Raw genomic sequence first — 56,401 nt, 5'->3', positions numbered from 1 at the left:
ATAGTGACCAGCTTTGAAACGCTCGGCCTCTCTCAATATCTGTTGAACACGCTCTCAGCCAATAGCTTCGAGACGCCAACCCCCATCCAGGCGCAAGCCATCCCGCATCTCCTCGAAGGCCGCGACCTGATCGGTCTCGCCCAGACCGGCACCGGCAAGACACTCGGCTTCGGCCTGCCGATCATCGCCCGCCTGATCAAGGAAGGCGCGAGCCCCGATCCGAAATCCTGCCGCGCCCTTATCCTTGCCCCTACCCGCGAACTGGTAAACCAGATCGCTGAAAGCCTGAAGGTCTTCACGCGCAAATCGCCGCTCAAGATCACCACAGTGGTGGGTGGGGCGTCGATCAATGTCCAGTCGAAAATACTCGAAAAGGGCATCGACATCCTCGTCGCCACGCCGGGTCGCCTGCTCGACCTCTGCGACCGCAGGGCACTCAACCTCACCGCCACCCGTTATCTCGTGCTCGATGAGGCCGACCAGATGCTCGACCTCGGCTTCATTCACGACCTGAAGAAGATCGTGAAAATGGTGCCGAAGCGTCGCCAGACCATGCTCTTCTCCGCCACCATGCCGCAGGCGATCGCCGAACTGGCTCAGGATTACCTGACCGATCCGGTCGAAGTCGCCGTCACCCCCCCGGGCAAGACCGCCGACAAGGTCGAGCAGCGCGTCCACTTCGTGCTCGGCCGCGACCACAAGTCGCAACTCCTCAAGGACGAGCTCAAGAAGAATGCCGACGGCCTGTCGCTGGTGTTCTGCAAGACCAAGCATGGCGCCGAGAAACTGATGAAGCATCTCGACCACACCGGCCTCAACGTCGCCTCCATCCACGGCAACAAGAGCCAGGGTCAGCGCGACCGCGCGCTCAAAGGTTTCCGTGACGGTGATATCCAAATCCTCGTCGCGACCGACGTCGCCGCGCGCGGCATCGACGTTCCCGGTATCAGCTATGTCTATAACTACGACCTGCCGCACGTGCCGGACACCTATGTCCACCGCATCGGCCGCACCGCCCGCGCCGGCCGCGACGGTGTCGCCATCGCCTTCTGCGGTCCTGAGGATATCAAGCTGCTCTATGACATCGAGAAGCTTTTGGGCATGCCGATCCCCGTGGCCTCCGGCGAACGGCCGGGTTGGCAGGGCAAGCAGAAAGCCGTCGGCGGCGAAGGCCATCGCGGCCGTCGTCCCGACAGCCGCGGCCCGCGCGAAGAGCGCGAGCAACAGCAACAGCGCGTCGCCGACAAGCAGGAAAACGTGCGCCAGGAACAGGAAAATCGCCAACGCGGCGAAGACCGACGCCCACGCCTGCAATCGAGCTTTGCCGAGGTCGAGGAATTGTCCGGCGGCGAGTTCCGGCCGGTTCGCAGTGAGCGCCGTGATGACGAACGGCGAGACCACCGCGGCAATGGCGGCCAACGTCATCAGCACCAGGGCAATCGTCCCGCACGCGGCGAACAGCAGCCTCGTGGCGAACGGCCCGCACGTGGCCCGCGTCCCGAGCATACCGATCGTCCGGCGCATGCCCAGGCCGAACGCACCGCCCGTCCGGATCATTCCTTGCAAGCCGATCGCCCGGCGCGCGGCGAAGAGCGGCCACGTGGCGATCGTCCGCAACGCAATGACCGTCCGGCCCATGCCGACCATCGCGGCAACCGTAACCATGCCGACGCCAAGCGAAACGATGCAAACCGCCATTCGCCCGCGCGTCACGCAGGCTTTGCCGACGACCGCAATCTGGGCGGGGAAAGCTCGGCCGAAGCACGCCCGGCCCGTAAGCCGAATGCGAACGGCCAGCCGAATGCCAATGCGCGCCCCGCCAGCGGCAATAAGCCGTTCCACGGCGGCAATCGCAACGACAACCGTTCCGGCGGCAATGGCGGCCAGCGCCGCGCCGCCCGAAAGGGCTGATCGGCCCGACCGTGCCCGACTGAATGTTGCGACCCGGATCAATCCGGCCTGACGCCTCAAAAAAACCCGGAAGCTTGCTTCTGGGTTTTTCGTTGAATGAGGCGACGAAGCCGGAGCGACGAAGAGTGCAACAGATGCATATCATCGACACCGAACCGCAAATCACTCGAGCCAGACCGGCAGACGCGGGTACGGTTCGGGAATTGACGCGGCTGGCCTATGCGAAATGGGTGCCGGTTATCGGCCGGGAGCCGATCCCGATGCTCGCCGACTATGACAGTGCCGTCCGGGAACATCTGATCGACCTTCTCATGGTCGGCGACGAATACGTGGCTCTCGTCGAAATGATCGAGAATGTCGATCACCTGATGATCGAAAACCTGGCGGTGGCGCCTGGCTTCCAGGGCAGAGGCTATGGCCGCCTGCTCGCCGGTCACGCCGAAGAATGCGCGACCGCCCTCTGCTATCGGGAAATTCGGCTCTATACCAACAAGGCATTCGCCGAAAACATCCAGCTGTATTCCCACCTCGGCTATACGATCGATCGGCAGGAAGCCTATAAAGGCGGCGTCATCGTCCACATGCACAAGATGCTTTAGGCGCTCCATGGACGGGATGCTTACGCACCCATCATCACGTCATAGAGCAGCTTGATGTTCAGCCCTGCGATGAACACCGCGATCACATAGGAAACCGCGGTCAACCAGCGCGGCGACACCAGTTCACCCATCTTCGCCTTGCTTGCGGTGAACATTACCAACGGGAACACGGCGAAGGAGAGCTGCAGGCTCAGCACCACCTGCGACAGGATGAGCAGCTTGCCGGTGCCGCTCTCGCCATACCAGATGGTGACGACCGCCGCAGGCACGATGGCGATGGCGCGGGTAATCAGCCGTCTTATCCAGGGCGCCAGCTTGAACTGCAGGAAACCTTCCATGACGATCTGGCCGGCAAGCGTCGCGGTCACAGTCGAATTGACGCCGCAGGCGAGCAGCGCAATGCCGAACAGCACCGGCGCCACGGCAAAACCGAGCAGCGGCGACAGCAGCGAATGCGCCTGGCCGAGTTCGGCCACATCCGTCCGCCCCGTCGTGTGGAAGGCAGCAGCAGCGAGGATGAGGATTGCGGCATTGATCACCAGCGCGAACGTCAGCGCTATGGTGGAGTCGATTGTCGCATAGGTGAGCGCGCTCTTCTTCTCCTCGGCCGTTTCGCCGAAATCACGCGTCAGCACGATGCCGGAATGGAGATAGAGATTGTGCGGCATGACAGTGGCGCCGAGGATACCCAGCGCCAGATAGAGCATCTCGGGATTCTTCAGGATCTCAGTCGTCGGTGCGAACCCGCGGATGACCTCGCCCCAGGCAGGATCGGCCATGGCAATCTGCACGCTAAAACAGACCGCAATGACACCCAGAAGCGTCATGACGAAGGCTTCGATCCAACGAAAACCAAGCTTCTGCAGGTAAAGAATCAGGAAGACATCGAGAGCGGTGATGATCACGCCGATTTCGAGCGGAATACCGAAAATCAGGTTGAGGCCGATCGCTGTACCGATCACCTCGGCAATGTCGGTGGCGATGATCGCCAGTTCCGCCATCGCCCAGAGCACATAGGACACGGGCTTCGGGAAGGCGTCGCGGCAGGCCTGTGCCAGATCGCGGCCCGAAGCGATGGCAAGCCGCGCCGTCAGCGACTGCAGGATGACCGCGATGATATTGGAAATCATCGCAACGGAAAGCAGCGTATAGCCGAACTTGGAGCCGCCGGCCAGCGAGGTCGCCCAGTTGCCCGGATCCATATAGCCGACCGCGACCATGTAGCCTGGACCCATGAAGGCGAGCATGCGGCGGAGCCGGGATTTTCCCTTCGCGACCACGATTGTGCGGTGAACGTCGGCGAGCGGCGCGTCGCCGCGATCCGTCCTCCATCCTTGCGCACTCCAGTTCGTATTCGCGTCCATCCGGTTTCCATTCTGCTATTGAGAATTATTCTCAATATAGCTGCGGAATATCAATTGACAAGTCTCCAATGTAACTTTCGTTGCGGTTTTGCGTTTTCATCGGTCGGTGATCAGACGGGGTCGCCCGCATCGGAGAATTGCGAGGTTGCAACTGACGCTGCCATGTCTCACCATTCCCGGAGATTTCCGAGTCGCCCGGGGCGCGTATGTTTGACGTCATCAGGCAATATTGGCCTTATATTTTCTTGCCGCTCTCCGTGGCCGTCGGTGCTGTCGCGGCATCGCATGCGGTGATGACCAAGGAAGACGTGCGCGCCGCGACCGGTTGGGTGGGCGTCATCGTCTTCTCGCCGCTGATCGGCGCATTCGTTTACATGGTCGCCGGCATCAACCGCATCCGCCACACCGCGCTCGCCACGCGCCGCGCCGGATGGCGCACGCTGGAAAAACAGTCGAGCAGGCACGCGCTCGACCGCGAAACCGTCGCTGCTGAATTCGGTCGTCATTTTCGCGCACTCAACGTGCTGGGCGATACCGTCGCCCGCTTTTTAATGACCACCGGCAACGCGGTGACGCTGCTCGAAACCGGCGACGAAGCCTATGCTGAGATTTGCGCCGCCATCGACGCCGCCAAAGAGAGCATCATCCTCGAAAGCTATATCTTCGATTCCGACGAACTGGGGCAGCGCGTCGCCGACCGTCTGCTAAGCGCCCGCGATCGGGGCGTGGCCGTGCGGGTGCTGATCGACGCTGTCGGCGCCCGCTATACCGTCCCCAGCATCGTGCGCTATTTTCGCGACCACGGTCTGAACGCCCGAACCTTCAACGGCAATGTCATCGTCGGGTTGAGACTGCCCTATGCCAATCTTCGCACACACCGCAAGATCATCGTCATCGATGGCACGATCGCCTTCACCGGCGGCATGAATATCCGCAAAGGCTTCGCCCGCGAATTCACCGGAGACCACACCGCCGTCGACACGCATTTCAAGGTGATCGGCCCGGCGGTTGCCGATCTCCACGCGGTGGCGGCCGAGGACTGGCATTTTGCCTCCGGCGAGCAGATCGAGCCGGCTGTCTGCCAGTTGCCGAAGGCCGACAAGCCTGAGCCGACCTATATTCGGGTCGTTTCCTCCGGCCCCGATGCCAGCCTGGAGACAAACCACAAGATGCTGATGGGTGCTTTTTCGGTTGCCCATCATTCCATCCGCATCATGTCGCCCTATTTCCTGCCGGACCGCGAAGTGGTGAGCGCCATTGTGACAGCGGCGCAACGCGGCGTCCGCATCGACATCGTCGTGCCGCTCGAAAACAACCTTAGGCTCGTCGATTTCGCCATGACCGCCCAGTTCGACCAGGTGCTCAGGCACGGCTGCCATATCTGGCGGGTGGCCGGCACATTCAACCATTCCAAACTTTTGACCATCGATGGACAATGGTCCTATGTCGGCTCCAGCAATCTCGACCCGCGCTCGCTGCGACTGAATTTCGAAGTCGACCTCGAGATCCTCGACTGCAGCTTTGCCGCGGCGGTCGCAGAGCGCATAGATCATGCGATCGCCGCCAGCCGGGAGGTGACGTTGATCGATATCCACAAGCGGCCCTTTCCGCTCAGGCTGCTCGAAAAATTCATCTGGCTCGGCTCACCCTATTTGTGAACCGAAAGCCACGTCATAAGTTAGAGGAAAGAGGTGGCACCATGATCCTCACGGCGATCCGAAACATGCGTTCGCGGCCCTCGGCACCCAGCCAGATGCAGAAGGCGCACGGCGACCTGATCGTCGCCTCCTACAACATCCACAAATGCGTTGGCACCGACGGCAAGCGTGATCCGGACCGCATCGTCGAGGTGATCCGCGAGATCGGCCCTGACATTATCGCGCTGCAGGAGGTCGACACCCGCTTCGGTGAACGCAAGGGCCTGCTCAACCTTTCGCGGCTCGACCATGAGTGCGGCCTCGTGCCCGTACCGCTCTCCAAAACCTCGGCCGCCCATGGCTGGCATGGCAATATCGTCATGGTGCGCAAGGACATGGTCAGTGCCACGCATGAATTCCAACTGCCGGGGCTCGAGCCGCGCGGCGCGCTGCTCGCCGATATCGACCTCGACGGCGGCCCCGCGCTGCGTATCATCGCCGCCCATCTCGGCCTGTTGCGCAGATCCCGTCAGCAACAAGCCGAACGGCTGCTCGACATCATGAAGAAGCACACTGCACGGCCGACACTGCTGCTCGGCGATTTCAACGAATGGCGAATGGGAGAACAATCGCCGCTCAACTCCTTCCGCACCGCCTTCGGCGGCCTGCCGGCCGCCGTGGCCAGTTTCCCCTCCCGCCTGCCTTTCCTGGCACTGGACCGGATCATCGCTGACCGCGCCGGACTGATCGACAGCGTAGTCGTGCATGACTCGTCGCTGGCGCGGGTTGCGTCGGACCATTTGCCGATCAAGACGAAAGTATTGGGGACGGCAAGTGGCGGGTAATCGGAAGCGCGGATAGCGAATAGTTTTTTGGAGTTTGCAATAATCGCATGTCCACACGGTGGAGACCACCGACAACTAACTATTCGCTATCTAACTCAGACTGCCAGCGACCGAATTCGCTCAGAACCCAAACGCCCGCATCAATATCCGCGCAATCCAACCTTCCGGCACCAGATGACCCTCGATGGCGGTGACGCAGATGCATTCACCTTCGGGACCGACCATCGGCTGGTGGCTGGAGTCTCCATCCTCTTCCTGGATATCGCCAGGGCCATAGACGCCGCCTTCATCGCTGAAATGGCCTTTGAGAATCACGGTCAGTTCGCTGCCGTCATGTCCGTGCTGCGGCAGGCCTCTGTTCGGCCCGACACGCAGCAGAACGACCTTGTAGGCCTGATCCTCCGAGACATCGACAGTGGCAAACCGCACGCCAGGCGCCACCGTCCGCCATTTGCCGATCTTGCGTGTAGCCAAGGGCGCCGGCAGTTCGACGCCCATATCGAGGCCTGAATGGTCGCGCGGCACGAGGCGTTCTGACGCCGGCCCCGGCTCTTCCAGCCGCGCCAACATCCGCTCGAACAGGTCGGGAGTGACATCGGCCATACTCTCTGCATCGAGCAATGCGCCGCCGACGGCTTCTAGATCAGAGAGACGGTCAGCACTCTCTTCCGTCATCGCCAGGTGGGTAGCGACGACAAGCGCCGGCGCCGGGCTTAAGCGGCCGGTCGCGTAGTCCAGAAGCAGCGTGTCGCTTGCGAGATGGGTGATGGCCATGACTAACCGTCTTCCATCATCTGGCGCAGCCGCTGCAAAGCGAGCCTGACGCGCGATTTCACCGTGCCGAGCGGAATATTCAGCACCCGGGCGATTTCCACCTGCGGATTATCGGAAAAGTAGGAAAGCCGGATAACCGCTGCCTGCTCTTCGGGCAAGCGACCGAGCGCCGCACGCACCGCCGCCTCATTTTCGCGCACGATGATCTGTTGTTCGACAGACGGATCCGGATCGGGTTCATCGAGATCGCCTTCGACTGGAACAGCGACAACCTTGCCCGTGCGCCTGCGCCGATCGATACCGCAGTTGCGGGCAATGGTAAAAATCCAGGTCGACACACCGGCTCTCGCGGCATCGAAACTCTCCGCCTTGCGCCATAGATTGAGCATGGTCTCCTGAACGAGGTCCTCGCTCTCAGTATCGGAAAAGCCCTGTTTGAGCAGGAAAGATTTCAGTCGCGGGGCATAAAAGCGGAACAGCGATGCGAAAGCCTGCCGGTCGCGGAGTTCCGCAACTCGACGCAGGAGAAGCAGAAGCTCCTCTGGCAACAGTACGAGACTACGCTCCCCCGCGTTTACCATATAGGACGCCTGGGGGCTGCGAAATCCGGGACTGTGCGGCTGCCGCCTTTCTGGACCATTCATACCCCTTCTACGCCATGCCGTCCGGACTGGATCAGCATGACTGCCGCGCCACGATTATTTCACGATTTAGCATCCGATCAAATAGCATCGGCGCACATGCCTTGGAGTCAACGCTCTATTTCGCCCCATGGCAGTGAATCGACCTAAGCAAATTTCCTCTTATGCCATCGAGCATGCTTCTTGCATTGCAGCGAACATTGGTTTCAAATGTTTTCATAAAAATGGGGAACGGTGATTTGGCATTTGACGAAATGATCAACGTGGATGGCAGTCCGCGGGAGCCTTACAGGAAATATTACGAGTGGTTTAACGAACAGGAGCCCAGCTATCTCACGGGGAAGGCGCGGGACGCGGAGAATATTTTCCGCAAGACAGGCATCACCTTCGCCGTCTACGGCCACGAGGATGCAGCCGAAAAGATCATTCCCTTCGACCTCATCCCCCGCATCATTTCCGGTTCGGAATGGCGAAAACTCGCGCAGGGCATCGAACAGCGCGTGCTGGCGCTCAACGCCTTCCTCGAAGACATCTATCACAAGCAGGAAATCATCCGTGCCGGCCGCGTCCCCCGTGAACTGATCGAAAAGAATTCCGCGTTCCTGCCGCAGATGATCGGCATGAAGCCGCCCGGCGGCGTCTACACCCACATTATCGGCACCGATATCGTCCGCACCGGCGAAGACCAGTTCTACGTTCTGGAAGACAATGCCCGCACCCCGTCCGGCGTCTCCTACATGCTGGAAGACCGGGAGACGATGATGCAGATGTTTCCGGAACTCTTCCATCGCGTCCGTGTGCGGCCGGTCGAGGATTATCCGAAGCAGTTGCGCAAGAGCCTCGACCATCTCGCCCCGCCCGGCTGCAAGGGCAAGCCGCGCGTCGCCGTGCTGACCCCCGGCATCTTCAATTCGGCCTTCTATGAACACGCCTTCCTCGCTGATCAGATGGGCGCCGAGCTCGTCGAGGGCTCCGACCTGCGTGTGATGAACGGCAAGGTCTGCATGCGCACCACGCTCGGCTACGAGCCGATCGACGTGCTCTATCGCCGCGTCGATGACGATTTCCTTGATCCACTCACCTTCCGGCCGGATTCGGCACTTGGCATCGCCGGCATCATGGATGTCTACCGCGCCGGCAACATCACCATCGCCAACGCGCCCGGAACCGGTATTTCCGACGACAAGGCGATCTATTCCTATATGCCGGAAATCGTCGAATTCTATACCGGCCGCAAGGCGATCCTGGAAAACGTGCCGACCTGGCGATGCTCGGAATCTGGCAGCCTCCGCTACGTGCTCGACAATCTGCCCGATCTTGTGGTCAAAGAGGTGCATGGCTCTGGCGGTTACGGCATGCTGGTCGGCCCGACCTCGACGAAGAAGGAGATCGCCGATTTCGCCGAAAAACTGAAGGCCAAGCCGGCCAACTACATCGCCCAGCCGACGCTGTCGCTGTCGACCGTGCCGATCATGGTCAAGAAGGGCATCGCGCCCCGGCATGTCGACCTGCGTCCCTATGTGCTGGTCTCCGACAAGGTGCATATCATTCCCGGCGGGTTGACCCGCGTGGCGCTGAAGGAGGGCTCGCTGGTGGTCAATTCCAGCCAGGGCGGCGGCACCAAGGACACCTGGGTGCTGGAGGACTGATATGCTCGGAAGAACAGCCCAAGGCCTATTCTGGATGTCGCGCTACCTGGAGCGCACCGAAAACACCGCGCGCCTGATCGATGCCGGTTTCCGCATGTCGCTGATCCGCTCGGTGGCGACCGACGAAGACTGGGACGGCGTGCTGCAGAGCGCCGGCGTCCGCGAACTCTATGGCGAGAGAGCCGTCACCAGCACGGAAGCACTCGATTTCCTGCTGCGCGACAAGTCCAACCCGTCCTCGATCATCAACTGCATGGAATATGGGCGCAACAATGCCCGGATGGTGCGCACGGCTCTGACCCGTGAGAGCTGGGAGACGATCAACGAAAGCTGGCTGGAAATCAGGCAATTGCTGGCCAAGCGCGTCACGCATGCGACCGTGGTGGATGTGATCGAGGCGATCAAGCGCCGCACAGCGCTGATGCGCGGCACCTTTTCCGGCACGCAGCTGCGCGACGAGCTTTATAATTTCGCCATGCTCGGCTCGTTCATGGAGCGCGCCGACAACACCGCCCGCATTCTCGACGTCAAATACTATGTGCTGCTACCGTCGCTCTTGCATGTCGGCGCCTCCATGGACAACTTCCACTGGCAGTCGATCCTGCGCTCGGTGTCGGCGCATCGTTCTTATTCCTGGGTCTATGACGGCGAATACAAACCGGCCAACATTGCCCATTTTCTCATCCTGAACCGGCGCATGCCACGTTCGCTGGCCTTCTGCTACGAAACCCTCAACAGCAATCTCGCTCATCTCGCCCGCGACTATGGCGGCCAGATCGCCGCGCATGACACGGCGGCGCGCACGCGCAACATGCTGCTGACGACCTCGATCGACGCGATCATGGAACGCGGCCTGCATGAATTCCTCGAGGATTTCATGCTGTTGAACGACAAGCTCGCCACCGAAATCACCGATGGCTACCGGTTCTACACGTGAGTTGACACATGCGTTTGAAAATCAGCCATATGACAGAATACAGCTACGAGGAACCGGTGGAGTTCGCGCTTCAACGCCTCAGGCTGACCCCCAAGGATTGGCCAGGGCAGAAGGTGTTGCAATGGCAGACGCTGGTCAACGGCGCCAGCCAGGAGGCGGGCTATGACGACCATTTCGGCAATCGCGTCGAACTGGTCAGCATTTCCGGCGGCGAAACCAGCATCCGCATCATGGCTTCGGGCGAGGTCGAGACCGAGGAGCGCAACGGCGTCTTCGGCCCCCATCTCGGCCATGTGCCGCTGTGGCTCTATCATCGCGAAACGCCGCTGACAAAGGCGGGCAAGCTCATCAAGGAACTGGCGAAATCCGTCGAAGGCGACGGCGAACTCGCCCGGATGCATGCGCTGATGAGCGCCATTCACGAAACGGTCGAATACCGCAAGAACGTCACGACACCGGAAACCACCGCCGAACAGGCGCTGGAGCAAAAGGTGGGCGTCTGCCAGGATCATGCCCATATTTTCGTCTCGGCAGCACGACAGCTCGGCCTCGCCGCCCGCTATGTCTCCGGCTACATGCTCGACGGCAATGAGATGGGCGCCGCAAGCCATGCCTGGGCGGAGGCGCATGTGCCGGGTCTCGGCTGGGTCGGCTTCGATCCGACCAATGAAATCTGCCCAGATGGCCGATATGTCCGCATTGCCTCAGGCCTCGACTACACCGACGCCTCACCCGTCTCCGGCATGCGGCTCGGCACGGCGCCGGAAATGATCCTGGTCAGCGTCAGCGTCGAACAGGAGCAGTAGGTCGATTGCAGGAAATCTGGGAATGCCGTATATTACAGCATTCCTGGAGATTTCCTCATGCGCAAACCCGTTTTCACCACCAGCGACCTGTCCCGCAAATCCGGCGACATCATCGCCGAAGCCATGCGCCATCCTGTCACCATCACGCAGCGCAACAAACCGCGCTTCGTGCTGCTGAATGTCGAGGATTACGAACGGCTCAGGGAATATGCGGATCATCGGCAAGTGCTAACGCCGGAAACCATTGACGACGAATTGATGGCGAAGATCGAAGAGGCCGTCGAAGCCTATGCAAACAGTGAAGACTGACGCGGATGGCCTTCGAATCTCTGATCACTGGTGCCGTGTTCCGCTATCCCTATCTCTGGAAACAGCAGGCAGATAGAGGAGAAACAGAGGGGCGGAAGGATCGGCCGGTGGCCGTTGCGCTTCGTATCGGCCGCATAGATGGCCTCGAAACGATCGTCATCATTCCGATCACGTCAAAGATGCCGGAAGCAGCACGCCATGCAGCCGAAATCCCGGAAATCGAAAAGCGCCGCGCCGGCCTCGATCCGGCGATGAGGCTGTGGCTCATGCTTGATGAAGCCAACACGGATGTGCTCGGCAAGTCCTATTATCTGGCGGACCAGGAACCGCTCGGCCAATTCAGCAAACCTTATTTCCTGCCAATCGTCAGGGAATTCGCTCGGCATTTCCGGTCGATCATTAAAGTCGACCGCTCCCGCTGAGCCCTACCCTGCCTTCTCCGCTGCATATTTGCCGACACCTTCCGCCAGAAACTTGTTGTTCTCCTCACGGATCTTCGCCGCAGCATCGTCATAGAGGAACGGCAGGAACGCATAGCGGCTGCCGCGCGTCACCCGCGACACCGAATGCAGGAGCGAGCAGGAGAACACGACGGCGCCGCCGGGCGGAGCCTTGTAGCGTTTCGGGCCATATTCGGGAAAGCCGACCTCGCCACCGTCGAAATCGTCGTTGAGGTTGATCGACACCGCGAAGCGCCGATGCGCCGTGCCGCTTGTTGTGTTGTCGCGATGCGAATTGAAGTGTCCGCCATCCTCGGCCGAATAGCAGCCGACCAGATAGCGCTCCATGCGGGTCACCCGGAACTGGTGCACTTTGAGGATTTCGGGCACGACGCGGCGCAGAACGCGCTGCTGCGTCTGCTTGATCAATCCTTCGTCGGAGAGATGGTAATCCTTGCGGCGCTTGTGGGAATAATCCTTGATGCCAACAGTCTTGCCGTCCCTCTCACGCATGAAGCCGGATTCCTCGCCCCCATGCTCGTTATAGAGACCGATCAGATGCTCGCAGAATTCCGCCTCGAACACCTGCGGCAGGATCAGGATCGGCGCGCTGACCTCGAAACCGGCGAAGCGCACCGGCGGCGGCAGCCGGCTCATGAAATCGACGAGTTCGGCGATGTCGCCGCGATCCGGCCGGAACGGAATGGTGCGCATGACGCGGAGAGTAGGATCGAGCACGAACCAGGTACGGCGCACCTCGACCGCATTCTGCCCGCTGTCCGCTGAGGCACTGACAGCGCCATAGAGCTTGCCGATCTTGGCGTCGAAATCCCAGAAGAAGCGGTAGCCGGGATAGCTGTCGGCCACCCGTTTCTCCGCTTCGTCACCTTGATCGAGACTGATGCCAAAGAAACTGGCGAAGTCGTCGGTGAAGATATCCGGCCGCGCCCTGACCGCCTCGATGGCTGCCTGCGCATGCGGATCGGCGGCCGAAGCGAAATAGCAAAGCACGACATAGCGCCCGGCCGCGGTGTCGAAACTGTAATCCGGATTGGCGAATGACCGCTGCTTGAACCAGGGCGCCGGATCGCCGGCGCTCAGCAACTCAAATCCCGCCATGGTATGCCTCTCACCCGCATGTCCGGACGAGCCGACACCGGCTCGCCACCATCCGGTTGAATTAGAGCGGAAACATCCACTTTGTCCAGCCGCCGCTATGCCGCAGGCGTCGATGCCTCGACCACCGCCAGAGCAGCCATGTTGACGACGCCGCGCGATGTCACCGAGGGCGACAGGATATGTGCCGGCTGCGCCGCGCCGAGCAGGATCGGCCCGACATGCAAGGAATCCGTCATCGTCCGAACCAAGCCCATCGAAATGTTGGCGGCATCGATATTCGGGAAGACCAGCAGATTGGCTTCGCCGTTCAGCGTCGAATTCGGCATGACATGCATGCGCAACTGTTCGGAAATTGCCGATTCTCCGTGCATTTCACCGTCGGCCTGAAGATCCGGCGCCATCTCCCTCACCAGCGCGATCGCCTTGCGCATTTTCTGCGCACTTTCGGAATCGCGGCTGCCGAAATTGGAATGCGACAAGAGGGCGACACGCGGCGTTATGCCAAAGCGACGAATCGCCTGCGCCGCCTCGATCGTCATCTCGGCGATCTCCTCGGCGGTCGGCGTGATCTTCACATAAGTATCGACGAAGAAGGTCGCGCCGCGCTGCGAGATCACCAGGCTGAGGCCATAGAGGTCGAGCACGTCCTTGCGCTTGCCGATGATTTGCGAGACATCGCGCAAGTGCCGAGCATAGCGGCCTTCGACGCCGCAGATCAGCGCATCCGCATCACCGCGCCGCAGCGCCAAAGCCGCGATAACCGTGGTGTTGGTACGCACGATGGTGCGCGCTGCTTCGGGAATCACGCCCTTGCGGCCGACCAGTGCGAAATATTCGTCGACATAGCCTTTGTAGCGCGGGTCATCCTGCGGATTGATCAATTCGAAATCGACGCCTGGCCGGATGCGGAGGCCATAACGCTTCAGCCGCGTTTCGATAATCGACGGCCGGCCGATCAGGATCGGCTTGGCGATCTCTTCTTCGAGCAGCACCTGGGCGGCGCGCAGCACGCGCTCGTCCTCGCCTTCGCCGAAAATCACCCGCTTCTTGTGGGCGATCTTGGCAGCGGTGAAAATCGGCTTCATGATGAAGCCGGAGCGGAAGACGAAGCGGTTGAGCTGGTCGAGATAGGCATCGAAATCCTGGATCGGCCTTGTGGCGACCCCGGTCTCCGCCGCCGCGCGCGCCACCGCCGGCGCGATCCGGAGGATAAGGCGCTGGTCGAAGGGCGACGGGATGAGGTAATCAGGCCCGAAGATCGGCGTTTCACCACCGATCGCCTTGGCCGCCACTTCATTAACTTCCTCGCGCGCCAGCCCGGCAATCGCCCTCACCGCCGCCATCTTCATCGCTTCGTTGATCGTCCGGGCGCCGCAATCGAGCGCGCCGCGGAAGATATAGGGGAAGCACAGCACATTGTTGACCTGGTTGGGGAAGTCCGAGCGGCCGGTGCAGATCATCGCGTCCGGGCGGACGGCCCGCGCCGCTTCCGGCATGATCTCCGGATTGGGGTTGGCAAGCGCCATAATCAGCGGCTTGTCGGCCATGGCCTTCAACAGTTCCGGCTTCAGCACGCCGGCAGCGGAAAGGCCGAGGAAGACGTCGGCATCGCCGATCGAATCGGCCAGCACGCGCTTGTCGCTTTCCTGGGCATAGACGTCCTTCCAGGGGTCCATCAGCACGGGCCGCCCCTTGTAGACCAGGCCCTCCAGGTCGTGCACCCAGATGTTCTCGCGCTTCGCGCCGAGCACGACGAGTAGGTTGAGGCAGGCAAGTGCCGCCGCCCCTGCCCCGGAGGCGACGATCTTGACCTCGGATAGCTCTTTGCCGGCAAGGTCGAGACCATTCAGAATCGCCGCGGCGACGATGATTGCCGTACCATGCTGGTCGTCATGGAAGACCGGGATATTCATCTTCTCGCGCAGCTGGCGCTCGACCTCGAAACATTCCGGCGCCTTGATGTCTTCGAGATTGATGCCGCCAAAGGTCGGCTCCAGCGCCGACACGACCTTGACCATGTCGTCGATCCCGGGCGCATCGATCTCGATGTCGAACACGTCGACATTGGCGAATTTCTTGAACAGCACCGCCTTGCCTTCCATCACCGGCTTGGAGGCGAGCGGGCCGATATTGCCGAGACCGAGCACGGCCGTACCGTTGGAGACGACGGCGACGAGATTGGCGCGCGACGTATAGTCGGCGGCGCGCTCGGGCGCATCCTTGATTGCGAGACAGGGTGCGGCGACGCCGGGCGAATAGGCAAGCGCCAGATCCCGCTGGTTGCCCAGAGGCTTGGTTGCGGAGATTTCCAACTTGCCCGGCCGCGGATAGCGGTGGAAAAACAGCGCTTGTTCGTCGAGGTCGCCGCTATGCGGCGCATTCTTGCCCGTATCGTCACTCATGGCTTCACATTCCTTCCTGAAGCCTGGAAGCTTTACCGGATTCGCATGCCAAATCCAGTTTCGCGCCGGAACAAAGTCTTGAGTTGGCCGAGGAAAGTGACGCAGATCGGAATATCCCCGTCGTCAAATGACAAAGCGCACGGTTTAGCTCTCCGCTGAATTGATGGTAGCGCTATCATCGACGCTTGACTCCAGCCCGATAAGCTTACATGCCGGAGCAAAACAATCTTGGGAGACACCTGGGCATGAGTCCGCTTTTCGATCACAAGCGCAACCCGGCAAGCCCCTGGGGCAACGTGTCGAACTGACAGGCGCTGCGATCTTGCAGGCGAGCGCCGCCTCTTCCTTTGTGAATGGACACATGCCCATGTCGACGGCGGTATCAGCACATCCTTTTGAACCAACGGCCTTCGTGGTCATGGGTGTTTCCGGCAGCGGCAAGACCATGGTCGGCGAAGCGATAGCCCGTGATCTTGGCCTGCCCTTCCTGGAAGGCGATAGCCTGCATCCGAAAGCCAATATAGACAAGATGTCGAAGGGCATTCCGCTGACCGACGACGATCGTTTTCCGTGGCTGGACAAGATTGGCGCCGAAGTTGCGGCAAAGCTCGCGGCAGGCGGCGGAATTGTCGTGTCCTGCTCGGCGCTGAAGAGGATTTACCGCGACCGCCTGCGCGCCGCCGCTACGGGCAGGCTTATTTTCATCTTCCTAAGGGGTTCGGAAGCAGTGCTTGCGCCGCGCATGGCCGCGAGAAAGGGCCATTTCATGCCGGCCTCGTTGCTCAAAAGCCAGCTTGCGACCCTCGAAGATCCGTCCGGCGAACCGGGCGTGCTCACCATCGAGATTTCCGGCACCACCGACGAGGTTACGACTGAAACGATCCGAAAGGCGCGAGCCACGATGCGCGTGTCGTAGAGAACATCATATACGATGAGGCCGGCAGCATCGCCGCCGGCCTCCCCACTGGGTGCGCTGGCTCAGGCGACCTTCTTCTGTGCTGCCAGATTGACCGCCGACTCCGCGAGTTGCGTCAGGGCCTCGTCAGTCTGGCTTTCCTCCGCAAGCGTCGCTTCGAGGAGCTTGGCCGCATCCTTGTGGCCGAGCTCGTTTGCCCAGGTCCGCAACGTGCCGTAACGGGTGATCTCATAGTGCTCGACCGCTTGGGCCGAGGAGATCAGACCCGCATCAAGCGTGGCCGTGCCCTTGAAGTCCTCGATAATCTCCTCTCCTTCGGCCAAAATGCCCTGAATCGCCTCACAGGTCTTGCCCTGCGCGCGCTTGCCAATCGATTCGAATACCTGCTGCAGGCGTTCAATATGAACTTCCGTCTGTTCCTTGTGCTTTTCGAATGCCGCCTTGAGCTTCGCATTACTGGCAGCACGCGCCATCTTCGGCAGCGCCTTCACGATCTGGCGTTCGGCATAATAAATGTCCTTGAGCGTGTCATAGAACAGGTCTTCAAGCATTTTCTGAGCCATTGAACTCTCCCGTGGTTGAGATGAAGAAGCGCCGGTCCGGCCAAGGGACAGGCGGTCGCGATGCAGCCGGAAGAGAGCGAAAGTCACGACAAACTATCCCGCCCCCATATCGTCTGATCTGACCGTTCAACGGGAACGATCGGCGAAGGTTCCTGACCATCGGTGCTTTTCCTAAATCCAGGCGCGAAATCGTTTTGGGGAACCCGTGATCCGAGCCGGAACCTTTTGCGATGCGGACAGTTGCAAAGGTACGGCGGGCCGAAACACGCCCCGCCCTTTTTCAACGAGCGTCGCACACGACAGATCGAAAACGTATTGTTTTCAACAATGTAAGGAGAACCCCAATGAAAAGCTTCCTGGCAACCACGGCGATCGTATTGCTGATGGGCGGTTCGGCCTATGCCGCCTCCGCCAAGCTGGACGCCTATCAGGCGCAGGCCACCGACATCGACGCCTCCAAGTTCATCGGCCAGACCGTCTATGCGAGCAAGACCGACGTCCAGCCCGACCAGAAAGTGGCCGGCGCGAGCAGGGACTGGGACAATATCGGCGACATCAATGAGGTCGTGTTCGATCGCAATGGCTCAGTGAAGGCCGTCGTCATCGGCGTCGGCGGCTTCCTCGGCATGGGCGAAAAAAATGTTGCGGTGTCATTGAACGACATTAAATTCGTCCGCAATGGCGACAACGCCAATGACTTCTTCCTGGTGGTCAACTCGACCAAGGAAGCGCTGAACGCGGCGCCGGCCTTCAAGACCCCGGACGAGATTCGCGAAGCCAGCAATACGCCGCCCGCAACCGACACCAACACGACGGCTGCCAATCCGGGCCTGACCACACCGGCCGACACCACCGCGTCGAACACCACGACGACGAACGACATGTCGAAGCCGAAGATGAGCAATGACACTGCCGCCGACACGACGATGAAGCCGGCGGACAACAGTGCGACCAACACAGACACGACCACGACGGCCTCGACGACCAACAATGACACCAGCGTGCAGTCGACCATGAACGATAACCGTGCGCGCCTGACGCCGCCGACCGTCACCCGCGAAGGCTATCAGACCGCCAAGGCTGACGAACTGACGGCCGACAAGCTCGAAGGCGCCACCGTCTACGGCCCGAAGGATGAGGACATCGGCAAGATCAACCGGCTAGTGATGAACGACAATGGCAAGGGCGTTAAATTCTTCGTCCTCGATGTCGGCGGCTTCCTCGGCATCGGCGCACATACGATCGCCGTCACCCCGCAGGAACTCAATATCGTCCGCAATGCCAAGGGCGACGACGTTCGCATCTATATCGACTCCAACAAGCAGGCACTGAAGGCCCAGCCCGAATACAAGGTGCAGTGAGGCACTCCCTGCTCACTGTACAGAGAAAGGGCCGCCCGACCTGGCGGCCCCTTCTTTGCATCGTTCGGGCAGATGGGAAGTGAAAAGGCCACCGGCATTGCTGCAGTGGCCTTTCTTCATGCGAGGTTTGCAGCTCAGTCGAAGCTACTCGTCTGCATCTGTCGGAATGTGGCTATCGACCCCGATCAGTTCCAAGCGGTTGACAGCGCGCTTGACGCCGGCGGTGCGGAGCACCACCTGGTTGATCAGCCGCCGCTCATGCTCCGTCTCGACCTCGCCCTCGATGGTAACAACACCATCGGCAACGCTGAGCTCGATTTGGTTATCGTCCCAGCGGCCGCTGTCGGAAAGTTTGGTGGCGATTTCCTCCTCGATGGCGTCATCATCGATCGTGCCACCCTCTTCTTCTGGAAACGGCGAAGGGCCGCCCTGGCTCTGGATGGCCGTGTCGCGCGCGACTTCCACATTGTCCGGGTCGAGTTCATCGGACTGGTCGCCATAGGCGGCATTGCGCTTCTTGCGGATCGGGGCGCCATCGGCATAGGGCCAGCCTTCATCGATATCGCGCGCTTCATAATCGCGGAAATCCTCTTCGCGGCCCTGGTCAGTCGTCGGTTTGGTGGGTGCGGGCATTCCGATCTCCTCTCGGTTTATGCTGATCAGGCAGAAAGCCTGGCGCTGTTGTTGCCGTCTTTGGCGAGCGGTGGGAAAGGCTGCGCGTGATCATCGAAGCGGGTCCAGCCCTCTGCTCTCAATGCGTCGCGGCGCGCGGCGATATCGACGCGATGCCGGATCATGATCGACTCGGCGGCGGAGACGAACTTGTCCTCGACATGGGCAACCACCAGCGATCCGCCGCGTCTGAGACTTTCAGCATAGACCTGTGCATCCGGATCGTCGATGCCCTGTTGCTGCAGGGCGCCGATCAGGCTGCCGGCCGCGCCGCCGAGCACCGCACCGGTCGCCGAACCGGCAAGGGTCGCAAGCAGCCAGCCGGCCGAGACAACGGGACCTATCCCCGGCAGGGTGACGATGCCCAGACCGAGCATCAGACCACCCAGAGCGCCGACCACGGCGCCCAATCCTGCGCCCTTTTCGGCATCGGCTTCCGGCAGTGCTCCTTCCGCATACCATCCATCGGCATTATTGGCGACAAGACTGATATCATGCGGCGGAATGCGGCGCTCGCGCAGCTCCTGCACAACGGCGATGGCTTCAGCGTGGTCATCGAACAGGCCGACTATGATTTTCACGGATATCTCCCGTACACGGTGCCTCGTCTGCGACATCCAGACTTCCCGATAGCCATCCCTCGTCCTCGGCATAGCTATCTCTCGAGTATCGGATCGCGCAAAATCACGCTTGATCCGGATCAAGACTGAAACGCCCCCGGCACTGCAGAGTTCCTGCGAGCGCCGGAACATCCGGGGGACAACCATCGTTTTGAACCGAACCCAATTTGAAGCTTCGATGCGAAAGGCAGGCCGACCATGGCGCTCGAGACCTATAACGCCAAGCGCAATTTCGAGCGCACCGCCGAGCCGAAGGGCGAACTCTCCAAGACCGAAGGCCATAGTTTCGTCATCCAGAAACACGCCGCCACCCGCTTGCACTACGATTTCCGGCTGGAAATGGACGGCGTGCTGAAAAGCTGGGCGGTGACCCGCGGGCCGAGCTTCGTGCCCGGCGAGAAGCGGCTTGCCGTGCATGTCGAAGACCATCCGCTCGACTACGGTGGCTTCGAAGGCAATATTCCCAAGGGCGAATATGGCGGCGGCTCGGTGATCGTCTGGGACCGCGGCAGATGGCAGCCGGTCGGCGATCCGCACAAGGCCTACAAGAAGGGCCATATGGAATTCGAGCTCGACGGCGAGAAGCTGCACGGCCGCTGGCACCTGATCCGCATGGCACATCGCACCGGCGAGAAACATGACAACTGGCTGCTGATCAAGGGCGAGGACGACTATGCCCGGACCGAGGATGAGCCTGACATCTTGGAAGAGGAGCCGGATTCGGTCCTGACCGGTCGCGCCATAGAGGAACTCGAAGGCGAGGCCCCAGGCTGGTCGTCAAAGACTGGCCGCATCGACAGACAGGCAAAGCCGGCCGGCAAGAGAGCTGCCGCCCCCAAGAAAGCGACGCCAGCGGATAACCTGCTGCCAGTCAGCGACGCCTCTAAGATCAAGAAGGCCAAGAAAAGCACGCTGCCGGACTTCATCGAGCCGGAGCTCGCCACGCTCGTGCCGAAGCCGCCTACGGGAAAACGCTGGCTGCACGAAGTGAAATTCGACGGCTACCGGCTGCAGGTCCGCATCGAGGCCGGCCGGGTCAAACTTTTCACCCGCAGCGGGTTGGACTGGACGAAGAAATTCGGCAAGGACCTGATCTCCGGCTTTGCCGCACTTCCGCTCAGCACCGCGCTGATCGATGGTGAACTGGTGGTCGAAAACAGCGCCGGCAGCTCGGATTTCTCCGCGCTGCAGCAGGCACTGAGCGAAGACAAAACGGGCAAGTTCAAATTCTACGCCTTCGACCTCCTGCATCTCGACGGCGCCGACCTGACCGCAACACCATTGGTCGACCGAAAAGCCGTGCTGCAAACGCTGTTGGCCGGGCAGGATGTCATCCGCTACAGCGATCATTTCGGCGAGGAAGGCGATGTCGTGCTGCAACATGCCTGCCGGCTCAGCCTGGAAGGCATTGTCTCCAAGCTGCGCGACGCACCCTACCGCCCCGGTCGCGGCCGCGACTGGCTGAAATCGAAATGCTCCTCGCGGCAGGAATTCGTCATCGCCGGCTATGTGCCGTCGACCGCCAGTCGCAACGCCATCGGGTCATTGGTGCTGGGCGTCTACGACGACAGCAAGCTGCGTCATGTCGGCCGCGTCGGCACCGGCTATACCGCAAGGGTCGCCGAGGACCTCTACGCGCAGTTGGAGCGCATCCGCATTGACAAAAGCCCGTTCGGTGAGAAGCTCACCTCCGAAGAGGCGCGCGGCGTCCGCTACGTCCGGCCTCAGCTTGTCGCCGAGGTCGAGTTCCGCGCCTGGACGGCCGACGGCAACCTCCGGCATGCGGCCTTCCGCGGCCTGAGGGAAGACAAGCCGGCCAAGGAGATCGTGCGGGAGGACCAGCCTGCCGCCAAGACCGAAAAGGTGGAAAGGCAGGCCATGCCCAGTGTCAAGCTCACCCATCCCGATAGGCTCTACTGGCCGGACGAGGGCGTGACCAAGGAAGGTCTTGCCAATTACTATACGGAAATCTGGCCGCTGATCGGCCCCTTCATCGTCGGCCGTCCGCTGGCGCTGTTGCGCGCACCCGAGGGCGTGGGCGGGGAGATGTTCTTCCAAAAGCATTCCTGGCGCGGCATGAACAAGAAGATCGCGCTGGTCGAGGATCCGCAGGAGACCAACCCCGACGACAAGCTGATCATGATCAGCGATCTCGACGGCCTGATCGGGCTGGTGCAATCGGGCGTGCTGGAAATCCACCCATGGGGTTCGTCGATCAAGGATATCGAACATCCTGACATGATCATCATGGATCTCGACCCCGGCGAAGACGTATCCTGGCCCCGGATCATCGAGGCGGCCTATGAGGTGAAGAAACGCCTTGAGGCGGAAGGTCTCGCAACCTTCGTCAAAACCTCCGGCGGCAAAGGCCTGCACGTCGTCGCTCCAGTGAAGCCGAAAGCAGATTGGGACGCAGTCAAGAACTTTTGCCACCGGATCGCCGGCGCCATGGCGCAGGATGACCCGGATCACTATGTCGCGACGATCACCAAATCGAAGCGGCACGGCAAGATCCTGATCGACTATCTCCGCAATGGCCGCGGCAACACGGCGGTGGCGCCGTACTCCACGCGTGCTCGAAAAGGTGCGGCCGTGTCGATGCCGCTTGCCTGGGATGAGTTGAACGACGCGATCGGCCCGGCTTATTTCACGGTGATGAACACACCAGCACGGATCGCGTCGCAGAAAGAGAATCCCTGGAAGGATTTTCGTGCCGCGGCGAAACCAATCCAGCCTAGGAAGTAGCCGATGCCTGGCCTGTCAGGAACCCTTGGACCGAGAGTCTGCCGCACTGTAGAGAGAATAGAAGTTCATGGCGCCGAGCAGCATGAGAACCCCGGCGATCTCTCCGATGTAAACTATATCCAGAACCTTCCATATCGAAAGTGCCTGGGCAGAATTTTTCATGCAGCTTGGCAAGGCAAACCATAAGAGCGGCATCGCCAATAGCCAGGATGCTTTTCTAACTTGAACTGGTTGGCGGTGATCGCCATCAGCGCGAAGCGGCTGAAACCAATAGGAAAAAACCGGTCCATCAATCCATTTCGCTCTTTGACGAATAGGTCGTTATGACGATAGATCAGGGATAGCCGAATGCGACCAGCCTCTCACCCCGCCTGCTGCATCTCCACATCATACGACGTTGCCGCTTGCTTCAGCAGGCTGCGGAACAGGGCTGCATATTGTCCGGCGCTGCGTTCCCAGGAGAACCGCGCCTTCATCGCCTGCACCTGCAACTGATGCCACTGCTTGGGATTGGCATAGGCGTCCATCGCGCGTCGAAGCGCGTTGCACAGCCCTTCCGTGGTCACCGGATGGAACTGGAAGCCGGTGGCGACCTGGGCGTTCATCGCCGCGTCGTTGGCGTCGATGACGGTCTCCGCCAGCCCGCCGGTGCGCGACACGACCGGGATGCTGCCATAGCGCAACCCATAGAGCTGTGTCAGTCCGCAAGGCTCGAAGCGAGATGGCTGGATGATCGCGTCCGAACCGCCATGGATCAGATGTGCCAGCTCTTCGCTATAGCCGATGCTGACCGCGATCCGGCCGGGATGTTTTGCCGCTGCGTCGAGCAGCATGCGCTCGATGCCGGGATCGCCCTTGCCGCAGATGATCAGCTTGGCGCCGGCAAAGGCGATGAAATCGGTGGCCGATGCGAGCATGTCCATGCCCTTCTGCCAGGTCAGCCGGCTGATCACCGAGAAGATCGCCCCGCCATCATCGTCGAGACCCATGCGCTTGACCAGCTTGCGGCGATTGTGGCGCTTGAGATCGAGAGTGTCGACAGTGTAGGTCTGCGCCAGGTATTCATCGGTGTCCGGATTCCAGACCTCGTCGTCGATGCCGTTGAGAATGCCCTTGAGGCTGTCGCGACGCACCCGCAGCACGCCTTCCATGCCCATGCCGAAGCGCGGCGTCAGAATCTCGCGCGCATAGGTCGGGCTGACGGTGGTGATCACGTCCGATGTCATCAGCCCCCCCTTGAGGAATGAGATGTCACGGTAATATTCGAGGCAGCCCACGTCATAGGCACTCGGCGGCAGCCGCAGATAGGGCAGCAGATTGGCGGCGAACTGACCCTGAAAGGCAATATTGTGGATGGTCAGCACCACCGGGCTATCGCATCCCATGTCGCGCATATAGACCGAGGTCAACGCCGACTGCCAGTCATGCGTGTGCACCAGATCCGGCGTCCAGCCTGGCAGCTCTCCTGCTGCAATCAGTGCCGCAGCCAGCGACAGAGCGGCAAAGCGTTTCCAATTGTCAGGGTGGTCGTTGCCATTGTCATCGAGATAGGGCGTGCCGGGCCGGTTATAGAGGGCCGGGATGTCGAGGATGAACAGCGTCAGGTCATGGCCTTGCAGCAGCCGGATCGCTGCACGTTCACCGAGGATGTCATCGAATTCGTAGAGCGGCGCGCTGGCCGCAGCCATGGGGAAGAAGACAGGATAACCAGGCACCAGCGTTATGGAATCGACGCCGAAACGCTTCAACGCCTTCGGCAGAGAACCCGTAACGTCCGCAAGCCCCCCGGTTTTGATGAATGGATACACCTCGGAGGTAACGGACAGCACCTTCATTTTGGCACACCATAAACGGGAAAAAAGGTCACTGACATGTAGGAGGCCCCCGGCGAAATGTCAAAAGCGATACGTCATTCTGATAGTATCTGGCTGGCCTTCTCCGGCTGTAAGTAGCAGCTTTCGAATCGCGCAACCCGCTTACAACCTCGAATTAACGATATCATCAAAGTAAATTCATTTAAATAATTTTAACACGGAGGAACTTTAGCAAGTGCTGTATGTTTGAGTGAAGGAGGAGACCTACATGCACGAAAAAGTATATGATATCACGCTCGACAGCGCCGGCTGGTCATGCCATTCGGCGGGCAATTTGATTGGCACGTTTCCCTCATGGCTGCTTGCAATCGCGGCGACGCGTGCGGCCGTCGAGCGGGACCGGCGCACCGGGCTGACCCCGGTCGTTCGCTACCAGGATCTCAAGGGCAGCATGCATACGCTCGATCTCGACGGCAATGATGCCGAACCGCCGCAGATGCGTCCGGCAAACGGGCGCGGCGCTGATCGTCTTGCAGACGGGCAGCACCAACACTAATCTCCGGGTGACTGAAACCAGATTCTGCGAATATCTCGATGATTGGACCGGAATTCTTCGCTCGCCCGTCAAGCGCGGTGGCGGCCGAACTGATCGGCATCACCATGCTCTTCGAGGGCGCCGGCGGCTCGATCGTCGAAACCGAAGCCTATCACGACCAGGATCCGGCGTCGCACAGCTATCGCGGCCTCACGCTGCGTAATGGCGCCATGTTCGGCCCTCCCGGGCATGTATATGTCTATCGCATCTATGGCATCCATTGGTGCGTCAATTTCGTCTGCCTGCCGGGTCATGCAGTCCTGATCCGGGCGCTTCAGCCCGACATCAATATCGAGACCATGCGCACGCGGCGCGGCGGCTTGCCGGACAGGCAGCTCTGCTCCGGGCCGGGGCGTTTGACCGAAGCGCTCGGCATTACCGGCGCCCACGACGGGCTCTCGCTGTTCAAGCCGCCTTTCGAGCTTCTGCCGCGGGTCTCCGACGTGCCCATCGAGATCGGCATCCGCATCGGCATCACCAAGGCGGTGAACGAGCAATTGCGGTTCGGCGCCAAGGCTTCTCCTTTCCTCAGCCGCAAGTTTCCCGCGCTCTCCTGACGCGCACCCACTCACCGCCAACCCAGCCCTTCGGCGATGCCGAGCGAATTGCGTTTGCGTCCGATCAAGTCGCGGCTTTCCCGTTCCGGTCGGCGGAGCGGCAGCGTCTGACGATCCAAACGGGGCGATGCTGCCCGAGCGGAATCCTGTTCGGCTGGCTGGAACCTTCCCGGCAAATTTTCGTTTGGAGAACACTGCCATGACGAGCGGATCACGCTCGGCACGGCAAATCATCTCTGAATTATCTTGATCCTAGAGGAGGTTACTATGGGTCGTGGCATTCTGCTTTGGCTTCTCGGCATTCCGATTCCGGTCATCATCCTGATCCTGCTGCTCTGGCGCTAAGGAGGTCAGATGGCCATTCCTGAATCTGTGATCGTGGATGCCCCGCTTGAATCCTCCGCATCTGCGGTCAGCTGGGGTCCGATCTTGGCGGGCGCCGTCATCGCGGCGGCGCTCTCGCTGTTGCTTCTGCTGGTCGGCACCGGCTTCGGCTTCACCATGGTGTCGCCTTGGGGCGGAAGTGCGTCGGCGGCGACGCTCGGTGTGTCTGCAGCCGTCTGGCTTGTCGTCGTGCAATGGCTGTCGGCCGGCGTCGGCGGTTATCTGACCGGCCGGCTCCGGACCAAATGGACCGGCATCCATACCCATGAAGTCGGCTTCCGGGACACCGCACACGGCTTTCTCGCCTGGGCGCTCTCGACGCTGTTCGTGGCTGCTTTGCTGGGTTCGACGCTCTCATCCGTCCTCGGGACCGGCGCGCAGGCCACTGCGACGCTTGCCGGAGCCACGGCGACAACGGCAGCGACGGCCGCCAGCAAATCCGATACCAACTTCACCACCGGTTACTTCACCGACGCACTGCTCCGGCCGAACGATCCGGGCACTGCGACAGCCGCCGACAACGGCACGGCTGCCGCGCAGCTGTCGCGTATTCTTGCGAATGCCGCAATTCAGGGCAAGATGCCGGATGCCGACCGCGCTTATGTCGACAAGCTTGTGGCGGCCCGGACGGGTCTCAGCCAGGCCGACGCCAAGGCACGAGTTGATGCCGTGCTGAAGCAGGTCGACGACGCCAGGCTCGCGGCGAAAGAGGCCGCCGACAAAGCCAGGAAGACGGCAGCCGCCACTGCCTTGCTCGGCGCACTGTCGCTGTTCATCGGCGCTTTCATCGCCGCAGCAGCCGGCGCCTATGGCGGGCGTCAGCGCGACGAGGAGGAGGAAGTATTGCGCGCCGCTTGACCGCCGACAATACTCTGGCATTATGCGGCATCGAAGTGACATCCGATCCAAGGCATGGATAAGATGCGCCATTACTTGCGGGCAACGGAAAAAAAGTTGCAGATAAGTCGGAAAAGCCATTGACGCTCGTCACGACAATGGCTTTTCTCTTTGCCTGCATGGTGCTTTTGCCCATCGCTCAAATTCCAGTCATGGCAAACCTGCTGATCAATGCGGCGATTGCTACGATAACCTTATCATTGGTGTTGGTCTTGGCTTACATTCACGGGAAAGATATACGCGCGCTCAGAGCGCGGCTCGACGAGTTTGCCGCCGAATTCGAGGCGGCTTCACGCACGCAGGCAGAAGGAAAACTGTCTGCGTCCGAGCTTCGGCATATCCGCATGCTGATTGCTGAGCAGGCAACTGAAACGGACGATGAGGTCCGCGGTCTCAATCGCGACAAACGCCCCTCGCTTTTCTGACGGGCCGACATGGAGCGGCTGTCACGCTCTCCGGCCAATCAATCAAAGCACGGAACTGCTGTGAATTTCGCTGCCGGCGACCTGGCTGAGCAATTCGCGGGCGCGGGCAATCGCATTGTCGCGGCTGAGTTCCTCGTCCCGGCGCATGAAAACCGAAATGACCTCGCCATGATCGCCGGTAAACTCCACCCGGAAGGTGGGGCTCTCGCCGCCTTCTTCCCTTATCTGCGTCGCTATAACCTGCATGGCTACCTCCTTATGGCTGTCGCAGAAACGAAACCCCCGGCAGCTTTGTTCCTGTCGGACGCGGCAAGCGTGCCTGATGATTTTTCGCTTCCGGTCCGGACGCCGATAGGTTAATCGAATTCGAAACTCCGCGGGCAGGAACGCCAATGCCGATCTTTTCGGTGCGCCATATCACCGAATACCACTATTCAAAGCCCGTGGCTTTCGGTGAGCATCGGCTGATGTTCCGGCCGCGCGACAGCTATGACCAGCGGCTGCTGGAAGCCACGCTGACCGCCGATCCCGAACCGGCAAACGTCCGCTGGATCCATGACGTCTTCGGCAATTGCGTGGCCATCATCGACATTTCCGGCGCTTCGAAGCTCCTGCGTTTCGATACGCATATCCGACTTGACCATATCGCCGAACCGATCGCCTTCCGCATCGACGAAAAGGCGATGACCTATCCTTTCGCCTATGACAGCGAGGAGATGAGCGACCTCAAGCCGACCATCCGCTGCCACTATCCCGATGCGGCCGACGAGATCGGTCGCTGGGCGCGGCAATTCCTGAAGCCGGGCGGACCGACCGATACCGGCCGGCTGCTGATGACCATGTGCTATGCGATCCACGAGAGCTTCGTCTACGGACGCCGTATCGAACAGGGTACGCAGCCGCCGCTGATGACGCTGCAATTGCGCAAGGGCACATGCCGCGATTTCGCGCTGCTGATGATGGAGGCGGCGCGTTCGCTGGGTCTCGCCGCCCGTTTCGTCTCCGGCTATGTCTATGTGCCCCAACGCAGTGCCGCCACACGCGGCGGCGGTTCGACGCATGCCTGGTGCCAGATCTACCTGCCGGGCGCTGGATGGGTGGAATTCGACCCGACCAACGGCATTGTCGGCAACCGCGACCTTATCCGCGTCGCGGTGGCGCGAGACCCGGCCCAGGCCATGCCGCTCTCCGGCAGCTACAGCGGCCGCCCGGAGGATTTCAGGGAAATGATCGTCCACGTCGATGTGACGGCCGAGGACGCCGCCGATCAGCGCGTCCAGCCAAGCGGAAACGGGCCGGCTGCGCGATACGCCTGACGGTGTAGAAGACAGCTGGCAAAGGGTGCCTCGAGCCGCCGGAAGCGCGTCAGAGGGTGCGGGCGTTGTCGTTGCTGATCACCGCGGAGAGGCGGTTATCGACCGAGGCGACGCCCGTCACGCGCGAGGCGATATCCTCGGCAATCTCGATCTCTTCTGGATAGGTGACGGTGCCCTTCAGCACGATCGCCGTGCCGGCCGCTATGACGACGACCTCCGCGGCGTCGATATCGGCGGCGCGGGCCAATGCATCGGCAACGCGCGTTTCCATGGCCATGATCGGATTGGCTTCGAGATCAACCGGGTTGACGTTCCGGCCATTGAATGCCTGCGGCTTGAACACCATTGTCTTTCTCCAATGATCTGCCGATCCCTAGACGTCCTTTCGGGCGCTGCTTGCATCGGCTTAGTGATAGAGGTTGATGACGGGCGGCTTGCGGGTTTCGTCCGGATTGGGAAGTGGCTCTTCGTCCGGCAGCCGATCCGGTTCCGGCTCCTTGACGGGGGGATCCGGCGGAACAATCGGTAGCGGCGCTGGTTCCGGCTCGACGGGTATGATCTGTGCGTGAAGCATGGTTCTCTCCGTTGCTGTCGGAGATAACCCACGGCCACGGCCATGGTTCCGACAAGGGCGCTGTAACGTCGCACGCCGCCCACAACGCAAAAATCTGTTCAAAGTCGCAAAAAGAAAGTTTAAGAAAAGCTTGATATACTACAATGCAAACTAGCATATCGCATCCGTGCACGAGCAGGAGAACAATGAAGAAGAATAAACTGATCGCGCAAGCCAGAAAGAAGGGGACGTTGCAGCAGGTTGCCGCACTTCCCTATCGTCGTCGCGACGATGGCGACATTGACTATCTGGTCATCACCTCGCGCCGCACGCGCCGCCTCATCGTCCCCAAGGGCTGGCCGATGAAGGGCAAGGCTGACTGTGTCGCCGCGGCAATCGAGGCCCGCGAGGAAGCCGGCGTGCGTGGCAGGATCGGCGAGCAACCGATCGGCAGTTTTTCTTACATCAAGCAATTGGCGGAAATGGATATTCCTGTCACGACGCATGTCTTCCCGCTCGAAGTCAAGAAGGTCAAGTCGCGCTGGAAGGAAGCCAACTGCCGCAAACGACGCTGGGTATCCGCCGCTGAGGCAGCAACATTGCTGAGTGACCGGGAGCTCGCGGATCTCGTTCGTACCGTCAGCGCGACGCTGCACGAAACCTAAGGCACATTCTAGCGCGCTTCAGCCGCGACGCGCGCCTGCGCTGCCTTGAGGATCGACCGTATCTCGTCCGAGCGCGCCGCCTCGAAGGCAAAGGCCTCTGACGGCACGGCACCCGGATCCTCCTCGCCGTCCATGAACACCGATTCGTCGCGCAATCTCGCGGTCAGATTGTCGTGATCACCGCCGAGATAGGCCGCCAGGAAAGCGATCAGGATTTCACGCTGGGCGCTGAGCCGGCCTTCCAGTTCTTCCATCGTCATAGATTTATCCTCCTCTATTGTGCCGTGTCCAGCGCCGCTTCATGTCCCCTCTCCTCTCCCTGCCGGAGAGGAAAGACCAGAATGAACGTCACGCCATCACCGCTGCTTTCGATCTGGTAGCGGCCGCCGATCTGGCCGACAAAGCCGGCGATCAGCCGGCTGCCCATACCCTTCTTGCCGTCGCCGGACAGGCCGGGGCCATTGTCGGCGATTTTCAGCGTTGCCTCTCCGCCGCCCTCCAGAAGGCTGACGCTGAGACGCCCGACGGCCTGGTCATGGAACGCATATTTGAACGCATTCGACACGACCTCGTTGATGATCATTCCGATCGGCAGCATCAGGTCGCGGTCCACAGTCAGGGCGACAAGACTGGAATCGATCTCGATCTCCTGCGGATAGCTGCGGGCGATCTCCCCGACCAGCCGCTCGACATAGGGCGCCAGAGAGACGCGCTCGAACTGGTCCGATTGGTAGATATGCTCGTGCACCGCCACCATGGCGGAAATCCGCCGCGCCATGTCGCTGCGCACCTCGTCCGGCAGAGGCTGCAGCCGGATCAGCGAGGACACCGCCTGGAGATTGTTTTTCACCCGGTGATGAATCTCACGGAAAAGAACATGATTGCGCTCGACCGCCTTTTCGAGTTCCAGATTGCGGACGGCAAAGGCCCGGAGCAGCCACGCGATCCAGATTGCGAAGCCCACCAGCAATGCAAGGACGGGCAGAGCGAAAGCCAGCTGCAATTCGAGTGAATGCCAAAACATGGCGAGCACTTCGTCGATGTCGATGCCCGCAATCGCAATCAGCGGCCAGTGCTCGATCTTGTGATAACCGACGATGCGCGTCGCGCCGTCAACCGGCGAGACCGGGCTGAAATAGGTGCCTTGCGGCGATTTCGGCAGCATTTTGAAAACATTGGAATTAGAGATGTTCAGCGGCTTTGGGACATCCGGATGCCGGGCGACGACCCAGCCATCCGCACGCAGCACCGTTACGATCGAATGCGCACCAAGCCCGATCGCGTTCCAGAAGTCGTCTATCTTCTGGACTGGAATGGCAATGGATGCGACGCCGCGGAACTGGCCCTTGCGAACGATGTTGCGGGCAATGACGAATACCGGACGGTCGGTCAGCGGCTCCATCAACCGCGAAGAAATGACCACCGGGATTCCCGCCTTCAGCTGGTTGAAATAATCGCGGTCATCGATCCGGATACTGCCGGCTTTCGATACGCTGGACAACCTCAGCACACCCGCCGCGTCGTAGACGGAATATTGGAAACCTTCCGGCAAGTCGCCGACGGCTCCGGAAATATCCTCGACCGCGTCCCGGGTCGTACCGATCGGACCGTCGCCGATCGCGGCATCGATGCGTCGCAGTGCCTGATCGCTCGCTTCAACCATCCACTCCATATGTGCAGCAACGACATCGGCGGCCGACTGCGCCTTGGTCTCACCGGTTGTCAGGGCAAGGCGATAATTCTGCCAGACGAGGAGGCCTGCCAGCGCGAGCGCCGCGGCGATAATGATGGTCGTCAGGGCGACAGCGGTACCTGGCCTCGCTATGCGTGCGTGCAGGGTCTCCACCAATCAGAACTCCACGCCGTCCTGCCCTCAAGAGGGCAAATGCATTGGCCCAAGCGCGATCTCGGCAACCGATGGCGCGTAGATCGCACCATTCCATTTCCCGGTTTCGAAATCCATCGAAAACTCGGGTTTTACGCAGTTTCAACATTCACCTATGAAGTCCGGCTGACGTTTGTCGGTTGCCCTTGCCCTCTACCTATTTGGCAACGCCGTCCTTTGACAGATCCTTCGGATGGATGGACATCGGATCCCCGACCGTTGGCGCCGGTTTGACGATGTCCTGATCTGCCGTCTGTCCCGGCTTCAGTACGCCATTGCATTTATCCAGCTTCCTGCTGAGTTCGGCGCCCTTCGCCTTTGGCGACAGAGGGGCGCTGCAGGTATCTGCGCCCGCCGGCGCCGCGAAGCAAAGAAGAATGGCGGAAACGATCGCGAATTTCATTCTCATGGTTCGCTCCTTTCGACGTTTCTTTTCTTGGAAACCCAAAAGGGTGGGTAACCGTTCCTCTTCATCGGGCTCGCAAAACGCGTATATTCATCTTTCGTAAATGGACAGCCCGCTATTGTTCGCTGGTAAAACGGGAAAAAAATCCCCATATTGGGCGTAGATAGTTCCCGTGAACTCAAGCGGAGGAGTGCAATGTTGAAGCTCATTTCCGCCACTGAAGCAGGCGTGAATTGGCCTTGGCCGCCAGCCGACAGGGATGATCGGATTGCCGCGGCGGGACACCTTGAGACCGAGACGATTTCCGATGCGAAACATGGGCAGGACGCCATGCAGCTTTTCCGCACCGGCGCGAAGCTCATGATCGTCGAGGACGAATTCCTGATCGGCGAAGACCTTGCTCATGGCCCCCGCAAGGAGGGTATCGGCGTCCTCGGCCCCTATAATTCGATCGCCGGAGCCATAGAAGCGTTGAGTGGCAACGAGCCCATCGGCGCCGCCATTCTCGACCTCAATATCCGTGGCCGCGTCGCTTTCGACCTGGCGGAGAAGCTGAACGAGCGCAACATCCCGTTCATCTTTTACACCGGCTACGACAGCGTCATCATTCCCGAAAAATTCCGTCAGATCGGCCGGGTTCGCAAGCCGGCGGATTGGCAGGTGATCAAGCGCGCGCTTTTTCCCGATGCGCCCCGGCTTGCCAGGCGGCGTGTCAAGGAACTGTCCGTGGATGCGCCCGGCATTGCCACCATGCTACCCGCGTTGCAGCGCCGGGCACGCGAGATCACTGCCAATTCGGAAACCGCCGAGCGCCTGGTGGAGCGAACGCTCGAACGCGCCATCCGCGAGATCGCCACCTGCCCTGCCGGCGTGTCGATGGAGCACTGGCTGATCGGTCTCTTGGAAACAACTGGTATCGGGGACCGGGACCGGCTCAACTAAAGCCTAAGCCAGATTGACCGAAGCATGTATTGCGAATGCGGGACTCCGCGTCGGTCGTGTAACAGAGATCGCGACAGCAGCCATCCATCGCGCGGCCAGGCCGCCCGAGCAGCACGTATCACGATTCGACCACCGCTTATTCTGCGGCGGCGGCTTTCTTGGATCTCGATCGCTTGGGAGTCTCGGTGGCGATCGCTGCCGGCGTGCTCACCTTTGCAGCAGCAACCTTCGGCGCCTTTTCAGCGGCGGCCTTTGCAGGCTTCGCAGGTTCCACTGCAGCCTTGGCAGGCTTGGCTGCCGCCACGACGGCGGCCTTGGCAGGTTTTTCGGCTTTCGGCTTGGCAGCCGGCTTTTCGGCCTTTGGCTTGGCGGCTCGGGGTTTGAGCACTTTCAGCGCCTGCGTTGTGCCCTCGCTGTCGACTGGCCTGGCAGTTCCGCTGCCATTTACCGTTGCAGCGGCTTCCTGCCAATGGCGGTCGTGCTGTCCTTCCGGCCGACCTTCCTGTTCCCAACGGCGATAGGCTTCGGCACGGATACGCTCTTCCTTGTCTTCCAACATGTTCGCTTCCCCTGTCTTCCCGGTAGCAACACAATTGAGCATACGCGAATTTAGTGATTCTCACCCGCGAATTAAGCGAGAAACGGACCGGACGGGTGAGAAGCTCGACTGCCTTTTCGTTGGCTGCAGGGAGAAAACGGAAAAATCCCTGCATTCTTCGCACCGTCGCGTCCGTTTGGCACGGCCCGCAACTCTAATTGCAGAACGGTCCTGAGCCGGATTCGTTCCCGCTTTCAGACACGCCGCACGGAACCTTGCAGCGGGCGGGACGTTAGGTCGCGGTCATGCCATTCTGCCGGGAGATTTCGATGATTGACGAACAAGACGCCATCGAAGAGACTTGGGAGCTGATGCAGAAAATCGGTCTCTGCATGCTCTCCAGCCGCTCCGGCGACGACATCCGCGCCCGGCCGATGGCCGCCCATCCTGAACCCATCGTCAACGCCGTCTACTTCCTCACCGACATCAACGGCGCCAAGGACGACGACATCGCCCGCTGGCCGAATGTCGGGCTCGCCTTCGCCGATTCACGCGGCCAGAAATATGTCTCGGTCACCGGCACCGCCGAAATTTCCAATGATCGCGAACTGATCCGCGAGCTTTGGACCACGCCCGCCAGGGCCTGGTGGGAAAATGCCGACGATCCCGATATCCGGGTGCTCAAGGTCACACCGAAATATGCGGAATACTGGGACAGCCCGGGCAGTATCATCAGCTATGTCAAGATGCTGATGGCAGCCGTCACCGATCACCGGCCCGACATGGGCGACAACGTCAAGGTCAGCATGTAAAGAACCGCCATGGACGGACAGTTGCTGCAGTCGCTTGGCCTGATCTATGTCAGCGACACCGAACCCGGCATCCGGCGCGAGAAGCACGGTGACGGTTTCTGCTACCGGATGCCCGGCGGAGGCCTCGTCAACAGCGACGACACACTCGCGCGTATAAAAACCCTCGGCATCCCGCCGGCCTATCGCGACGTCTGGATCTGCCTCGATCCGCGCGGCCATCTGCAGGCCACCGGCTTCGACGCCCGCGAACGCAAGCAATACCGCTACCATCCGGACTGGCAATCGCTGCGCAGCGATCGTAAGTTCGACCAGCTCATCGCCTTCGGCGAGGCGCTTCCCCGGCTGCGCAATCGCATCGGTCGCGATCTCGGATCAGGCATCGAAAATGAAAAGGGCATTCTTGCCGCGATCGCCATGCTGCTTGATCTCGCGCATTTGCGGGTCGGCAATATCGTCTATGCCCGCGACAACAACACGTTCGGCGCCACGACGCTTCTGAAACGGCATCTCAAGATCATGCCGGACCGGATCGAGCTCCGCTTCGTCGCCAAAGGCGGCAAGAAGGTACAGCGGACGCTGAAGCATCCGCGCCTGCAGACCATGCTGGAGCAGATCGCCGACCTGCCGGGGCGACGGCTGTTTGCCTGGAAGGACGAAGAAGGCGTGGCGCACGCGATCGACTCCGGCAAGCTCAATGCCTATCTCGCCGCCACGGCAGGCCTCGCCATTTCGGCCAAGACGTTCCGCACCTGGGGCGGCTCGCTCGCAGCATTCGACCGGGCGATCCAAATCCTTGAGAATGGCCAAATCCCGACGATGAAATCGCTCTGCCAAGCCGCTTCGGTCGAACTGCACAACACCCCGGCGATTTGCCGCAAGAGCTATATTCATCCCGCGGTACTGGCGCTCGCCGAAGCAAAAAACGATCCGCTCCCCTGGTTCAAGCGCTGGAAACGTCGCCGTCCGCGGCGGCTCAATGGGCTCAGGGCAGACGAGAATGCGCTGCTGACCTTGCTCCGCTCCTCGGCGCGGTGACTGAAAGAAAGCAGAGATCCTATTCCCAACGTCGTATTTTAGCGGAACATAACACGACACGAGCGGTTACCCAGACATGACGTTCCGAAATTCGAGGAGGAAACCGTCATGGCCTATCAAGACCGTCATCCGGAACAGGGTCCAGCCGAAACTGGTCATGGCTCTGGGCGCGACTGCCCTCTATTCGCTGCTCGGCAGCCAAGCCAAGGTCACGCGCGATCGCGGCCGGCTCCTTAAGGCAGGAGCCTATACTGTCCTGGTCACGATCCATCCATGTTCCCTGCTCCGCAGCTTAGATCGTGGGGCGGCGGAGCGCAGCCAGGCGCTTGTCGTCAAAGAATTGGGAGAGATAAGAAAATATATCGGTTAATTACGAATTATATTTCCCTTAACGGGCTCCAGTAGACATCTCCAGATACCAGCGTCGTTCGCCAACATGCTGGATATTCGACGTTATATATTAATAAAAAACAAGAAACTATTCAAGCTCTGGCGGATTATACCAATGTGAATGTCTATCACTCTCTACCAAGTATAAGGATAAACACCATGCGAAGCATTCTCAAAACCACACTGGCCGCGGCTTTCGCAGCCGCCTGTATTTCCGGCGCCAGCGTCGCTTTCGCCGCTGACAGCGGCAACGGCGGTAATAACAATGGCAGCGGCCAACATGGCATGAATCCGGGTAAAGCCATGAACGGCAACGACTCCGATGTCCTGCCGACCGACCCGAACACGACGGGCTCGATCAAGTGCAACAACAATTCGGCCAACGCCCAGTCCGGCTGCGACGACACCGATGGCACCAATTATAACGGCACGCAGCAGTAGTTGCCGCTGTCAGCAGATTGAAAATATCCCTGCCGCAGCCGCGGCGGGGATATTTTTTCAATCAATCCGAGGCTTTATAGGGATCGGCGAGCGCTGCATCCGGCCGGCTGATCGGATATTTGATCACCGATACCTTTCTCGCCATCTGTTTCGGGCCATATTCCTTGAGCATGGCGCGGAAGCTCGGATTCATGCCGCCGTCGAGATAGGTATAGGCATGCATTTCCGGCGCCGTCGAAACGGTCAGGCTGGCATCGGCCACCCGGTCGTCCTTGCCTGTGTCGCCCGGGCAGCCCGCAAGCGGATCGGTCGGCTCGCCGCCGGGGAACATCTTGTTGAACACATATCTGCCGCCACACATGGAGACCTTTGGCTCCTGTCGGCTACGCTCGAAACTGTCATAGCCGACCTTGAGGTCACGCCAGAACGACATGTTCGGATCGCCGCTATGCGCCACCATATTGGCCGCCGTCATGCGGAACGGATAGGCCTGGACCTGGAAGGCCTGCTGGCCGCTCTGCAGCGATTTGAGCGTGATCGCATAGATTTCGGCGACCCCCTGGTCCGACATGGCGAAGCAGCCCGAGGACGAGCAGGCGCCATGCACCATCAGCGCCTCGCCCTTGTAGCCGAGCGCGCTTTCCAGCCGGTTCGGATAGCCGAGATTGAACGACAAGTAATAATTGGAATGCGGGTTGAGCTGGCCCATCGACACCGAATAGAAACCTTCGGGCGCCTGGCGATCGCCGATCTTGCGCTTCGGCCCGAGCTTTCCCGACCAGCGGCAGATCGGATAGGTCTTGAACAGGGCATATTGGCCGGAAGGCCTCTTCTTCCAGATTTCAAGCTCGCTTTCCTGCTTGAAGATGCGCACCAGAACCGGCTCGTCGTCGCTAAAACCCTTGGCCTTGATCTCACGGGCCAGCCGGGGACTGATATCCGTCGATGGCGCAATGTCGCTGAGGCTCATCGTGCTGCAACTGGCCGCAAGCGTCATGAGCGCAAGGGCGCCCAATGTACGCATCACGCGCGTCGGGCGCATCGCCGAATCGGGGCTCAAATCCAAAGGCATCGTCATCCCATCTCGCCGATGTCGCAGCCCGGCCGGACTGCCAACCATCGGTCCTAAAGATTGCCGCTTGCACGGTCCTTGCCCCATTGTCGAAACAAATGGTTACCGAACCGTTGCTACCGCAATTTCCCGCATGAACTCGCCCATGGCAAAGCAAAGCGGCGTTTTCATGATCGTTTGAGGCTGCCTATCGCAAAAGCAATGGCGAAGACAAACATCACGGCGCCAACCATGATCGGCCCTGCCGCCGGGCTGAAGACCTGCATTGCCATGCCGAACGAAAATGATCCGATGCCGCTGCCGGACGCATAGGCAAGCGCGAAGGCTGCACTGCCGGCGACCAGCGTGCTGCCGCTGTAACGTTCGCCCAGAAGCGTCAGCGCCGCGGTATAAAGCCCGACACTTGCCGTGCCGATAATGGCGAAGTCAATGATGATTGCCACTTCGGAGGTCAGCAGCGGCAGGATCATGAAACAGATCGCGGTTATCGCCGCCGCGACCAGCGCCACCGTGCCCCGCGAAAACGTGTCGAGGATCCAGCCGACCACTGGCTGCGACAGGGCCGTCGGCAGCGCCAGCATGGTGATGCTGATTGCCGCAAACGATTCCGAGTAGCCGAGCCGGGTAAAATAGATCGGCATGCCCGAAATCGCCGCGATATCGGCGAAGCCGAAAGCCGCGACCATGGCGACCAACATCGGCGCCCTCAGCAGGAAACGCAGGAACATCGATGATGTCGTCGATTCAGGTTCCGTCTGTGTCCGCCGGCAGATGATCACCGTGGCAAAGGCGACAAAGGCGATATAGACGGCGAGCAGCGCGAAGGCGAAACCGTCTTCGGTGCCGAACAGCGGGATCGCCATCGGCCCGGCGGCAAACCCACCGCATATGCCCATGCCGTAAAGGCCCGAGACACGCCCGCGAATCCGGTCGGGGCATGCTGTGTTAAGCCAGGCCTCGCTCATCATGAAGATGATGCTCGAGCAGCAGCCATGCAGGAAACGGGCAATGAACCATATCCAGAGCTGATCGAAACTCGCAAAGATCGCCAGGCTGACCGAGGCGCCGATCAATGCGGCAACGATCAGCCGATGGCCCCGAAGCACGGCCGTCAGCGGCCCCACCAGCAGCGTGGCGGCGGCAAGCCCTGCTGCAAAGCAGGCACCGGTCAAGCCGATGACACTGGGCGAAACGCCACGCGCGGTGAGAATCAGTGAAATCAGCGGGTAAGTGACGCCCTGCGACAGGCTGAACGCGGTCGCGCCGAAAATGACGACGGCGATCGCCGCCCAATCGGCATCGAATTCCGCCTTCGCCCGTGCTGCGCCCACTGCCCTCTCCCGTCGCTCGGAAACGATGACAGGAAAGGCAGTAAATTATTCACTCGTATAGTACAAGCGGCGGCCGGTGACATCTCGATGACATACGGCCACCTCACGCATCAAGCCGCGGCGATGGCAGTGATCTCAATCCGGAGATCGGGATTGGCGAGCCTCGCCTCGATGCAGGCGCGCACCGGCGGATTGTCCTTGTCGACCCAGGCGTCATAGACGCTGTTCATCGCGTCGAAATCGGCGATATTGGGCAGGTAGATATTGATCGACAGCAGCTTCGATTTGCTGCTGCCGGCCTCGGCGAGCAGCGCCTCGATCTGCTCAAGCACATCCTGGGTCTGTTCTTGCAGCGAGCCCTGGCTGCTGCGGGCGACCTTGCCTGCAACATAAACCGTGCCGGCATGCACCACGGCCTGGCTCATCCGCGAGCCCTTCTGATAACGTTGGATCATATTGCTCTTCCTTCCTGAATTGGCGCGGCCGTGGTTAGCAGGAGTGTCGGCACGGGTACAGTGCTGACGCCGAATTGAAATCCGTTAAGGCGATTGCCCTGCCATCACGAGCATGCCATGAAAGCTCACCAACGTGAGATGGCGTCGAATCGGAGGTTGCGTGTGGGCTTAAGTCTGGACAAGATCGAAGCGCTTGCCCCCGACCAAGGCTCACTCGACGCGGCCCGCAAGCTTCTGAAGCCGGCAAGCTGGCCCACACTCGCCGAGGACGGTGCCGGCCTCATCTGGGGCGAATGCCAGGGTTCCGGCGCCACGCCCTACCGCATTTCCGTTACCGAACTCGACGCCGGCTATAAATGCAGCTGCCCCAGCCGGAAATTTCCCTGCAAGCACTCGCTGGCGCTGATGTGGATGCGCGCCGAAGGCAAGGTGCCGTTCACGCCGGGCACGCCGCCCGACTGGGTCAGGGATTGGCTGTCGCGCCGCCGCGGCCCGAGCGCCGGCGCGCTCGCCGGCGAGGACAGACCGAAAGCCTCCATCGCCTCGACGGCCGAAGTGGAAGAAGCCGCCGACCCGAAGGCGGAAGCCCGCGCCGCAGCCGCCCGCGAACGCAATCGTGCCGAGCGCGAGGCATCTGTCGCCAACGGTCTCGATGAACTCGACATCTGGCTTTCCGACCAGATCGATGCCGGCCTGGCTGCCTTTGCCACCAAATCACTGACCGCCTGCCGGGTGATGGCGCAGCGCCTGTTCGATGCCAAGGCCGCCGGCCTGGCGCTGCGGGTCGATACACTGCCCGCCCGTTTGCTGAGGCTGCCGGAACCGGCGCGACCGCAGATGGCCGTGCAGGAACTCGGCCTGCTGCATCTGATCTCCGAAGCCTATCGCCGGCAGGAGCAATTGCCCGAGGCGCTGAAAAGCGATGTCCGGCAGATGATCGGCTGGAGCCTTGCCCGCGACGCCTTGCTTGAAGATGCTTCGGCCCTGCGCGTCACCGGCCCGTGGCAGGTCTGGGCGACCCGCAACGAGGTCCAGCCGGACAAGCTCAGGCGCATCGAGACCTGGCTTTTTGGAAGCGGGCGCAATGCCGTGCTGATCGAATTCGTGCCCRTCTCGACYGGCGCGGCATCTGGCGGCTTCAGCATCGGCGATAGATTCGAGGCAGAACTGGTCTTCTATCCCTCGCCCGTGCCGCTGCGTGCCATCATCGCCCGGCAGATCACCGGTTCGGAACCATCCGGCAATGCGCTTATCCTTCCTGATCAGGACGTGGCCACGGCCTATGAACACTATGAAAACGCGATGGCGGAAAAACCCTGGCTTGGCGACTTTCCCCTGATGTTCAAGGGCGCGAAAGTCCGGCGGTCGGGTGAAAGGCTCTGGCTGCACGACGAGGCGATCAGCCTGCCGCTCGACAATGATCAATCCACCGCCGCCTGGCCGCTCCTGCAATTCGACACGCTCGACGGTGCCGGCATCTGGGATGGCTCCAGCCTCACCTTGTGCTGGGGCGAAACGCCGCTCGGCAGGTGGACGGCATGACATTGCAGGATATCCGCACATCGATCCTGCCGCGCCTGATCTCCGGCGCTCGTGACGGCCTGCCGCTCGATCGTATCGGCGCCACCTCGCCGCTACAGACGCTGAGCCTCGCCGGCCAGGCCGTGCGCTTCGACCGGCCGGCACGCCCAGCGCAGTTCATGGTCGAGGAAAAGACTGAGGATGGCCGCCGGATCATCGGCGAGCCGGCGCGAAAACTGCTGTTGCGGCTTCTCGGCGGCAAGAGCCAGGCCTCCGAACATCTCGCCGATGCGCTGGCGCGTACCCTTGTCGAGCGATCGCTACGGCCACATCCATTCGATCTGCCGAGGCTCGAAACCTTCGTCAAACCGCGGGCCGAACTGCTAGGCGCCGAAGCGCTGGCCTTTGCCGAGCGCGCAACGCCGGCCGCGGAGAGGCAAAGCTATTTCGCACCCGACAAGCTGACCGACGACACCTGGATGCTCGCCACGCCAGCGGTCAAGGCGCACTATATCRCCGGCCGCCGCGCCGCCGACCCGGATGCCGCACGCGTGCTGGTCGAGACGTCCTGGGCCTCGGAAAATGCCGACAACAGGGTTCGCATTCTCGGCACGTTCCAGGAGCAGCTTTCCGCAACCGATGCCACCTTCCTCTCCGGCCTGGACAAGGACCGCGCACCGCGCGTCCGCGAACTGGCGCAGCGGCTTCTCTCTCGCCTGCCCGGCTTCGAGGGCGACGACCCGGCGCTGCGTGCCGCACTCGAACGCATCAAGGTCAACAAGAGCGGGCTGATCTTCAAGCGCACGACGCTCGGCCTCGAACTGCCGGCGACGATCAAGCATCAATTCGGCATCGCCGCCTGGATCAACGAGATTTTCAGCCCGGTCGGCATCGAAAAGCTCGCAGCCGCATTGTCGCTGTCCATCGATGACATGATCGCGAGCGTCGACAAGGATGGCAATCTCCTTCTCGCTTTCTTGATCATGGCGACCCGCGACCGTCGGCTGGATGTCGTCGAGACAGTCGCCAACAGGCTCTCGAATGCCTGGGAGGCGATCGCCCAGGCCAATATCAGCGATCTCGACGTGATGGATGCCGATTGGCGACGTCGCTGGGCCGACCTCGTGGTGCAGCCGCGCCAATGGACTGCCGATGCCCCGATCTGGACCCTGCCCAAGCTGGCCGACCTGCTCGACGCGCCCGCCTCACTTACGCTATTCGCCGATATTCTGGGGTCAAAACCCTGGAAAGCGCTGTGCAGCGAACCGGGCAAGGCCAGTTCCGATCTCGTCGAAAGCTTAGCCGTGCTTTGCCCGCCCGCCAGCCGCGACCGCCTGCGCGCCGATCTCGGCGCCTTCGACGCCGGGCGTGCCGGCAACGCCATTCTCTTTCTCGATCTCATGGATAGTCTGGAGGCCCCGAATGCCTGAAGCCCAACTCCGCCGCGCCGCAGAACAGATCTTTGCTGAAGAGCTCGCAGCCCTCGCCAAGGGCGACGACCGCGCCAGGCCGGCGAACTGGAAGCTGTCGCCGCAGGCGGTCGTGACCTATCTGCTCGGTGGCAAGGCATCGGACGGAACGCCGATCTCGGCCAAATATGTCGGCAATCGCCGGCTGATCGAAACAGCCGTGGCCACCCTCGCGACCGACCGCGCGCTGCTGCTGCTCGGCCTGCCCGGCACGGCGAAATCCTGGGTCTCCGAGCATCTCGCCGCCGCTATTTCCGGCTCGTCGCAGCGCATCATCCAGTGCACCGCCGGCACTGACGAAAACCAGATCCGCTATGGCTGGAACTATGCGCTGCTGCTCGCCAAAGGCCCGTCGAAGGAGGCGCTAGTCAAGACGCCCTTGGTGCGCGCCATGGAAGAGGGAACGCTGCTCAGGCTCGAAGAGCTCACCCGCATGGGCTCCGATGTGCAGGACACGCTGATCACAGTGCTTTCGGAAAAGACGCTGCCGGTGCCGGAGCTCGACACGGCCATCGACGCCCAGCGCGGCTTCAACGTCATCGCCACCGCCAACAACCGAGACAAGGGCGTCAACGAACTTTCCTCCGCCCTCAAGCGCCGCTTCAACGTCGTCGTCCTGCCATCGCCCTCCACGCTGGAAGAAGAAACCCAGATCGTCGTCAAGCGCGTCGGCGAAATCGGCACCAATCTCAGCCTGCCGCCGATCCAGCCTGCCGATAAGGAACTGGCGCGCGTCGTCACCCTCTTCCGCGAAATCCGCGAGGGCAAGACGCTGAACGGCAAGACCAAGCTCAAGACCTCGACCGGCACGCTGTCGACGGCCGAAGCGATTTCCGTCGGCGTCTCGGCCTGGGCCGAGGCTGCGCATTTCGGCGATGGCCGCATCGACGCAGATGCGCTCGCCGCCAACATTGTCGGCGCCGTGGTCAAGGACCCGGTGCAGGACAGCGTCGCACTCTCGGAATATCTCGAAACCGTGGTGCGCACCCGCGACGGCTGGAGCGATCTCTATAGCGCCATTCGCGAGGTCATCTGACCGATGAAGCGCAAGGCGCATCTTTTCGGTATCCGGCATCACGGGCCGGGCTCGGCGGCGCTGTTAAGAGGCGCGCTCGATGCGCTCGACCCAGCCACGGTGCTGATTGAGGGTTCGCCAGAGGGCGATGCGCTGATCCAATACGCGGCGCTCCCCGGCATGAAGCCGCCACTCGCCATGCTGTTCTACGCCGCCGACGAAGCGTCGAACGCCGTCTTCGCGCCATTTGCGGAATTCTCGCCGGAATGGGTCGCCATGCGCTGGGCACTGGAGCGCGGAAGACCGGTGCGCTTCATCGACTGGCCGGCGGCCGTGTCGCTGGCACTGACCAAAGCCGAGCGCGAGGAGATGATTACAGCGCTCACCAAGAAGGCAGCGGAGGCCGAGGAGACCGACAGCTCAGAGGCTGAGCCGAGCGAGAACGCCGACGAGACGCCTTCCGATACACCAGCACTTCGCCTCGATCCGCTCGATCTGCTGGCCGAGGCGGCCGGCTATGGCGACGGCGAAGCCTTCTGGAACGGCCTGATCGAGCATCATGGCGGCAGTCAATCTCCGCTCGACGTCTTTGCTGCAATCGAGCAGGCGATGATCGAGGCGCGCAGCCACCAATACGAAGCCGGGAGTATCGGCGAGCGCGAACAATTGCGCGAGGCGCGCCGCGAAGCGTTTATGCGCGGCCATATCCGTGATGCGCTGAAGCAGCATGAGGGCGAAGTCGCCGTGGTGGTCGGCGCCTGGCATGTCGGTGGGCTGCGGACCAAGACCACTGTCGCCGACGACCGCGCCATCATCAAGGACCTGCCGAAGATCAAGGTCGAGGCGACCTGGGCACCCTGGAGCGACGGTCGGCTGAGTTACGCCTCGGGCTATGGCGCAGGCGTCATCTCGCCCGGCTGGTACCGGCATCTCTGGGGCCTCTATTCCGATGCGCGCCACGAAGGACCCGAAGCTTTCGCCGCACTCTGGCAAGCGCAGACGGCAGCATTGCTGCGCGAAGAAGGCCACTCGGCCTCGACTGCATCAGCCATCGAGGCGGCTCGGCTTTCGCTCGGCCTCGCTTCGATCCGCGGGCTGAGCGTCCCGGGGCTGACGGAGATGCGCGACGCCTCGCTCTCCGCCCTCTGCCACGGCGACCATGCCCAGTTGGCACTGATCGAGCGCAAGCTCTATATCGGCAGCCGCATCGGTGAGATCGACGATGCCGTGCCGCAAATGCCGCTCGCCAAGGATTTCGACCTCTGGTGCCGCAAGACGCGGCTCAAGCCGGAGGAGACGGCAAGCGAGGCCAAGCTCGACCTGCGCAGCGAAGCCGGCCTCGCCAAATCCACCTTCCTGCACCGGCTGAACCTGATCGATATCGGTTGGGGCCGGCTGATCGACGCCGAAGCAGGCCGCGGTACCTTCCGCGAGATCTGGCGGCTCGCCTGGTCGCCGGACATGGCCGTCAGCCTCGCCGAGGCGCTCGTCTGGGGGCTGACGATCGAGCAGGCGGCCGCGGTCGCCACAATCGAGCGCGCCCGCAAGGCCGATGGCATTGCAAGGCTGTCCGAACTGGTGCGCGGCGCCCTGGTCGCCGACCTGCCGGACGCGGCAGGCACCTGCATCGACCTGTTGCAGACTGCCGCCGTACAGACCAGCGACATCACCGACCTGATGGTCGCCGTGCCGCCGCTGGTGCGCATTGTCCGCTATGGCACCGCGCGAAAACTGCCGGAGGAAGAACTCAAGGCATTGGTCGTGGCGCTGAGCGCCGAGATCAATGCCGGCACCCGCATCGGCTCGCACCAGCTCGACGATGCCGCGACGGCCGCGCGCGTCAACGCCATGCGCGCCTATGACGAAGCGCTCGGCCTGTTCGGCGATACCAATCTGCTGGAGGATTGGCGACGGCAATTGGCTCTCATGGTCGATGACGAACATATCGTAGCCTCCGTCGCCGGGCTCAGCCTGCGCCGCCTGCACGATCTGTCGCTCTGGGACGAGACCCGCATCGCCGCTGCCTTCTCCCGCCACATCGTCGGCGAAACGCCCGCCCGGGCCGGCGCCTTCGTCGAAGCCTTCCTCACCGGCTCGGCCGAAGTGCTGATCCAGGACCAGGCTCTGCTTTTCCTGATCGACGAATGGCTCTGCGGGCTTGACGCCGACATTTTCGTCGAGAGCCTGCCGCTCCTGCGCCGCGCGCTGTCCGGCTTCGACGCTGTCAGCCGCAGGCGTGTCATGGAACGCATTGCCGGCGGGCGGCGCGAACACGTGGTGACCGAACTCCCGGCAGGCGACAATCCGGCCTTCGAGCGAGCCCTGCCTCTGCTCAAGCAAATTCTCGGGATGAACGCATGACCGATCCGGAACGCATCCGCCGCTGGAAACTGGCGCTTGGCGACGATGACATGAGCGGGCTCGATGATCGCGACCAGCGGCTCAGCCGCGCGCTCTCTGCACTTTATGAAGGCCAAGGCGCCAAGAAGGGCCGCGGCGGGCTTGGCGCATCGGCGCCGAAAGTGTCGCGCTGGCTGGGCGATATCCGCGAATTCTTCCCCTCGCCGGTCGTCCAGGTGATCCAGAAGGACGCCTTCGAGCGGCTGAATCTCAAGGCGCTGATGCTGGAGCCGGAATTCCTCTCGACGCTGGAAGCCGACGTGCATCTGGTCGCCGACCTGATTGCGATGCGCAACGCCATTCCGGAAAAGACCATGGAAACGGCGCGCATGGTGGTCAACAAGGTCGTCGAAGACCTGATGAAGCGACTGCAGTCGAAGACCGTGGAAAAGCTGACCGGCGCGCTCAACCGTTCGCAGCGCACCCGCCGGCCGCGGCATGCCGACATCGACTGGCCGCGCACGATCCGCGCCAATCTGCGGCACTACCAGCTGGATCTCAACACGATCGTGCCGGAAACGCTGATCGGCTTTTCCCGCAAGACCCGCACCCGCGCCGATCTCGACCATGTCATGCTCTGCGTCGACCAGTCCGGCTCGATGGCGCCATCGGTCGTCTACGCCTCGATCTTCGCCGCCGTCATGGCGTCGCTGCCAGTGCTGTCGACCAAGCTCGTCTGTTTCGACACGGCGATCATCGACCTGACCGAGGACCTGGCCGACGCGGTGAAAGTCCTGTTCGGCATCCAGTTGGGCGGCGGCACGGATATCAACGCAGCGCTGGCCTATTGCGAGACCAAGATCGAGCATCCCGCCAAGACGCATCTGGTGCTGATCACCGATCTTTTCGAAGGCGGCGACGCACCCGCCATGCTGGCGCGTGTGGCAGCGCTGAAACAATCCGGCGTCAATGTCATCGTGCTGCTGGCTCTCTCCGACGACGGCCGGCCGAGCTACGACCAGCGCCATGCCGGCGCCATCGCCGCCATGGACTGCCCCGTCTTCGCCTGTACGCCGGACCAGTTTCCCGACGTGATGGCCACGGCGCTTACCAAGCAGGACGTGGCACAATGGGCGAGTGCGAATGGGATAGAGTTGGTGCGGGGTATCGCCACTTGAACTATTGAACCCGAGTTTCCTGCTCCGGATCGACAGCGGCCTTCAAAGGGCGACAGCCCATCGGCATGCAGGCATCATCAAGAACAAGCGGCGATGATCCCAATCTCCACGGTATAACCATCACCGGCGAGTTTCGCCTCGACGGTCGCCCGGGCGGGCGCCTGGCCCTCCGGCAACCAAGCCTCCCAGACGCTATTCATCTCATCGAATGTCGACATGTCGGCAAGCCAGATCGTGGCACTGAGGACGTTTTTCGACGCACTGCCATATGTTTCAAGCAGCAAGGCGATCCGCCCCAAAATGTCAGCTGTCTGTTCGCGGACGGAGGCGCCGCGGGCATCGCCCGCGACCTGTCCCGCAAGGAAAATGAAGCCGCCATAGACGACAGCCTGGCTCATGCGTTTGCCGGTCTGGTAGCGTGCGATCTCCATGATTTCCCCCTCTAATCCTTTAGCGAAACCCTTTGCCGCTCGGCGCGACGCTGCAGCCACTGGATCGTCGCAAGAAACAGCGTCGAGAACACGATGAGCAGCGTCGCGACCGCGGCGATCGTCGGGCTCAATGTCTCGCGTACGCCGCTCCACATCTGCCGCGGCAATGTCCGTTCCTCGGACCCGGAAATGAACAGAGCAATCACCACTTCGTCGAAAGAGGTGACGAAGGCAAACAGCGCACCCGACGCCACCCCGGGCGCGATGATTGGCAGCATGATGCGCAAGGTCGCCTCGACCGGCGTCGCGCCCAGGCTCGACGCCGCCCGCATCAGGTTATAGTCGAAGCTGGCCAGCGTCGCCGTGACCGTGATGACGACGAAGGGCGCGCCGATTGCGGTATGCGCCAGCACCAGGCCAGTCAAGCTGTTGAGCAGCCCCACGGCAGCGAAGGCATAGTAAATGCCGACCGCGGAGACGATGACCGGCACGATCATCGGCGAAATCAGAATAGCCGTCAGCGTTGCTCTCGCCGGGCAGGCCGGCCGGCTGAGGCCGATCGCAGCCAGCGTGCCGAGGAATGTCGACAGCAGCGTGGCGCAGACCGCCACGATAATGCTGTTGCGCAGGGCCAATTGCCAGACGTTGGAATTGAAGAATTCTTCGTACCAGCGCAACGAGAAGCCCGGCATCGGATAGGTGAAGAACGGCTCGGCGTTGAATGACAGCGGCACGATTGCGGCGATCGGCGCGATCAAGAACACGATCACCAATCCGCCGGCGACCCAGAGCAGGATATTGAACACGCGGGCGAAGGAGAAGAAATCTGTCATTATCCGATCCTCAGCCGGTCGATGCCGACAATGCGATTGTAGACGGCATAGAGTATGAGCACCGCCGCCAGCAGGATGGCGCTCAAGGCTGCGGCCATGCCCCAATTGGTGACCTGGTTGGAATAATAGGCGATGAAATAGCTGATCATCTGATCGCCGGCGCCGCCGACGAGAGCCGGCGTGATATAGTAGCCAAGTGCCAGGATGAAGACGAGCAGACCGCCGGCGCTGACACCCGGCATGCTCATCGGCAGGTAAACCTTGAAAAAGGCCGAGACGGGCGGCGCCCCGAGCGACGACGCGGCTCGCAGATAGACCGGCGGAATGCCCTTCATCACGCTATAGATCGGCAGCACCATGAATGGTAGCAGGATATGGGTCATGGCGATCAGCACGCCGATGCGGTTGTAGATCAGGTCGAGCGGATGAGCCGGATCGACCAGCCCAAGCCAGATGAGCGCCGAATTGACGACGCCGCGACTTTGCAAGAGCACGACCCAGGCGCTGGTGCGGACGAGCAGCGAGGTCCAGAACGGCAGCAGCACGAGGATAAGCAATGTATTGGCGACCGCCCCCTTGGCACGCGCGATCAGCGCCGCCAGCGGATAGCCCAGCAGCAGGCAGACGATCGTCACAGACGCACTGACCACGAAAGTTCGGATCAGCACGTCGACATGCACCGCATTGTCAGGCGACACATGCCGGATCGCACCCGCCGCGTCGCGTTCGAGATCGATCGATGCGAGGAGGTAATAATCCGTCAGCTTCGGCGATGCATTGCGGATGATCGTCCAGTAGCGCGGCGTCGCCCAGTCCGGATCGACCCCGACAAAGGCGGCCTCGTATGGCGCCTGCGCATTGCGGACCGTCCGCGCGGTCTTCAACAGCATCGAGCGCATGCCGGTCTTATAATAATTGAGGCGTTTGGCCACCTCGGCCATCTCATCGCGCGGCGTCTGCTTCAGGTCGGCCGCAAAGGCGGCGAACAGGGCTTCATCAGGAGCCGATTTTCCGTCCCAGAACGCCAGTGCTGCAACCGTGCTCGGCAGCGCCGAGGGTACTTCCCTGTTGTCGACGGCGCGCGTCAGCAGCAGGCCGATGGGCAGGACAAAGACCAGGAGCAGGAAGACCAGCAGTGGCGCCACGAGCAGCAAAGCCTTGAGACGTGCCTTGTTCCTGGCCTGGCTCAGGCGTTTCGCCCGCGCCAGACCAGCCGCCGCCGCCTCATGATTTTCATTCATTGTCGCGCTTACCATCGCCAAGCCTTCCTGCCTGGTAAAGAGGTGGACGGAGCCAGGGATAACCCCGTCCACCCTTGGGAGCTTATTGTGCCAGCCACTTGTTGAAGCGTTCGGTCAATTCCTCGTCATGGTCGGCCCAGAATTCCGAGCTGACGACAAAGGCGTTCTTGCTGTTCTCCGGCGAGGTCGGCAGATCGGCCAGGATATCCTTCGGCACCTTGGCAATCGCGGCCTTCAGCGTCGGGCCGTAGGAAATGTACTTCGACTGCTGCGACATCACATCGGGATCAACGGTGAAGGCGATGAACTTGTCCGCCAGGTCCTTGTTCTTCGATCCCTTGGGTTCGGCCCAGAGGTTGAAGTCCATGCCCTGGCCGTCCCAGACGATCTTGAAATGCTTGCCGTTGTTCTTGACGGCGTCATAGATGCGGCCGTTCCAGGCCGTCGTCATCACCACTTCGCCATCGGCGAGCAGTTGCGGCGGCTGGGCGCCTGCCGTCCACCAGACCTTCACGTCCTTCTTGATCGTGTCGAGCTTCTTAAAGGCACAGTCGACGCCTTCCGGCGTGCCGAGCACCTTGTAGACATCGGCCGGCTTGACGCCATCGGCGATCAGGGCAAATTCCAGCGTCGTCTTCGGCGACTTGCGCAGCGCGCGCGGCCCGGGGAATTTCTTCGTGTCGAACAGGTCGGCCATGGTCTTCGGTCCGCCGTTCGGAAACTTGTCGGCGTCATAGGCATAGACCGTGCCGAAGACGATCGTCGCCACGGCACAATCCATGGCCGCGCCGTCGACGAAGGCACCCTTGCCGCCGAGTTTCGAATAATCGATCGTCTCGAGCCAACCTTCGTCGCAGCCCTGCAATGCGTGGCTGGGTTCGACGTCGACGACATCCCATGTCACCTGCTTGGTGTCGACCATGCCCTTCAGTTTCGCCGTCGAGCCATCCCATTCATCCTGAAGGATCTTGGTGCCGGTCTTGGCCATGAACGGCTTGAAAAAAGCTTCCTCCTGGCTCTTGGTATAGGCGCCACCCCAGGAGGTGACCGTCAGCGTATCCCCGGCAAATGCAGTTCCGGTCACTGCAAGCACGAGGGCGGAGGAAAGAAGCATCGTAGAAAAACGCATCATGGTGGTTCCCCTTCTTTGTTGCGTCTGTGGAAATGGATCTGGTTCAGGAGGGCGCGAGCGCCCGGCAGTGCTCTGGGCTCCAGCCGATCGTGACATTGGCCCCGGCATTGACGGCAACGCCCTGGGATGCGGCGATCTTGACGACGACATCGTCGCTGCCGCAGGCGGCGAGCCGCATCCTGACGTGATCGCCGTGATAGATGATTTCCTTGAGTGTGGCCGAGAAACGGTTGGCGACGTCCTGCGGCGGCGATAGCAGGATGCGCTCAGGGCGGAGCACAAGCGTGGCCCGCGCGCCCTCCTTCAGCCCCTCGCCCGCGCCGGCCACGATGATCGATCCGTCACTCGTGCGTATCCGGCAAAGCCCGCCCTCCAGCGCCACGACCTCGCCGGCAATGGCATTGTTTTCGCCGATGAAGGTGGCGACGAACGGATTGGCCGGCATTTCGTAGAGCGCATCGGGAGCCGCGATCTGCTGCAGGATGCCGTCGTTGAACACGCCGACGCGATCCGACATGGTCAGCGCCTCGCTCTGGTCATGGGTGACATAGACGACATTGATGCCGAGACGCGCATGCAGATGCTTGATCTCGATCTGCATGTGCTCGCGCAACTGCTTGTCGAGCGCACCGAGCGGCTCGTCCATCAGCACGAGCTGCGGCTCGAACACCAGCGCGCGGGCCAGGGCAATGCGCTGCTGCTGCCCTCCCGACAGCTGGTTTGGCCGGCGGGCCTCGAAATTGCCCATCCTGACCATGTCCAGCGCACGACGGACTCGTGTGTCGATCTCAGCCTTGCCAAGGCGGCGCATTTTCAGCGGGAAGGCAACGTTCTCGCCGACCGTCATGTGCGGAAACAGGGCATAGTTCTGGAAGACCACACCGATATTGCGGCGATGCGGCGGCACGCTGTCGATGCGGGTGCGATCGAGCATGATCGTGCCGTCGGTCGGCGTCTCAAACCCCGCCAGCATCATCAGCGTGGTGGTCTTGCCCGATCCGGATGGACCGAGCAGCGTCAGAAACTCGCCCTTGGCGACATCGAGATCCAGCCCCCTGACGACGAAGTTTTCGCCGTCATAGGATTTGCGCACGCCCTCGAAGGCGATAAAGCGATCGCTCATGAAATCCTCCTTGCATCGCCGGGTCCCTGCCTCTTTGTCTCGATGCTGCCTGATATTGTCTCGGTCATTTCTATTTTGTCAAGCCATACAAAAAATTTTGTATGAGATGTTTCAAACTGCTCGAAAAATGTGGAAATCCATGTTAAGCACGACGAACAACTGACATTGGGGGATTTCGTGGAGCGCTCCACCTGGCTACACGAAAGCTGTTTGTGGGAATTGTATGCCTGAAGAAACTAACACGAACCACACAAATAGGGGACAAGGAACCCGCATTCCGGCTTATCTTGAACTGGCGGAGGAATTGGAGGCGAAGATCCGCTCCGGCGCATTGCCGCCGGGTAGCCAGCTGCCGCCGCAGCGCGACCTGGCGAAGGAGCGCAATCTCAATGTCTCGACCATCACGCGCGCCTATCGCGAGCTGCAGAACCTCAATCTGGTGACCGGCAGCACGCGGCGGGGAACGACCGTCACCGGCGAAAGCGCCATGCCGCGCGTCGACCGCGCCGTGACGCCGGCAGGCGTGATCGACCTGACCGTCAACCGTCCCGCCGTCGACGATTTCCAGCAGCGGCTGGCGCAATCCCTGCCGACGCTTTCGGCCGATTCACGGTTTCGGCAGATGCAGGAATATCAGCCGCCGGAAGGGCCGGCCTGGGCGCGCCGGGCGGCACGCACATGGATTTCGCTCAACGGCTTCGATCCGCCCGAGGACGATATCGTGGTCACCAGCGGCGCCCAGCATGCGCTGCTCGCTGTCATCTGCAGCTTCATCGAGCCGGGCGATACGATCGTCTGCGACCGGCTCACTTACTATGGCCTGATCGCGCTGGCGCAGATGTTCCGGTTCCGCATCATCGGCATCGGCAGCGATGCCGAGGGCATGTCCGCCATCGAACTCGACCAAGTTTGCAGCCGCGAAAAGGTCCGGGCCGTCTTCACCGTGCCCTCGATGCACAATCCGACCGTAGTGACGATGAGCGAAGCCCGCAGGCGAGACCTGGTGGAAGTGGCCGAACGCCACGATCTCATCATCATCGAAGACGATGTCTACGGCCCGATGCTGGGGACGCGCGGCAGCCCGCTGATCACATTGGCGCCGTCACGCACCTACCACATATCGGCGCTCTCCAAGGCGCTCGCGCCCGGCCTTCGGGTCGGCTATCTCACCTGCCCACCCGGCCGGGCGATCCTGTCGGCGGAGGCGGTGCGCACGACGGCCTGGATGCCCTCGCCGATCCCACTTCTGCTGGCAACCCGCTGGCTGGAGGATGGGACGGCGGAAGCCATCCTGAAGGCGCAGCTCGCCGAACTGCGCGCGCGGCATACCATCGTCACGACCATCCTCGCCGGTCATTCCTTCTCGGGGGACCCGCGCTGCATGTTCCTGTGGCTGAAACTCCCCGCCCCCTGGCGATGCGCGGATTTCACCGCCAATCTCAAGGCCCATGGCGTCGCCGTCATGCCCGCCACGGCCTTTGCCTGTGATCGCCAGCCGGTGGAGCACGCCGTGCGCGTCAATGTCGGCTGCGCCTCATCGCGCGATGAACTCGCAAGAGCCCTGCGCATCATCGTCGCCACGCTCAACGATCGTCCGCGCGCCTTGACGGGACTGGTCTAGCCGATGACAAGCCCGCTGCCGGATCTCCCGCAACTGCCCGCAAGCGAGCGCCGGACCGTCCTCGTCGTCGGCGCCGGATTTGTCGGGCTCTGCTCCGCACTCTGGCTGCGGAGAGCCGGACACAGCGTGACCATCATCGATCGCGAGCCGCCCGTGGGAAATGCCTCCTACCGGCAGGCCTGCTCCTACGGCAATGCCTGCACCTTCGCGCCGCATGGCGTGGTTCCCGTCGCCAGTCTGGGCGTCGCCTGGCGGGTGCCCGGAATGCTCCTCCATCCGCTTGGCCCGCTCGCCATCGTCTGGCGCTACCTGCCGCACCTGGCGCCCTGGCTCAGGGCCTTCCTTGCAGCGAGCAGCAAGGCGGAGGTCGAGCGGATCGCCGGCGTACTCTCAACGCTGCTGTCGCATGCCGATGCCGCCTGGCAGCCACTGATGAAGCAAGCAGGCGCCACGCATCTCAAACAGCACAATGGCTGCCTCTATCTCTACAAAACCGAAGCGCAGTTCCAGGCAGCCGAAGCGGAAAACCGGCTGCGCGAGCGCAAGGGCGTCGTTCTCGATCGGCTTGATGCGGGGGCAATCAGAGAGATCGAACCGAACCTCGCACCGCTCTACCACAAGGGCGTGTTGTTTAGCGACGCCTACACCATCTCCAGCCCAAAGCAGCTCGCCTTCGCCCTCGCCAAAACGCTTTCGCAGGCTGGCGCAACCTTCGTGAGCGCCGATGTCACGGCCATTGAAACACGGCAAGACGGCATCAGCCTGAAAGCCGATAGCGAAACTTTGCACGCCGATCATGTCGTCGTGGCCGCGGGGGCACATTCGCGAAAGCTGGTGCGCATGGCGGGTGACGACGTGCTTCTCGACACCGAGCGCGGCTATCACGTGCTGTTTCCCCGATCCGGCCATCTGCTCGGCCGTCCCGTCTGCTATCCCGAACACGGATTCTACATGGTGCCGATGGCCGACGGGCTGCGCGCAGCCGGCACGGTGGAACTTGGCGGCCTGTCGGCCCCATTGAATCCGAAACGGACGGCCGTGATCCGGGACGGCGTGAAGAAACTGCTTCCCGATGCTGAAGAGGCCACGGACGAATGGCTCGGCTTTCGCCCGTCGATGCCGGATTCGCTGCCCGTGATCGGAAAATCCCCGCGCACACCGCGCATGACCTATGCATTCGGCCACGGCCATCTCGGCCTGACGCTTTCGGCGCTGACGGGATTTTTGGTTTCCCAGCTGATTTCAAACCAGGAGCCGGCAATGGACCTCTCGCCCTTTGCTCCCGGTCGGTTTTAGGCGATTGCCAGGAATACTTCTTTCGACATTGAATAAATCATATATTTCGATATTTAGATAGAATTCGGATACGAATTCAAAGAAACCTTGCCCTGATGAATCGCAATTTTCTGGTGATAGAACCTGAGGAAGGCATGGCTGTCCTCAAAGGATTGGCGTCCTCCGTCCTTGTGTCGAGGTTGAAGCTCCGGAATGGCAAGGAGCGATGAATATCAACAACATCGCCGCGGAACTCGCGCTGCCGCAATCGACCGTCGCGACCAATCTGCAGATGCTGAAGGAAGCCGGACCGAGACGCAGAGGGCGAAGAAGGGCAGCCAGAAGGTCTGCTATCCCACGGCGGAAGAAGTGTTGGTCGTCTTCAAGAGCGAATATCGAAAGGTGCGCATCGGCGCCAAGGACGATGCGAAGCATCCCGGCGGCATCAGCATTTTCGACCGCGGCTTCGGCAATTACGATCAGGATATCGTGCTGAGAATCAGTACCGGTTGATATCAAAAAATGGGATGAAAAAAATATTACAACGATTTCAATGGGTTTTGCAGATTTACAACGTTTTCGCATTTAATTATCATACTTTTGGCTATTCATGCTTGACGAAGCCAGCACCGATCGCCATTAATACCGGGAAAGATGATTTAAATCATCATTTCTGATATTAATGGGAGGAATGCATGAAGGCAGCCGTGACGGCGCATGCGCGCTATGTTGTCTCGAATATCGACCCAAGGCTCTACGGATCCTTTATCGAGCACCTCGGTCGCGCGGTCTATACCGGCATATACGAGCCGGGCCATGCCAGCGCCGACGAGAACGGCATGCGGCAGGACGTGATCGATCTCGTCAAGGAGCTCAACGTTCCGATCGTCCGTTATCCCGGCGGCAACTTCGTCTCCGCCTACAATTGGGAAGACGGCATCGGCCCCAAGGAAGAGCGCCCCACCCGCCTCGACCTCGCCTGGCACACATCCGACAGCAACCAGGTCGGCATCCACGAATTCGCCGACTGGTGCAACTCCGCCAATGCCGACATGATGCTCGCCTTCAATCTCGGCTCGCGCGGCCTCGACGAGGCCCGCAACTTCCTCGAATATGTCAACCATCCCGGCGGCAGCCGCTGGAGCGACCTGCGCATCAAGAACGGCCGCAAGGAGCCCTTCGGCGTCAAGCTCTGGTGCCTTGGCAACGAGATGGACGGCCCCTGGCAGATCGGCCACAAGACCGCCGACGAATATGGCCGGCTTGCGCACGAGACAGCCAAGGCGCTACGCGCCTTCGACAAATCGCTGGAACTCGTGGTCTGCGGCTCGTCCAACGCCAAGATGCCGACCTATCCCGAATGGGAAGCGACCGTGCTCGACCATACCTATAACGAGGTCGATTATATCTCGCTGCACATGTATTTCGAAAACGAGGCGCACGACACCGCCAATTACCTGGCGGTGAGCGAGAAGCTCGACGACTATATCATGTCGGTCGCCGGCGTGATCGATTACATCAAGGCTAAGAAGCGCTCGACCAAGCAGGTCTACATTTCCTTTGACGAATGGAATGTCTGGTACCATTCCAAAGAGCAGGACCGCAAAATCCTTGAAGGCAATGACGGCTGGCCGTCGGCGCCGCCGCTTCTCGAAGACATCTACAATTTCGAGGACGTGCTGCAGGTCGGACTGATCCTCAATACCTTCATCCGCCGCGCCAATGTGGTGAAGATCGCCTGCCTGGCGCAGTTGGTCAATGTCATCGCGCCGATCATGACCGTGCCGGATGGCCCGGCCTGGCGGCAGACGACCTTTTATCCGTTCCTGTTCGCCTCGCTCTACGGCCGCGGCAAGGCGCTCGACCTGCGCGTCGAAAGCCCGACCTACAAGTCCGACGTGGCGGGCGATGTCGCCTATGTCGATGTTGCAGGCACCTATGACGAGGCGACCGGCCATGTCACCTTCTTCGCCGTCAACCGGCATGCGAGCGAAGCGATCGATGTCGATCTCGCGCTCGAAGGTTTCGGCGGCGCCAGCATCGCCGATCACCAAGTGATGACGCATACGGATCTGCGCGCCACCAACTCGGCCGAGAATCCCAACAATGTGGTGCCGAAACCCGGCTCCGGCGCTGCGGTGAAGGACGGCAGGCTCAGCCTGTCGCTGCCGCCTTATTCCTACCAGATGGTCCGCCTCAAAGTTTGAACGCGGACAGTGCAAGGATGAAGCCGGGGAGGAATGAAGACGTGACGGCCGAAATCGATATCAGCCATGTGAAGAAGCAGTTCGGGGCGCTGACGGTGCTCGAGGACTTGTCACTCTCGATCAGGGCTCATGAATTCATCGTCTTCCTCGGCCCATCGGGCTGCGGGAAATCGACACTGCTGAGGATGATCG

Annotated in this window: 55 protein-coding genes and 1 pseudogene; 32 read left to right on the top strand and 24 right to left on the bottom strand. The window is 61.3% G+C overall.

Features of this window, described 5'->3' with window-relative positions:
- The first annotated feature begins 3 nt into the window (after positions 1-3).
- Positions 4-1,911 carry a DEAD/DEAH box helicase gene (locus AC1D06_RS20680; RefSeq protein ID WP_477987710.1) on the top strand — a complete coding sequence of 636 codons (1,908 nt, stop codon included), beginning with the start codon at positions 4-6 and terminating at the stop codon, positions 1,909-1,911.
- Between the two features lie 134 nt (positions 1,912-2,045).
- Positions 2,046-2,510: a GNAT family N-acetyltransferase gene (locus AC1D06_RS20675; RefSeq protein ID WP_477987709.1), complete on the top strand. Its 465-nt coding sequence runs from the start codon at positions 2,046-2,048 to the stop codon at positions 2,508-2,510.
- Positions 2,511-2,530: 20 nt separating this feature from the next.
- Here AC1D06_RS20675 and AC1D06_RS20670 read toward each other — a convergent pair whose 3' ends face one another.
- Positions 2,531-3,874 (bottom strand): Nramp family divalent metal transporter, encoded by a 1,344-nt coding sequence (locus AC1D06_RS20670; protein ID WP_477875468.1) that lies wholly within the window; start codon positions 3,872-3,874, stop codon positions 2,531-2,533.
- Positions 3,875-4,080: 206 nt separating this feature from the next.
- On the opposite strand from AC1D06_RS20670, the gene cls reads away from it, so the two are divergent.
- The gene (cls, locus tag AC1D06_RS20665) at positions 4,081-5,532 is read left to right on the top strand and encodes a cardiolipin synthase (protein ID WP_477987707.1); all 1,452 of its coding nucleotides are present in this window, start codon (positions 4,081-4,083) and stop codon (positions 5,530-5,532) included.
- A gap of 65 nt (positions 5,533-5,597) precedes the next feature.
- Entirely contained in the window at positions 5,598-6,356 is a 759-nt protein-coding gene (locus AC1D06_RS20660) for an endonuclease/exonuclease/phosphatase family protein (RefSeq protein WP_477875466.1), read from the top strand.
- A gap of 120 nt (positions 6,357-6,476) precedes the next feature.
- Here AC1D06_RS20660 and AC1D06_RS20655 read toward each other — a convergent pair whose 3' ends face one another.
- Both AC1D06_RS20655 and AC1D06_RS20650 read right to left on the bottom strand, forming a co-directional pair.
- A complete protein-coding gene (locus AC1D06_RS20655) occupies positions 6,477-7,130 on the bottom strand; it encodes a ChrR family anti-sigma-E factor (RefSeq protein ID WP_477987706.1) in 654 nt (217 codons plus the stop codon).
- A gap of 2 nt (positions 7,131-7,132) precedes the next feature.
- Complete coding sequence (locus AC1D06_RS20650; RefSeq protein ID WP_477875464.1) at positions 7,133-7,711, bottom strand: sigma-70 family RNA polymerase sigma factor; 579 nt, start codon at positions 7,709-7,711, stop codon at positions 7,133-7,135.
- A gap of 299 nt (positions 7,712-8,010) precedes the next feature.
- Here AC1D06_RS20650 and AC1D06_RS20645 point away from each other — a divergent pair, with 299 nt between their 5' ends.
- The 5 genes from AC1D06_RS20645 to AC1D06_RS20625 are packed head-to-tail and all read left to right on the top strand — an operon-like array spanning position 8,011 to position 11,894.
- Positions 8,011-9,420: a circularly permuted type 2 ATP-grasp protein gene (locus tag AC1D06_RS20645; protein WP_477875463.1), complete on the top strand. Its 1,410-nt coding sequence runs from the start codon at positions 8,011-8,013 to the stop codon at positions 9,418-9,420.
- 1 nt (position 9,421) lies between these two features.
- Positions 9,422-10,357: an alpha-E domain-containing protein gene (locus tag AC1D06_RS20640; protein WP_477875462.1), complete on the top strand. Its 936-nt coding sequence runs from the start codon at positions 9,422-9,424 to the stop codon at positions 10,355-10,357.
- An 8-nt stretch (positions 10,358-10,365) separates the two neighbouring features.
- Positions 10,366-11,163: a transglutaminase family protein gene (locus AC1D06_RS20635; protein ID WP_477987705.1), complete on the top strand. Its 798-nt coding sequence runs from the start codon at positions 10,366-10,368 to the stop codon at positions 11,161-11,163.
- A 57-nt stretch (positions 11,164-11,220) separates the two neighbouring features.
- Positions 11,221-11,472 carry a type II toxin-antitoxin system prevent-host-death family antitoxin gene (locus AC1D06_RS20630; RefSeq protein WP_477987704.1) on the top strand — a complete coding sequence of 84 codons (252 nt, stop codon included), beginning with the start codon at positions 11,221-11,223 and terminating at the stop codon, positions 11,470-11,472.
- A 5-nt stretch (positions 11,473-11,477) separates the two neighbouring features.
- Positions 11,478-11,894 carry a hypothetical protein gene (locus AC1D06_RS20625; RefSeq protein WP_477987703.1) on the top strand — a complete coding sequence of 139 codons (417 nt, stop codon included), beginning with the start codon at positions 11,478-11,480 and terminating at the stop codon, positions 11,892-11,894.
- Between the two features lie 3 nt (positions 11,895-11,897).
- Here AC1D06_RS20625 and AC1D06_RS20620 read toward each other — a convergent pair whose 3' ends face one another.
- Positions 11,898-13,031 carry a 2OG-Fe(II) oxygenase gene (locus AC1D06_RS20620; RefSeq protein ID WP_477987702.1) on the bottom strand — a complete coding sequence of 378 codons (1,134 nt, stop codon included), beginning with the start codon at positions 13,029-13,031 and terminating at the stop codon, positions 11,898-11,900.
- A 95-nt stretch (positions 13,032-13,126) separates the two neighbouring features.
- Positions 13,127-15,433 carry an NADP-dependent malic enzyme gene (locus tag AC1D06_RS20615; protein ID WP_477987701.1) on the bottom strand — a complete coding sequence of 769 codons (2,307 nt, stop codon included), beginning with the start codon at positions 15,431-15,433 and terminating at the stop codon, positions 13,127-13,129.
- 361 nt (positions 15,434-15,794) lie between these two features.
- Here AC1D06_RS20615 and AC1D06_RS20610 point away from each other — a divergent pair, with 361 nt between their 5' ends.
- Positions 15,795-16,349, top strand: coding sequence for a gluconokinase (locus tag AC1D06_RS20610; protein ID WP_477987700.1), 555 nt, complete (start codon positions 15,795-15,797; stop codon positions 16,347-16,349).
- Positions 16,350-16,411: 62 nt separating this feature from the next.
- Here the strand turns inward: AC1D06_RS20610 and AC1D06_RS20605 are convergent, their stop codons facing one another.
- Positions 16,412-16,912: a YciE/YciF ferroxidase family protein gene (locus AC1D06_RS20605; protein ID WP_477987699.1), complete on the bottom strand. Its 501-nt coding sequence runs from the start codon at positions 16,910-16,912 to the stop codon at positions 16,412-16,414.
- Positions 16,913-17,256: 344 nt separating this feature from the next.
- Between AC1D06_RS20605 and AC1D06_RS20600 the strand changes: the two genes are divergently transcribed.
- On the top strand, positions 17,257-18,273 hold the full coding sequence (locus tag AC1D06_RS20600; protein ID WP_477987697.1) for a PRC-barrel domain-containing protein: 1,017 nt from the start codon (positions 17,257-17,259) through the stop codon (positions 18,271-18,273).
- 144 nt (positions 18,274-18,417) lie between these two features.
- Here the strand turns inward: AC1D06_RS20600 and AC1D06_RS20595 are convergent, their stop codons facing one another.
- Positions 18,418-18,906 carry a BON domain-containing protein gene (locus tag AC1D06_RS20595; protein WP_477987696.1) on the bottom strand — a complete coding sequence of 163 codons (489 nt, stop codon included), beginning with the start codon at positions 18,904-18,906 and terminating at the stop codon, positions 18,418-18,420.
- Positions 18,907-18,932: 26 nt separating this feature from the next.
- The gene (locus AC1D06_RS20590; protein ID WP_477987695.1) at positions 18,933-19,526 is read right to left on the bottom strand and encodes a hypothetical protein; all 594 of its coding nucleotides are present in this window, start codon (positions 19,524-19,526) and stop codon (positions 18,933-18,935) included.
- 237 nt (positions 19,527-19,763) lie between these two features.
- Between AC1D06_RS20590 and ligD the strand changes: the two genes are divergently transcribed.
- Positions 19,764-22,310 (top strand): DNA ligase D, encoded by a 2,547-nt coding sequence (ligD, locus tag AC1D06_RS20585; protein ID WP_477987694.1) that lies wholly within the window; start codon positions 19,764-19,766, stop codon positions 22,308-22,310.
- Positions 22,311-22,672: 362 nt separating this feature from the next.
- On the opposite strand, the gene glgA is transcribed toward ligD, so the two are convergent.
- Positions 22,673-24,145, bottom strand: a complete 1,473-nt coding sequence (glgA, locus tag AC1D06_RS20580) for a glycogen synthase GlgA (protein ID WP_477987693.1) — start codon at positions 24,143-24,145, stop codon at positions 22,673-22,675.
- A 247-nt stretch (positions 24,146-24,392) separates the two neighbouring features.
- On the opposite strand from glgA, the gene AC1D06_RS20575 reads away from it, so the two are divergent.
- From AC1D06_RS20575 to AC1D06_RS20560, 4 genes are all read left to right on the top strand, one after another.
- On the top strand, positions 24,393-24,680 hold the full coding sequence (locus AC1D06_RS20575) for a hypothetical protein (protein WP_477878825.1): 288 nt from the start codon (positions 24,393-24,395) through the stop codon (positions 24,678-24,680).
- 38 nt (positions 24,681-24,718) lie between these two features.
- Positions 24,719-25,276, top strand: coding sequence for a DNA-3-methyladenine glycosylase (locus AC1D06_RS20570; RefSeq protein ID WP_477987692.1), 558 nt, complete (start codon positions 24,719-24,721; stop codon positions 25,274-25,276).
- A gap of 354 nt (positions 25,277-25,630) precedes the next feature.
- A complete protein-coding gene (locus AC1D06_RS20565) occupies positions 25,631-26,518 on the top strand; it encodes a hypothetical protein (protein ID WP_477987691.1) in 888 nt (295 codons plus the stop codon).
- A 119-nt stretch (positions 26,519-26,637) separates the two neighbouring features.
- Entirely contained in the window at positions 26,638-26,982 is a 345-nt protein-coding gene (locus AC1D06_RS20560; protein WP_477987690.1) for a hypothetical protein, read from the top strand.
- Between the two features lie 42 nt (positions 26,983-27,024).
- On the opposite strand, the gene AC1D06_RS20555 is transcribed toward AC1D06_RS20560, so the two are convergent.
- A complete protein-coding gene (locus AC1D06_RS20555; protein WP_477878821.1) occupies positions 27,025-27,228 on the bottom strand; it encodes a hypothetical protein in 204 nt (67 codons plus the stop codon).
- 146 nt (positions 27,229-27,374) lie between these two features.
- Between AC1D06_RS20555 and AC1D06_RS20550 the strand changes: the two genes are divergently transcribed.
- Positions 27,375-28,298, top strand: a complete 924-nt coding sequence (locus AC1D06_RS20550; RefSeq protein WP_477987689.1) for a transglutaminase family protein — start codon at positions 27,375-27,377, stop codon at positions 28,296-28,298.
- A 49-nt stretch (positions 28,299-28,347) separates the two neighbouring features.
- Here the strand turns inward: AC1D06_RS20550 and AC1D06_RS20545 are convergent, their stop codons facing one another.
- Together AC1D06_RS20545 and AC1D06_RS20540 are read right to left on the bottom strand one after the other, a co-directional pair.
- On the bottom strand, positions 28,348-28,644 hold the full coding sequence (locus tag AC1D06_RS20545) for a BON domain-containing protein (protein WP_477987688.1): 297 nt from the start codon (positions 28,642-28,644) through the stop codon (positions 28,348-28,350).
- Between the two features lie 60 nt (positions 28,645-28,704).
- On the bottom strand, positions 28,705-28,872 hold the full coding sequence (locus AC1D06_RS20540; protein ID WP_477987687.1) for a hypothetical protein: 168 nt from the start codon (positions 28,870-28,872) through the stop codon (positions 28,705-28,707).
- A gap of 185 nt (positions 28,873-29,057) precedes the next feature.
- Here AC1D06_RS20540 and AC1D06_RS20535 point away from each other — a divergent pair, with 185 nt between their 5' ends.
- Complete coding sequence (locus AC1D06_RS20535; RefSeq protein WP_477987686.1) at positions 29,058-29,516, top strand: NUDIX hydrolase; 459 nt, start codon at positions 29,058-29,060, stop codon at positions 29,514-29,516.
- Between the two features lie 8 nt (positions 29,517-29,524).
- Here the strand turns inward: AC1D06_RS20535 and AC1D06_RS20530 are convergent, their stop codons facing one another.
- The 3 genes from AC1D06_RS20530 to AC1D06_RS20520 all read right to left on the bottom strand — a co-directional run bounded on the left by AC1D06_RS20530 (position 29,525) and on the right by AC1D06_RS20520 (position 31,804).
- Entirely contained in the window at positions 29,525-29,776 is a 252-nt protein-coding gene (locus tag AC1D06_RS20530; RefSeq protein WP_477878816.1) for a hypothetical protein, read from the bottom strand.
- A 14-nt stretch (positions 29,777-29,790) separates the two neighbouring features.
- Positions 29,791-31,362 (bottom strand): sensor histidine kinase, encoded by a 1,572-nt coding sequence (locus AC1D06_RS20525; protein ID WP_477878831.1) that lies wholly within the window; start codon positions 31,360-31,362, stop codon positions 29,791-29,793.
- Positions 31,363-31,558: 196 nt separating this feature from the next.
- Positions 31,559-31,804: a hypothetical protein gene (locus tag AC1D06_RS20520; protein WP_477878815.1), complete on the bottom strand. Its 246-nt coding sequence runs from the start codon at positions 31,802-31,804 to the stop codon at positions 31,559-31,561.
- 198 nt (positions 31,805-32,002) lie between these two features.
- On the opposite strand from AC1D06_RS20520, the gene AC1D06_RS20515 reads away from it, so the two are divergent.
- Positions 32,003-32,749 (top strand): response regulator, encoded by a 747-nt coding sequence (locus tag AC1D06_RS20515; protein ID WP_477878814.1) that lies wholly within the window; start codon positions 32,003-32,005, stop codon positions 32,747-32,749.
- Positions 32,750-32,885: 136 nt separating this feature from the next.
- On the opposite strand, the gene AC1D06_RS20510 is transcribed toward AC1D06_RS20515, so the two are convergent.
- A complete protein-coding gene (locus AC1D06_RS20510) occupies positions 32,886-33,308 on the bottom strand; it encodes a DUF2934 domain-containing protein (protein WP_477878813.1) in 423 nt (140 codons plus the stop codon).
- 308 nt (positions 33,309-33,616) lie between these two features.
- On the opposite strand from AC1D06_RS20510, the gene AC1D06_RS20505 reads away from it, so the two are divergent.
- From AC1D06_RS20505 to AC1D06_RS20495, 3 genes are all read left to right on the top strand, one after another.
- The gene (locus AC1D06_RS20505) at positions 33,617-34,099 is read left to right on the top strand and encodes a pyridoxamine 5'-phosphate oxidase family protein (RefSeq protein WP_477987685.1); all 483 of its coding nucleotides are present in this window, start codon (positions 33,617-33,619) and stop codon (positions 34,097-34,099) included.
- Positions 34,100-34,108: 9 nt separating this feature from the next.
- Positions 34,109-35,134: a DNA topoisomerase IB gene (locus AC1D06_RS20500; protein ID WP_477987684.1), complete on the top strand. Its 1,026-nt coding sequence runs from the start codon at positions 34,109-34,111 to the stop codon at positions 35,132-35,134.
- A gap of 549 nt (positions 35,135-35,683) precedes the next feature.
- A complete protein-coding gene (locus AC1D06_RS20495; protein ID WP_477878810.1) occupies positions 35,684-35,965 on the top strand; it encodes a hypothetical protein in 282 nt (93 codons plus the stop codon).
- A 61-nt stretch (positions 35,966-36,026) separates the two neighbouring features.
- Here the strand turns inward: AC1D06_RS20495 and AC1D06_RS20490 are convergent, their stop codons facing one another.
- The 3 genes from AC1D06_RS20490 to AC1D06_RS20480 all read right to left on the bottom strand — a co-directional run bounded on the left by AC1D06_RS20490 (position 36,027) and on the right by AC1D06_RS20480 (position 38,823).
- Complete coding sequence (locus AC1D06_RS20490; protein WP_477987734.1) at positions 36,027-37,037, bottom strand: hypothetical protein; 1,011 nt, start codon at positions 37,035-37,037, stop codon at positions 36,027-36,029.
- A 167-nt stretch (positions 37,038-37,204) separates the two neighbouring features.
- Positions 37,205-38,368, bottom strand: a complete 1,164-nt coding sequence (locus AC1D06_RS20485; RefSeq protein WP_477987683.1) for an MFS transporter — start codon at positions 38,366-38,368, stop codon at positions 37,205-37,207.
- A gap of 110 nt (positions 38,369-38,478) precedes the next feature.
- Positions 38,479-38,823 carry a RidA family protein gene (locus AC1D06_RS20480; protein ID WP_477987682.1) on the bottom strand — a complete coding sequence of 115 codons (345 nt, stop codon included), beginning with the start codon at positions 38,821-38,823 and terminating at the stop codon, positions 38,479-38,481.
- Positions 38,824-38,985: 162 nt separating this feature from the next.
- Here AC1D06_RS20480 and AC1D06_RS20475 point away from each other — a divergent pair, with 162 nt between their 5' ends.
- The 5 genes from AC1D06_RS20475 to AC1D06_RS20455 are packed head-to-tail and all read left to right on the top strand — an operon-like array spanning position 38,986 to position 46,346.
- Positions 38,986-40,365 carry an SWIM zinc finger family protein gene (locus tag AC1D06_RS20475; RefSeq protein WP_477987681.1) on the top strand — a complete coding sequence of 460 codons (1,380 nt, stop codon included), beginning with the start codon at positions 38,986-38,988 and terminating at the stop codon, positions 40,363-40,365.
- Positions 40,362-41,774 (top strand): DUF5691 domain-containing protein, encoded by a 1,413-nt coding sequence (locus AC1D06_RS20470; protein ID WP_477987680.1) that lies wholly within the window; start codon positions 40,362-40,364, stop codon positions 41,772-41,774. Before AC1D06_RS20475 ends, AC1D06_RS20470 begins: the two co-directional genes overlap by 4 nt.
- Positions 41,767-42,849, top strand: coding sequence for an ATP-binding protein (locus AC1D06_RS20465; RefSeq protein ID WP_477987679.1), 1,083 nt, complete (start codon positions 41,767-41,769; stop codon positions 42,847-42,849). Before AC1D06_RS20470 ends, AC1D06_RS20465 begins: the two co-directional genes overlap by 8 nt.
- A gap of 3 nt (positions 42,850-42,852) precedes the next feature.
- Positions 42,853-45,189: a DUF5682 family protein gene (locus AC1D06_RS20460; RefSeq protein WP_477987678.1), complete on the top strand. Its 2,337-nt coding sequence runs from the start codon at positions 42,853-42,855 to the stop codon at positions 45,187-45,189.
- Positions 45,186-46,346: a VWA domain-containing protein gene (locus tag AC1D06_RS20455; protein ID WP_477987677.1), complete on the top strand. Its 1,161-nt coding sequence runs from the start codon at positions 45,186-45,188 to the stop codon at positions 46,344-46,346. Before AC1D06_RS20460 ends, AC1D06_RS20455 begins: the two co-directional genes overlap by 4 nt.
- A gap of 77 nt (positions 46,347-46,423) precedes the next feature.
- Here the strand turns inward: AC1D06_RS20455 and AC1D06_RS20450 are convergent, their stop codons facing one another.
- From AC1D06_RS20450 to AC1D06_RS20430, 5 genes are all read right to left on the bottom strand, one after another.
- Positions 46,424-46,777: a RidA family protein gene (locus tag AC1D06_RS20450; protein WP_477987676.1), complete on the bottom strand. Its 354-nt coding sequence runs from the start codon at positions 46,775-46,777 to the stop codon at positions 46,424-46,426.
- Positions 46,778-46,788: 11 nt separating this feature from the next.
- Entirely contained in the window at positions 46,789-47,610 is an 822-nt protein-coding gene (locus tag AC1D06_RS20445) for an ABC transporter permease (RefSeq protein ID WP_477987675.1), read from the bottom strand.
- Positions 47,610-48,866, bottom strand: a complete 1,257-nt coding sequence (locus AC1D06_RS20440) for an ABC transporter permease (protein WP_477987674.1) — start codon at positions 48,864-48,866, stop codon at positions 47,610-47,612. The genes AC1D06_RS20445 and AC1D06_RS20440 overlap by 1 nt, the downstream gene beginning before the upstream one ends.
- A gap of 67 nt (positions 48,867-48,933) precedes the next feature.
- The gene (locus tag AC1D06_RS20435) at positions 48,934-49,983 is read right to left on the bottom strand and encodes an ABC transporter substrate-binding protein (protein WP_477987673.1); all 1,050 of its coding nucleotides are present in this window, start codon (positions 49,981-49,983) and stop codon (positions 48,934-48,936) included.
- A 43-nt stretch (positions 49,984-50,026) separates the two neighbouring features.
- Positions 50,027-51,106, bottom strand: coding sequence for an ABC transporter ATP-binding protein (locus tag AC1D06_RS20430; protein WP_477987672.1), 1,080 nt, complete (start codon positions 51,104-51,106; stop codon positions 50,027-50,029).
- Positions 51,107-51,329: 223 nt separating this feature from the next.
- Here AC1D06_RS20430 and AC1D06_RS20425 point away from each other — a divergent pair, with 223 nt between their 5' ends.
- From AC1D06_RS20425 to AC1D06_RS20405, 5 genes and pseudogenes are all read left to right on the top strand, one after another.
- Positions 51,330-52,727: an aminotransferase-like domain-containing protein gene (locus AC1D06_RS20425; protein ID WP_477987670.1), complete on the top strand. Its 1,398-nt coding sequence runs from the start codon at positions 51,330-51,332 to the stop codon at positions 52,725-52,727.
- Positions 52,728-52,730: 3 nt separating this feature from the next.
- Positions 52,731-54,023, top strand: a complete 1,293-nt coding sequence (locus AC1D06_RS20420; protein ID WP_477987668.1) for an FAD-binding oxidoreductase — start codon at positions 52,731-52,733, stop codon at positions 54,021-54,023.
- A 378-nt stretch (positions 54,024-54,401) separates the two neighbouring features.
- Positions 54,402-54,515: pseudogene (locus AC1D06_RS20415) on the top strand (transcriptional regulator); the annotation flags it as partial.
- A gap of 182 nt (positions 54,516-54,697) precedes the next feature.
- The gene (gene arfA / locus AC1D06_RS20410; RefSeq protein ID WP_477987666.1) at positions 54,698-56,209 is read left to right on the top strand and encodes an arabinosylfuranosidase ArfA; all 1,512 of its coding nucleotides are present in this window, start codon (positions 54,698-54,700) and stop codon (positions 56,207-56,209) included.
- 41 nt (positions 56,210-56,250) lie between these two features.
- Positions 56,251-56,401, top strand: a 151-nt coding sequence (locus tag AC1D06_RS20405; RefSeq protein ID WP_477987732.1) for an ATP-binding cassette domain-containing protein, incomplete at its 3' end; no start/stop codon positions are given.

The organism is Rhizobium sp. P2_G2, assembly GCF_056403555.1.
The sequence above is the reverse complement of the archived record's forward strand: the minus strand, read 5'-3'. Positions and strand labels throughout refer to the sequence as shown.

Excerpts from the sequence above, each read along its gene's own strand:
- AC1D06_RS20675 (WP_477987709.1), top strand. The coding sequence starts at position 2,046 with ATGCATATCATCGACACCGAACCGCAAATCACTCGAGCCAGACCGGCA.
- AC1D06_RS20670 (WP_477875468.1), bottom strand. The coding sequence starts at position 3,874 with ATGGACGCGAATACGAACTGGAGTGCGCAAGGATGGAGGACGGATCGC.
- cls (WP_477987707.1), top strand. The coding sequence starts at position 4,081 with ATGTTTGACGTCATCAGGCAATATTGGCCTTATATTTTCTTGCCGCTC.
- AC1D06_RS20660 (WP_477875466.1), top strand. The coding sequence starts at position 5,598 with ATGCGTTCGCGGCCCTCGGCACCCAGCCAGATGCAGAAGGCGCACGGC.
- AC1D06_RS20655 (WP_477987706.1), bottom strand. The coding sequence starts at position 7,130 with ATGGCCATCACCCATCTCGCAAGCGACACGCTGCTTCTGGACTACGCG.
- AC1D06_RS20650 (WP_477875464.1), bottom strand. The coding sequence starts at position 7,711 with ATGGTAAACGCGGGGGAGCGTAGTCTCGTACTGTTGCCAGAGGAGCTT.
- AC1D06_RS20640 (WP_477875462.1), top strand. The coding sequence starts at position 9,422 with ATGCTCGGAAGAACAGCCCAAGGCCTATTCTGGATGTCGCGCTACCTG.
- AC1D06_RS20635 (WP_477987705.1), top strand. The coding sequence starts at position 10,366 with ATGCGTTTGAAAATCAGCCATATGACAGAATACAGCTACGAGGAACCG.
- AC1D06_RS20630 (WP_477987704.1), top strand. The coding sequence starts at position 11,221 with ATGCGCAAACCCGTTTTCACCACCAGCGACCTGTCCCGCAAATCCGGC.
- AC1D06_RS20625 (WP_477987703.1), top strand. The coding sequence starts at position 11,478 with ATGGCCTTCGAATCTCTGATCACTGGTGCCGTGTTCCGCTATCCCTAT.
- AC1D06_RS20620 (WP_477987702.1), bottom strand. The coding sequence starts at position 13,031 with ATGGCGGGATTTGAGTTGCTGAGCGCCGGCGATCCGGCGCCCTGGTTC.
- AC1D06_RS20615 (WP_477987701.1), bottom strand. The coding sequence starts at position 15,433 with ATGAGTGACGATACGGGCAAGAATGCGCCGCATAGCGGCGACCTCGAC.
- AC1D06_RS20610 (WP_477987700.1), top strand. The coding sequence starts at position 15,795 with ATGCCCATGTCGACGGCGGTATCAGCACATCCTTTTGAACCAACGGCC.
- AC1D06_RS20605 (WP_477987699.1), bottom strand. The coding sequence starts at position 16,912 with ATGGCTCAGAAAATGCTTGAAGACCTGTTCTATGACACGCTCAAGGAC.
- AC1D06_RS20600 (WP_477987697.1), top strand. The coding sequence starts at position 17,257 with ATGAAAAGCTTCCTGGCAACCACGGCGATCGTATTGCTGATGGGCGGT.
- AC1D06_RS20595 (WP_477987696.1), bottom strand. The coding sequence starts at position 18,906 with ATGCCCGCACCCACCAAACCGACGACTGACCAGGGCCGCGAAGAGGAT.
- ligD (WP_477987694.1), top strand. The coding sequence starts at position 19,764 with ATGGCGCTCGAGACCTATAACGCCAAGCGCAATTTCGAGCGCACCGCC.
- glgA (WP_477987693.1), bottom strand. The coding sequence starts at position 24,145 with ATGAAGGTGCTGTCCGTTACCTCCGAGGTGTATCCATTCATCAAAACC.
- AC1D06_RS20575 (WP_477878825.1), top strand. The coding sequence starts at position 24,393 with ATGCACGAAAAAGTATATGATATCACGCTCGACAGCGCCGGCTGGTCA.
- AC1D06_RS20570 (WP_477987692.1), top strand. The coding sequence starts at position 24,719 with ATGATTGGACCGGAATTCTTCGCTCGCCCGTCAAGCGCGGTGGCGGCC.
- AC1D06_RS20565 (WP_477987691.1), top strand. The coding sequence starts at position 25,631 with ATGGCCATTCCTGAATCTGTGATCGTGGATGCCCCGCTTGAATCCTCC.
- AC1D06_RS20555 (WP_477878821.1), bottom strand. The coding sequence starts at position 27,228 with ATGCAGGTTATAGCGACGCAGATAAGGGAAGAAGGCGGCGAGAGCCCC.
- AC1D06_RS20550 (WP_477987689.1), top strand. The coding sequence starts at position 27,375 with ATGCCGATCTTTTCGGTGCGCCATATCACCGAATACCACTATTCAAAG.
- AC1D06_RS20545 (WP_477987688.1), bottom strand. The coding sequence starts at position 28,644 with ATGGTGTTCAAGCCGCAGGCATTCAATGGCCGGAACGTCAACCCGGTT.
- AC1D06_RS20540 (WP_477987687.1), bottom strand. The coding sequence starts at position 28,872 with ATGCTTCACGCACAGATCATACCCGTCGAGCCGGAACCAGCGCCGCTA.
- AC1D06_RS20535 (WP_477987686.1), top strand. The coding sequence starts at position 29,058 with ATGAAGAAGAATAAACTGATCGCGCAAGCCAGAAAGAAGGGGACGTTG.
- AC1D06_RS20530 (WP_477878816.1), bottom strand. The coding sequence starts at position 29,776 with ATGACGATGGAAGAACTGGAAGGCCGGCTCAGCGCCCAGCGTGAAATC.
- AC1D06_RS20520 (WP_477878815.1), bottom strand. The coding sequence starts at position 31,804 with ATGAAATTCGCGATCGTTTCCGCCATTCTTCTTTGCTTCGCGGCGCCG.
- AC1D06_RS20515 (WP_477878814.1), top strand. The coding sequence starts at position 32,003 with ATGTTGAAGCTCATTTCCGCCACTGAAGCAGGCGTGAATTGGCCTTGG.
- AC1D06_RS20510 (WP_477878813.1), bottom strand. The coding sequence starts at position 33,308 with ATGTTGGAAGACAAGGAAGAGCGTATCCGTGCCGAAGCCTATCGCCGT.
- AC1D06_RS20505 (WP_477987685.1), top strand. The coding sequence starts at position 33,617 with ATGATTGACGAACAAGACGCCATCGAAGAGACTTGGGAGCTGATGCAG.
- AC1D06_RS20500 (WP_477987684.1), top strand. The coding sequence starts at position 34,109 with ATGGACGGACAGTTGCTGCAGTCGCTTGGCCTGATCTATGTCAGCGAC.
- AC1D06_RS20495 (WP_477878810.1), top strand. The coding sequence starts at position 35,684 with ATGCGAAGCATTCTCAAAACCACACTGGCCGCGGCTTTCGCAGCCGCC.
- AC1D06_RS20490 (WP_477987734.1), bottom strand. The coding sequence starts at position 37,037 with ATGCCTTTGGATTTGAGCCCCGATTCGGCGATGCGCCCGACGCGCGTG.
- AC1D06_RS20480 (WP_477987682.1), bottom strand. The coding sequence starts at position 38,823 with ATGATCCAACGTTATCAGAAGGGCTCGCGGATGAGCCAGGCCGTGGTG.
- AC1D06_RS20465 (WP_477987679.1), top strand. The coding sequence starts at position 41,767 with ATGCCTGAAGCCCAACTCCGCCGCGCCGCAGAACAGATCTTTGCTGAA.
- AC1D06_RS20460 (WP_477987678.1), top strand. The coding sequence starts at position 42,853 with ATGAAGCGCAAGGCGCATCTTTTCGGTATCCGGCATCACGGGCCGGGC.
- AC1D06_RS20455 (WP_477987677.1), top strand. The coding sequence starts at position 45,186 with ATGACCGATCCGGAACGCATCCGCCGCTGGAAACTGGCGCTTGGCGAC.
- AC1D06_RS20450 (WP_477987676.1), bottom strand. The coding sequence starts at position 46,777 with ATGGAGATCGCACGCTACCAGACCGGCAAACGCATGAGCCAGGCTGTC.
- AC1D06_RS20445 (WP_477987675.1), bottom strand. The coding sequence starts at position 47,610 with ATGACAGATTTCTTCTCCTTCGCCCGCGTGTTCAATATCCTGCTCTGG.
- AC1D06_RS20440 (WP_477987674.1), bottom strand. The coding sequence starts at position 48,866 with ATGGTAAGCGCGACAATGAATGAAAATCATGAGGCGGCGGCGGCTGGT.
- AC1D06_RS20435 (WP_477987673.1), bottom strand. The coding sequence starts at position 49,983 with ATGATGCGTTTTTCTACGATGCTTCTTTCCTCCGCCCTCGTGCTTGCA.
- AC1D06_RS20430 (WP_477987672.1), bottom strand. The coding sequence starts at position 51,106 with ATGAGCGATCGCTTTATCGCCTTCGAGGGCGTGCGCAAATCCTATGAC.
- AC1D06_RS20425 (WP_477987670.1), top strand. The coding sequence starts at position 51,330 with ATGCCTGAAGAAACTAACACGAACCACACAAATAGGGGACAAGGAACC.
- AC1D06_RS20420 (WP_477987668.1), top strand. The coding sequence starts at position 52,731 with ATGACAAGCCCGCTGCCGGATCTCCCGCAACTGCCCGCAAGCGAGCGC.
- arfA (WP_477987666.1), top strand. The coding sequence starts at position 54,698 with ATGAAGGCAGCCGTGACGGCGCATGCGCGCTATGTTGTCTCGAATATC.